This is a genomic window from Streptomyces sp. NPDC043876 (genome assembly GCF_056435825.1).
In genome coordinates this window covers 169635-224492 of record NZ_JBWKDV010000012.1, presented here as the reverse complement: position 1 = coordinate 224492, position 54858 = coordinate 169635, and the positions used below count along the sequence as shown (strand labels likewise).

At 70.3% G+C, this 54858-nt stretch carries 64 protein-coding genes and 1 pseudogene (1 of these 65 cut by a window edge); 46 read left to right on the top strand and 19 right to left on the bottom strand.

What is annotated here, in order from left to right:
* Positions 1-11 precede the first annotated feature (11 nt).
* Complete coding sequence (locus tag AC0693_RS32210; protein ID WP_478803744.1) at positions 12-695, bottom strand: hypothetical protein; 684 nt, start codon at positions 693-695, stop codon at positions 12-14.
* Between the two features lie 641 nt (positions 696-1336).
* Between AC0693_RS32210 and AC0693_RS32205 the strand changes: the two genes are divergently transcribed.
* The 3 genes from AC0693_RS32205 to AC0693_RS32195 all read left to right on the top strand — a co-directional run bounded on the left by AC0693_RS32205 (position 1337) and on the right by AC0693_RS32195 (position 3788).
* Positions 1337-1639: a hypothetical protein gene (locus AC0693_RS32205; protein WP_478803743.1), complete on the top strand. Its 303-nt coding sequence runs from the start codon at positions 1337-1339 to the stop codon at positions 1637-1639.
* A gap of 9 nt (positions 1640-1648) precedes the next feature.
* Positions 1649-2599 carry a helix-turn-helix domain-containing protein gene (locus tag AC0693_RS32200; protein WP_478803742.1) on the top strand — a complete coding sequence of 317 codons (951 nt, stop codon included), beginning with the start codon at positions 1649-1651 and terminating at the stop codon, positions 2597-2599.
* Between the two features lie 304 nt (positions 2600-2903).
* A complete protein-coding gene (locus AC0693_RS32195) occupies positions 2904-3788 on the top strand; it encodes a DnaB-like helicase C-terminal domain-containing protein (protein ID WP_478803741.1) in 885 nt (294 codons plus the stop codon).
* A 159-nt stretch (positions 3789-3947) separates the two neighbouring features.
* On the opposite strand, the gene AC0693_RS32190 is transcribed toward AC0693_RS32195, so the two are convergent.
* From AC0693_RS32190 to AC0693_RS32130, 13 genes are all read right to left on the bottom strand, one after another.
* Complete coding sequence (locus AC0693_RS32190; RefSeq protein WP_478803740.1) at positions 3948-4682, bottom strand: hypothetical protein; 735 nt, start codon at positions 4680-4682, stop codon at positions 3948-3950.
* A gap of 35 nt (positions 4683-4717) precedes the next feature.
* Positions 4718-7123: a Mucin-19 gene (locus AC0693_RS32185; RefSeq protein WP_478803739.1), complete on the bottom strand. Its 2406-nt coding sequence runs from the start codon at positions 7121-7123 to the stop codon at positions 4718-4720.
* 3 nt (positions 7124-7126) lie between these two features.
* Positions 7127-7702 (bottom strand): hypothetical protein, encoded by a 576-nt coding sequence (locus AC0693_RS32180; RefSeq protein WP_478803738.1) that lies wholly within the window; start codon positions 7700-7702, stop codon positions 7127-7129.
* A gap of 382 nt (positions 7703-8084) precedes the next feature.
* Entirely contained in the window at positions 8085-8417 is a 333-nt protein-coding gene (locus AC0693_RS32175) for a hypothetical protein (protein ID WP_478803737.1), read from the bottom strand.
* A 1701-nt stretch (positions 8418-10118) separates the two neighbouring features.
* Positions 10119-10361 (bottom strand): hypothetical protein, encoded by a 243-nt coding sequence (locus AC0693_RS32170; protein ID WP_478803736.1) that lies wholly within the window; start codon positions 10359-10361, stop codon positions 10119-10121.
* Positions 10362-10485: 124 nt separating this feature from the next.
* Entirely contained in the window at positions 10486-11370 is an 885-nt protein-coding gene (locus tag AC0693_RS32165) for a DUF6292 family protein (protein WP_478803735.1), read from the bottom strand.
* 230 nt (positions 11371-11600) lie between these two features.
* A complete protein-coding gene (locus AC0693_RS32160) occupies positions 11601-12008 on the bottom strand; it encodes a hypothetical protein (protein ID WP_478803734.1) in 408 nt (135 codons plus the stop codon).
* A 39-nt stretch (positions 12009-12047) separates the two neighbouring features.
* Positions 12048-12533: a hypothetical protein gene (locus AC0693_RS32155; protein WP_478803733.1), complete on the bottom strand. Its 486-nt coding sequence runs from the start codon at positions 12531-12533 to the stop codon at positions 12048-12050.
* A 65-nt stretch (positions 12534-12598) separates the two neighbouring features.
* The gene (locus AC0693_RS32150; RefSeq protein ID WP_478803732.1) at positions 12599-13207 is read right to left on the bottom strand and encodes a hypothetical protein; all 609 of its coding nucleotides are present in this window, start codon (positions 13205-13207) and stop codon (positions 12599-12601) included.
* A 113-nt stretch (positions 13208-13320) separates the two neighbouring features.
* The gene (locus AC0693_RS32145; RefSeq protein ID WP_478803731.1) at positions 13321-14034 is read right to left on the bottom strand and encodes a hypothetical protein; all 714 of its coding nucleotides are present in this window, start codon (positions 14032-14034) and stop codon (positions 13321-13323) included.
* Positions 14035-14147: 113 nt separating this feature from the next.
* On the bottom strand, positions 14148-14300 hold the full coding sequence (locus AC0693_RS32140; protein WP_478803730.1) for a hypothetical protein: 153 nt from the start codon (positions 14298-14300) through the stop codon (positions 14148-14150).
* A gap of 437 nt (positions 14301-14737) precedes the next feature.
* Positions 14738-15091 (bottom strand): hypothetical protein, encoded by a 354-nt coding sequence (locus AC0693_RS32135; RefSeq protein WP_478803729.1) that lies wholly within the window; start codon positions 15089-15091, stop codon positions 14738-14740.
* 98 nt (positions 15092-15189) lie between these two features.
* Positions 15190-15546 carry a hypothetical protein gene (locus AC0693_RS32130; RefSeq protein WP_478803728.1) on the bottom strand — a complete coding sequence of 119 codons (357 nt, stop codon included), beginning with the start codon at positions 15544-15546 and terminating at the stop codon, positions 15190-15192.
* A gap of 518 nt (positions 15547-16064) precedes the next feature.
* On the opposite strand from AC0693_RS32130, the gene AC0693_RS32125 reads away from it, so the two are divergent.
* The 12 genes and pseudogenes from AC0693_RS32125 to AC0693_RS32070 all read left to right on the top strand — a co-directional run bounded on the left by AC0693_RS32125 (position 16065) and on the right by AC0693_RS32070 (position 24822).
* Positions 16065-16403 (top strand): hypothetical protein, encoded by a 339-nt coding sequence (locus AC0693_RS32125; RefSeq protein ID WP_478803727.1) that lies wholly within the window; start codon positions 16065-16067, stop codon positions 16401-16403.
* Positions 16404-16503: 100 nt separating this feature from the next.
* A complete protein-coding gene (locus tag AC0693_RS32120) occupies positions 16504-16824 on the top strand; it encodes a hypothetical protein (RefSeq protein ID WP_478803726.1) in 321 nt (106 codons plus the stop codon).
* 132 nt (positions 16825-16956) lie between these two features.
* Positions 16957-17658 (top strand): hypothetical protein, encoded by a 702-nt coding sequence (locus AC0693_RS32115; RefSeq protein ID WP_478803725.1) that lies wholly within the window; start codon positions 16957-16959, stop codon positions 17656-17658.
* Between the two features lie 576 nt (positions 17659-18234).
* Complete coding sequence (locus AC0693_RS32110; protein WP_478803724.1) at positions 18235-18591, top strand: DUF3846 domain-containing protein; 357 nt, start codon at positions 18235-18237, stop codon at positions 18589-18591.
* Positions 18592-18683: 92 nt separating this feature from the next.
* Positions 18684-19040 carry a hypothetical protein gene (locus AC0693_RS32105; RefSeq protein WP_478803723.1) on the top strand — a complete coding sequence of 119 codons (357 nt, stop codon included), beginning with the start codon at positions 18684-18686 and terminating at the stop codon, positions 19038-19040.
* 186 nt (positions 19041-19226) lie between these two features.
* A complete protein-coding gene (locus tag AC0693_RS32100; protein WP_478803722.1) occupies positions 19227-19616 on the top strand; it encodes a hypothetical protein in 390 nt (129 codons plus the stop codon).
* A gap of 129 nt (positions 19617-19745) precedes the next feature.
* Positions 19746-20489 carry a hypothetical protein gene (locus AC0693_RS32095; protein WP_478803721.1) on the top strand — a complete coding sequence of 248 codons (744 nt, stop codon included), beginning with the start codon at positions 19746-19748 and terminating at the stop codon, positions 20487-20489.
* A gap of 550 nt (positions 20490-21039) precedes the next feature.
* Positions 21040-21381, top strand: a pseudogene (locus AC0693_RS32090) (HU family DNA-binding protein); the annotation flags it as partial.
* 83 nt (positions 21382-21464) lie between these two features.
* Positions 21465-22387 (top strand): IS5 family transposase gene (locus AC0693_RS32085; protein WP_478803720.1). Its coding sequence is split into 2 segments (ribosomal slippage): positions 21465-21824 and positions 21827-22387, totalling 921 coding nucleotides; the frame shifts between segments, so codons are not numbered across the junction.
* Positions 22388-22563: 176 nt separating this feature from the next.
* The gene (locus tag AC0693_RS32080) at positions 22564-23268 is read left to right on the top strand and encodes a PP2C family protein-serine/threonine phosphatase (RefSeq protein ID WP_478803719.1); all 705 of its coding nucleotides are present in this window, start codon (positions 22564-22566) and stop codon (positions 23266-23268) included.
* A 672-nt stretch (positions 23269-23940) separates the two neighbouring features.
* Positions 23941-24198: a DUF3263 domain-containing protein gene (locus tag AC0693_RS32075; RefSeq protein WP_478803718.1), complete on the top strand. Its 258-nt coding sequence runs from the start codon at positions 23941-23943 to the stop codon at positions 24196-24198.
* 303 nt (positions 24199-24501) lie between these two features.
* The gene (locus AC0693_RS32070) at positions 24502-24822 is read left to right on the top strand and encodes a hypothetical protein (RefSeq protein ID WP_478803717.1); all 321 of its coding nucleotides are present in this window, start codon (positions 24502-24504) and stop codon (positions 24820-24822) included.
* A 74-nt stretch (positions 24823-24896) separates the two neighbouring features.
* Here AC0693_RS32070 and AC0693_RS32065 read toward each other — a convergent pair whose 3' ends face one another.
* Entirely contained in the window at positions 24897-25406 is a 510-nt protein-coding gene (locus AC0693_RS32065) for a hypothetical protein (RefSeq protein ID WP_478803716.1), read from the bottom strand.
* Positions 25407-25593: 187 nt separating this feature from the next.
* Between AC0693_RS32065 and AC0693_RS32060 the strand changes: the two genes are divergently transcribed.
* From AC0693_RS32060 to AC0693_RS32015, 10 genes are all read left to right on the top strand, one after another.
* The gene (locus AC0693_RS32060) at positions 25594-25818 is read left to right on the top strand and encodes a hypothetical protein (RefSeq protein WP_478803715.1); all 225 of its coding nucleotides are present in this window, start codon (positions 25594-25596) and stop codon (positions 25816-25818) included.
* Positions 25819-26282: 464 nt separating this feature from the next.
* Entirely contained in the window at positions 26283-26705 is a 423-nt protein-coding gene (locus tag AC0693_RS32055; RefSeq protein WP_478803714.1) for a hypothetical protein, read from the top strand.
* Between the two features lie 166 nt (positions 26706-26871).
* A complete protein-coding gene (locus AC0693_RS32050; RefSeq protein WP_478803713.1) occupies positions 26872-27567 on the top strand; it encodes a hypothetical protein in 696 nt (231 codons plus the stop codon).
* Between the two features lie 168 nt (positions 27568-27735).
* Positions 27736-28362 carry a hypothetical protein gene (locus tag AC0693_RS32045; protein WP_478803712.1) on the top strand — a complete coding sequence of 209 codons (627 nt, stop codon included), beginning with the start codon at positions 27736-27738 and terminating at the stop codon, positions 28360-28362.
* 278 nt (positions 28363-28640) lie between these two features.
* Positions 28641-28859, top strand: a complete 219-nt coding sequence (locus AC0693_RS32040) for a helix-turn-helix domain-containing protein (protein ID WP_478803756.1) — start codon at positions 28641-28643, stop codon at positions 28857-28859.
* A 231-nt stretch (positions 28860-29090) separates the two neighbouring features.
* Positions 29091-29459, top strand: coding sequence for a hypothetical protein (locus tag AC0693_RS32035; protein WP_478803711.1), 369 nt, complete (start codon positions 29091-29093; stop codon positions 29457-29459).
* A gap of 86 nt (positions 29460-29545) precedes the next feature.
* Complete coding sequence (locus AC0693_RS32030; RefSeq protein ID WP_478803710.1) at positions 29546-30334, top strand: hypothetical protein; 789 nt, start codon at positions 29546-29548, stop codon at positions 30332-30334.
* A gap of 89 nt (positions 30335-30423) precedes the next feature.
* Positions 30424-31248 carry a hypothetical protein gene (locus AC0693_RS32025; protein WP_478803709.1) on the top strand — a complete coding sequence of 275 codons (825 nt, stop codon included), beginning with the start codon at positions 30424-30426 and terminating at the stop codon, positions 31246-31248.
* A 140-nt stretch (positions 31249-31388) separates the two neighbouring features.
* Complete coding sequence (locus AC0693_RS32020) at positions 31389-31673, top strand: hypothetical protein (protein ID WP_478803708.1); 285 nt, start codon at positions 31389-31391, stop codon at positions 31671-31673.
* A gap of 166 nt (positions 31674-31839) precedes the next feature.
* On the top strand, positions 31840-32523 hold the full coding sequence (locus tag AC0693_RS32015; protein ID WP_478803707.1) for a hypothetical protein: 684 nt from the start codon (positions 31840-31842) through the stop codon (positions 32521-32523).
* A gap of 508 nt (positions 32524-33031) precedes the next feature.
* Here the strand turns inward: AC0693_RS32015 and AC0693_RS32010 are convergent.
* A complete protein-coding gene (locus AC0693_RS32010; RefSeq protein WP_478803706.1) occupies positions 33032-33424 on the bottom strand; it encodes a hypothetical protein in 393 nt (130 codons plus the stop codon).
* A gap of 463 nt (positions 33425-33887) precedes the next feature.
* On the opposite strand from AC0693_RS32010, the gene AC0693_RS32005 reads away from it, so the two are divergent.
* The 16 genes from AC0693_RS32005 (at position 33888) to AC0693_RS31930 (ending at position 49355) form a co-directional block, all read left to right on the top strand.
* On the top strand, positions 33888-34361 hold the full coding sequence (locus AC0693_RS32005; RefSeq protein ID WP_478803705.1) for a hypothetical protein: 474 nt from the start codon (positions 33888-33890) through the stop codon (positions 34359-34361).
* Positions 34362-34453: 92 nt separating this feature from the next.
* Complete coding sequence (locus AC0693_RS32000) at positions 34454-34708, top strand: hypothetical protein (protein WP_478803704.1); 255 nt, start codon at positions 34454-34456, stop codon at positions 34706-34708.
* Between the two features lie 113 nt (positions 34709-34821).
* The gene (locus AC0693_RS31995; protein ID WP_478803703.1) at positions 34822-35604 is read left to right on the top strand and encodes a M48 family metallopeptidase; all 783 of its coding nucleotides are present in this window, start codon (positions 34822-34824) and stop codon (positions 35602-35604) included.
* Positions 35605-35654: 50 nt separating this feature from the next.
* Entirely contained in the window at positions 35655-35888 is a 234-nt protein-coding gene (locus tag AC0693_RS31990) for a hypothetical protein (RefSeq protein WP_478803702.1), read from the top strand.
* Between the two features lie 96 nt (positions 35889-35984).
* Positions 35985-36410, top strand: coding sequence for a hypothetical protein (locus AC0693_RS31985; RefSeq protein ID WP_478803701.1), 426 nt, complete (start codon positions 35985-35987; stop codon positions 36408-36410).
* A 40-nt stretch (positions 36411-36450) separates the two neighbouring features.
* Positions 36451-36903 (top strand): hypothetical protein, encoded by a 453-nt coding sequence (locus AC0693_RS31980; RefSeq protein WP_478803700.1) that lies wholly within the window; start codon positions 36451-36453, stop codon positions 36901-36903.
* A 29-nt stretch (positions 36904-36932) separates the two neighbouring features.
* Positions 36933-37238 carry a hypothetical protein gene (locus tag AC0693_RS31975; protein ID WP_478803699.1) on the top strand — a complete coding sequence of 102 codons (306 nt, stop codon included), beginning with the start codon at positions 36933-36935 and terminating at the stop codon, positions 37236-37238.
* 126 nt (positions 37239-37364) lie between these two features.
* Positions 37365-38276 carry a hypothetical protein gene (locus AC0693_RS31970; protein WP_478803698.1) on the top strand — a complete coding sequence of 304 codons (912 nt, stop codon included), beginning with the start codon at positions 37365-37367 and terminating at the stop codon, positions 38274-38276.
* 345 nt (positions 38277-38621) lie between these two features.
* On the top strand, positions 38622-39305 hold the full coding sequence (locus tag AC0693_RS31965; protein WP_478803697.1) for a nuclease-related domain-containing protein: 684 nt from the start codon (positions 38622-38624) through the stop codon (positions 39303-39305).
* Between the two features lie 47 nt (positions 39306-39352).
* Positions 39353-40039 carry a hypothetical protein gene (locus tag AC0693_RS31960; protein WP_478803696.1) on the top strand — a complete coding sequence of 229 codons (687 nt, stop codon included), beginning with the start codon at positions 39353-39355 and terminating at the stop codon, positions 40037-40039.
* A 139-nt stretch (positions 40040-40178) separates the two neighbouring features.
* A complete protein-coding gene (locus AC0693_RS31955) occupies positions 40179-41507 on the top strand; it encodes an ADP-ribosyltransferase (RefSeq protein ID WP_478803695.1) in 1329 nt (442 codons plus the stop codon).
* A gap of 1833 nt (positions 41508-43340) precedes the next feature.
* The gene (locus AC0693_RS31950; protein WP_478803694.1) at positions 43341-44204 is read left to right on the top strand and encodes a ParA family protein; all 864 of its coding nucleotides are present in this window, start codon (positions 43341-43343) and stop codon (positions 44202-44204) included.
* A complete protein-coding gene (locus AC0693_RS31945) occupies positions 44201-45121 on the top strand; it encodes a hypothetical protein (RefSeq protein ID WP_478803693.1) in 921 nt (306 codons plus the stop codon). Before AC0693_RS31950 ends, AC0693_RS31945 begins: the two co-directional genes overlap by 4 nt.
* 432 nt (positions 45122-45553) lie before the next feature.
* On the top strand, positions 45554-46006 hold the full coding sequence (locus AC0693_RS31940) for a hypothetical protein (protein WP_478803692.1): 453 nt from the start codon (positions 45554-45556) through the stop codon (positions 46004-46006).
* A gap of 383 nt (positions 46007-46389) precedes the next feature.
* Complete coding sequence (locus AC0693_RS31935) at positions 46390-48858, top strand: hypothetical protein (RefSeq protein WP_478803691.1); 2469 nt, start codon at positions 46390-46392, stop codon at positions 48856-48858.
* A gap of 35 nt (positions 48859-48893) precedes the next feature.
* Positions 48894-49355, top strand: coding sequence for a hypothetical protein (locus AC0693_RS31930; RefSeq protein ID WP_478803690.1), 462 nt, complete (start codon positions 48894-48896; stop codon positions 49353-49355).
* Between the two features lie 294 nt (positions 49356-49649).
* On the opposite strand, the gene AC0693_RS31925 is transcribed toward AC0693_RS31930, so the two are convergent.
* On the bottom strand, positions 49650-49952 hold the full coding sequence (locus tag AC0693_RS31925; protein ID WP_478803689.1) for a DUF6225 family protein: 303 nt from the start codon (positions 49950-49952) through the stop codon (positions 49650-49652).
* A 284-nt stretch (positions 49953-50236) separates the two neighbouring features.
* Between AC0693_RS31925 and AC0693_RS31920 the strand changes: the two genes are divergently transcribed.
* The 4 genes from AC0693_RS31920 (at position 50237) to AC0693_RS31905 (ending at position 52210) form a co-directional block, all read left to right on the top strand.
* Complete coding sequence (locus tag AC0693_RS31920) at positions 50237-50524, top strand: helix-turn-helix domain-containing protein (RefSeq protein ID WP_478803688.1); 288 nt, start codon at positions 50237-50239, stop codon at positions 50522-50524.
* A gap of 322 nt (positions 50525-50846) precedes the next feature.
* Positions 50847-51572: a hypothetical protein gene (locus AC0693_RS31915; RefSeq protein WP_478803687.1), complete on the top strand. Its 726-nt coding sequence runs from the start codon at positions 50847-50849 to the stop codon at positions 51570-51572.
* 138 nt (positions 51573-51710) lie between these two features.
* The gene (locus AC0693_RS31910) at positions 51711-52013 is read left to right on the top strand and encodes a DUF6087 family protein (RefSeq protein WP_478803686.1); all 303 of its coding nucleotides are present in this window, start codon (positions 51711-51713) and stop codon (positions 52011-52013) included.
* 47 nt (positions 52014-52060) lie between these two features.
* On the top strand, positions 52061-52210 hold the full coding sequence (locus tag AC0693_RS31905) for a hypothetical protein (RefSeq protein ID WP_478803685.1): 150 nt from the start codon (positions 52061-52063) through the stop codon (positions 52208-52210).
* Positions 52211-52266: 56 nt separating this feature from the next.
* Here the strand turns inward: AC0693_RS31905 and AC0693_RS31900 are convergent, their stop codons facing one another.
* Both AC0693_RS31900 and AC0693_RS31895 read right to left on the bottom strand, forming a co-directional pair.
* Complete coding sequence (locus AC0693_RS31900; RefSeq protein WP_478803684.1) at positions 52267-52746, bottom strand: P-loop NTPase family protein; 480 nt, start codon at positions 52744-52746, stop codon at positions 52267-52269.
* Between the two features lie 876 nt (positions 52747-53622).
* Positions 53623-54048, bottom strand: a complete 426-nt coding sequence (locus AC0693_RS31895) for a tetratricopeptide repeat protein (RefSeq protein ID WP_478803683.1) — start codon at positions 54046-54048, stop codon at positions 53623-53625.
* 793 nt (positions 54049-54841) lie between these two features.
* Here AC0693_RS31895 and AC0693_RS31890 point away from each other — a divergent pair.
* Positions 54842-54858, top strand: the 5' end (the start) of a protein-coding gene (locus tag AC0693_RS31890; protein ID WP_478803682.1) for a DUF6207 family protein. The gene runs 253 nt beyond the window's last position; 17 of the gene's 270 nt are visible here — the first part of the coding sequence; its start codon is at positions 54842-54844; its stop codon lies beyond the right edge, outside the window.

Sequence of the window (54858 nt, the reverse complement as noted above, 5' to 3'; positions counted from 1 at the left end):
CGGGACGGCGGTCAGCCGGCAGCGGCCCGGTAGAGGATGCGGGGATCGCCAGGCCAGGGGCGAAACCCGCGGCGCTGGTAGGCGCGTTGGACCGCGGGGGTCGCGGGGACGGCCGCGATCCCGATGCGGTGGGAGTCGGCGTGGGCGAGAGCGGCCCCCACCAGCCGTCCGGCGGACAGCGGCTCGTGTTCGTCGACGACGAGGGTGGCGGCTTCCCACCAGGTGCTGCCGTCGGCGCGCAGGGCGCGCAGCGCTCTCGCTGCGGGTAGGGCGGAGCGGGCGTGCCAGATCATGCGGAGCGCCTCGGTGGCCAGGACGGCTGTCGGTGCGAATGCCAGCAGGTAGAGGAGCCAGAGCGGCATCGGGAGGACGGTGTGCGCGGCGATGGCGGCAGCGCCCGGGAGGGTCATCGCGGTCATGGCCGCTGCCACGGCAAGGGCGCCCACCCCGAGCGTGGCGATACGGCGCGGCCACGGGGTGCACGGTCCGCCGAGGGTGAGGGTGGCGCTGCCGTGGGCCAGGACGCGTCCCTGGGCGCGCATCACCGAAAGGGCCAGCAGCCACAGGCACCAGGCGGCGGGACGGGTGGCCGCGTGCAGGGCCGGCGGCCCCAGGCGGCGGTGGGCCAACGCGGCCCGGGCGGGCAGCGTTCGCCAGGGTGCGTGGAGCTCGCGCGGCACGCTGCTCGGCGACATGCGATCCCTCCGAAGAGTCCGGGGCCGCTCATTCTCGCGCAGGCAGCAGCGAACTCGTGGGCTGGTCCGTGCTGTCCTGCCGACGGGATCCGGGGCGGCCGCCGGCGGTGCTCGTCGCATCTGGTGTCGCCTCGGGCGGCGGAACGTGTAGGCGCCGCGAGGGCCCGGGGGGTGCCGGGGTCGGCGCCGTTGCGGGCGCCGGCTCCCCGGCGGGGAAGGAGCGGCCCACCGCTCTCCGGGTGTTCCGATCTCTGCGACCAGCAGCGCTTCAGAACTCTCCGGGTGGCTCGCGCCGTACCGGATCCCTCGAACTTTTCCTGGAGTGGAAGGAGTTCGCAAGTCGGCTGGAACGGATGTGAGGCGCGCTCCGGAGTCTCGAGGCACGGTGGCCGCACACCGGGGGGCTCGGCGGCATGGAGTTCGTTGCGGTGGGACGGGAACGCCGGTGAAGCACCCGAATCACAAAATGCCCATTTGGGACGGGCGTTGGCGAGGATGGTCACGGGGCGTGACAGTCTTTTCACCGTGCGGGCCCGGGATCGGCGGTTGCCCACAGCTGCCTCCCGGCATGCGCCCGCACGCGACCAGCAGCCCTGCCCCGGCCCACGCGCCGGTGGCCGCAGCAGAACCCGGAGCTCCACATGAGCAGCAACATCCCCACGGCGTCGCCGCACTTCCCGCCCGCGCCCGCGTCCGTGCCCGGGCCCGTCCCGGCCGAGGCGGCCGGTCAGCGCCTGGGCCAGACCCACCGGATTGTCTGGAGCAGCGTCGTCATGCTGCTGGGCACCGCTCTGTTCATCGCCGGTACGCCGATGACCGACATCTTCATGCTGCTCTGCGGCTGCGGGCTGATCTCGGCGACCACCCTGACCGTGACGGCTGGCGGCCGGCGGCTGGCCGAGGTCCTCATCGAGGCGGCCGTGCGGGCCGCCGCCGGCAAGTAGGGGGCGGCTGTGAACCGTCTTGTCCTGCGCCCGTACGCGGGCCTGGCCGAGCACATGGTGCGGCTGCGCCTCACCGCGGGCCTGACCCAGGAGCAGCTGGGGCGCCTGCCAGGGCTGTCCCGCAGCACGGTCCAGCGCGCCGAGTCCGGAACCGGCGCGCCGTCCCGCGAAGTCCTGCGCACGGCCATCGGCTTCTGCAACGGCACCGAGGAGGACCAGCGCGTCGCCGTGGAGCTGCGCGCCCGCGGCCGGACCCTGCAGCGAGGCCGGAAGGGCGCCCGGGGCGCCCCCCACCGGCTCGCCATGCGCGACCGCCCCGACCTCCAGGCCGTCCTCGCCGCCGACTTCGAGAAAGCCGGGGCGACGCTGCGCGACTTCGACCGCCACGTCCCGGGCGGGGATCCGATCCCCCTTGGGACCGCCTGGCGCATCTCCCACCGCCTCGCGCTCCCGGCCACCGCCGGACAGCTCGAGACCTGGATGGAGGTCTGCCGCATCCACCCGCGGGACCGGCAGATCTACCGGGACACCTACGCGAGCGTCACCACCGGCCGGATCCCGCGCCGCATCCCCGCCCGCACCCGCGTGCACCGGGAACTGCCTACCGGCGAAGCCCCCAGGTGGCAGGGCATCGCCGAGTCGGTGCGCCCGGGAGAACCGCAGCTGCTGACCGACCAGCGCCCCCAGCTGGTCCAGATGCTGCAGGCCCTCGTGTTCACGGAGGCAGCACGCAACGGGCTCCATGTCGAGGTCTCCTCCTGGCCCAAGGGGGGTGGTCCTGACCAGAGCTTCCGAGAACTCGGCATCGACGCGGTCATCCCCGGCAAGGACGGCACCCTGCTCGTGTTCCAGTGCAAGCGGTACGGCGGACCCGAGGCCCCGCCGAGCGCCGTGAAGGCCGGCCGCCGGCCCGGCCGGCCCCCGACCATGCCCCTGCTGTCGGCTGCGATCCCGGCGTAGCCCCTGCGGGCCGCACGCGTCAGTCGGCCGAGACCGGGCGGCGGCGTCAGACCCGGCGCCGCCGCCGCTGTACCGCGGGCGGTCGCTCCCGCTGGACTTCTCCATGGTCCGGCGGGAGTGAGCCCGTCGGTGCGGCTATCGTCTGGTGGTGCTGACACGCAGCGCAGACCGGGCGGCCGCTCCCACGCAGCGCCGCCCTGCAGGTCGAAGGCTCGCCGGACGGGATACCGGCACCCGGGACACCGGGCGAGGGCCACGCGGGATGCGACGCCGCCCTTCCAGCTACGGCGCGCAGCGTGGGTACGTGCCGGAGAGCGACACCGTCATGGGCCGGAAGAAGACCAGCAACGACCTCGCCGCCCGGGCCCGCCGGCTCGCCGCCCAGGCCAACATCCCTTACACCGCGGCCCTGGCCTCCCTGCGCACCCCGCGCGCCGCCCGTCCGCCGGTCCAACCTCCCCAGCCGGCGGCGACGGTGGGGCATGGCCCTCTGGCTGGACTGCTGGGCCCGCTGCGGCCGGGCACGCTGACCGTCCTGGCCGGCAGGACCATGTCGGGGACCACAGCGCTGGCTCTGGGAGTGGCCCGCCACAACCTGGCCGGCGGCCTGCCGGTGGTCCTGGCCGAGCTGCAGTCGAGCCCGAGGGCGACTCACCGGATGCTGCTGGCGGCGGAGTCCGGGCAGGACCTCGATCGCACCGCGGCCCAGCCGCCCGACCGGGCCCGTCTCGCCGAGGCCGCAGACCGGACGGGCCGGTGGCCACTGCGCCTGATCCGGCCCGGACACGACGCTTTCTCCCAGCTCGGCGCCGCCGCGCGTGGCATCGGTGCCCGGCTGATCGTCATTGACGACCTCGGGCTCGCCGGCGACCCCGGTCAAGACCTCTCCCCCGACTCGGCCGCCACCCGGGCCGCCTCCCTCGCCGCCGGCCTGGACATCCCGGTCGTCGCCACCACGCACCTCGACCCCTACCCGGGTGACGTCCCTCGTCCCGCCGACCTGTGCTACCCGCGGATCCTCGAGCACGCCGAGCACTTGGTCCTCCTGAACCGGCCTGCTCTCCACTCCCCGGCCGCTGGCCGGCCCGACCTCGTCACCTGCCACGTCACCGGACGCGCGGGCGCCGAACTGGGCCGGGTCAGCCTCCGCTTCGAGCCCGAGTTCCACCGCATGACCGCCCGCGGTTGATCGCCGGGGACCGGCGCCCGGAGCGCCCGGGCACCGCGTCGATCCCGCGCGAACGACGGAGAAGGCTGAGCCGGGGCTGGGAAGGGAGTCCCAGGGCGGCCTGCCGGCGTTCGTGCGCTGCGAGGAACGGCACACGGGCCCGCTCGGATGGGCCAGGTGTCAGTTCCGGCGTTTCCAGCCGCGGAGTTCGAGGTGGGAGATCTTGACGCCTTCGGCGAGGCGGCCGGTTTCGACCATCCAGCCGGTGAGGGCGGCGGTGACGTCGCCTCCGCTGGCGGTGACGCGGTCCTGGAACTCGCGGGCGTCGAAGCCGGCGGCGCCGTTGCCGTAGCTGCGTTCCTCGGTTCCGTCGGGGCGCTCCACAATGTGGTGGGCGCGGCCGGTGGGGTACTCGCGGTCGGAGGGCATGAGGAAGCGGCCTTTGGAGGCGCGGACGGTGAAGGCGACGACACCGTCGGGTTCCGCGGCGGCGGCGTCGACGATCGGTTTGAGGCGGGAGGCGCCGGAGGCGATGTGCTGCTTGCCGGCCCGGGCGATACCGGAGGTCCATTCTTCGCCCGGTGCGGCGTGCTGGGCGGCGTCCTTTCCCCGGACCCGGGCGATGCGGCCGGTCTTGGTGCGGCGCCGGGTCACGTACTGGGCGGCCAGGGATTTCAGGGAGGCAGTGTCGCGGGGGCCGCCGGCCTGGACCTCCTGGACCACCGCGCGCAGCGCCTGGGTGTAGGAGGCGCCGGAGCCGGGGCCGCGGGTGTAGAAGTGGCTGACGATCGCGGAGTTGCGGCCGAGGATCTCGGCGACCTGGCGCTTGCTGAAGCCCTCGCCGAGGAGGGCGTTGGTCAGGCGGGCGGCTTCGCTGGGGGGCGGCGCGTTCTTGCGGCGCCTGCGCGGGGGCATGGGCGGGAGTCCTCCTCGTCGTGTCGGGTGGGCGGTCAGCGGAGTTGGCCCTGTTCCTGCTGCTCCTGGAGCATGGCGCGGCCCAGGGACTGCAGGGTGGAGAACTCGGCTTCGTCGGTGGGCGCCGGCACCGGGTACGGCAGGACGCCCTTGAGGCGGTAGTCACCGCTCTCTCCGTTGTAGGGCCAGTCGGCCGTGGCTGTGGTGTAGATGGCGTCGGTGCGGAACGCGACGACGCTGCCGGCGGGCAGGTGGAGGGCGCCCACATGCGTGGTGGTTCCGTCGGCGGCCTTGGCGCGGGTGGAGAGCAGGGCGGCGCGGGCCGCGGACCACACGCCGGTGCACCACTCGGGATGGGCGTTCTCGTTGCGGCTCATCCGGGTCCGCTCCCAGGTGATCGTCTCGCCGTCCATCGACAGGATGCGGCCCCCCGGAGGGATCTGGTCCTGGCGGCCGGCGGGCACGGTGCCGGTGGTCGTGGTCGGGCGCTGCGCGAAGGAGCCGATGCCGTACAGCAGGATGCTGCGCACCGCGCGGGAGGCGAGCTTGTAGGACTGGCGCAGCTCGTCGCTGCCGGCCAGGGCGGCCGCGGCCTCCAGGGCTCCCCAGATCGTCTTCAGTTTCTCCGACCAGTCCTTCAGCGGGGTACCGGCTTCCCACAGCAGCCCGTCGAGGATCTCGACCTTCCAGGGCACGAGGGGGTTGCGGAGCGCGAGGTTGACCTCGGCGCCGCCGCACCAGGTGGTGAAGGTACGGCCGGCTTCGTGGGGGTAGGACCAGGCCTTCTCGCCCTCGATGGCGAAGGGCAGGATGCCCACGTGGTTCCAGCCGTCGGGGATGGTGACCTTGACCTGCCAGTGGCCGGGAGCGAACAGGGCGTTGGACTGTTCCTTGGCGCTGAAGGAGGCGAAGGCACGGGCGGTGACGCGCTGGGGGGCGCCGACGCCGGAGGTCCAGGTGTGCTTGCCGTAGGCCAGGGTGCGGTCGAACTCGTGGAGCTGGGGCAGCTGGGCGGGTACGCGGGGCGGGGTGATGAGTTCGGTGCGGCCCTGGCCGGAGGTGGCGTGGAGGAGCTGGCGGATCTCGTCCGACATGACGGGGTAGCCGTCGATCCAGCGGGCGCCGGCCTTGGTGGGGATGGTGCGGGTCCAAAGGTCGCGGCCGGTCTGGCTGGGTGAGCCCATCAGGACGACGTCGGGCCACTCCTTCTTCAGGCCCTCCCACAGGAGGGTGAAGGCGTGGCGGACGACGGCGACGTCGGCGCCGTCGGGGTCGAACCACTCGGCGACGTTGCGGATCTGGATGTGGCTGTTGCCGCGCTGCCAGCGGCCGACGGGGTTGCGTTCGTGGATGAAGTGGCCGGCCATGGAGTCCTTGCCGCGGCGGGTCTCAACCGTCCAGCCGCTGGGCATGGGGGCATCGAGCCAGGCGCGTACGGCGTCGCGGAGGTAGGGGTAGCGGGCGGCGTCGCGGTGCCAGGGGTCGCCGGCGGTGAGGTAGATGCACTCGACGGTGTCGGGGACGTGGGCGAACACGGCGGTGAGGATCTCATCCGCGCTGCGGTGGCCGAGGTCCAGGCGTACCCGCTGCCCGCGGTGGATCAGGTCGCCGGTGGTGGCGTCGAGGAACACCATCGGGCGGACCTGCTGCGGGTACTTCGGGCGGGTGGAGCGGAGGTTGTCGGCGGCGACGGTGAACCAGCGGTCGCCGTCGGCGCCGGCCGGGATGGTGGGCAGCTCCCGCCCGGCGGGAGCCGCAGGGGAGGCGGCCGGGGGGCCCGGGGGTGTCGCCGGGCTGGCAGCCGGTACGGGCGCAGCCGGCGGTTCCTGCGCAGCGGCCGGCTCCACGGCGGCGGGGGTGTTCCGGGGCGCGGTGCCGTCTTCCTCCGTCACCGGGACAGCGGCCGGCTCGGACACGGGAGCCAGGGTCGGCCCGGACACCGAGGCGGCGGCCGGGGTCTTGTCCGGGGCTGGCGCGGCGGGGGCGCCGGCCTCCGGCGGGGCAGCTGCGGCCGGTACGGGCGCGGGAACGAGGGCCGGTACGGGCGTCGGGGCAGCGGCGGGCTGGGCCGTGTCCGGGGCTGGCATGGCGGGGGTGGGCGCCGGTGCGGCGGACGGCTGGTGTGCGGCGTGCGGGGTCAGGGCGGGGGCCGGGGCGCCGGGCAGCGCCGGACCCGCGGCGGTGGCCTTCGGCGCCGCGGGTCCGGGCTGGGTGGCGGCCGGCTCCGGGGCGAGGTGGGGGGCGAGGTCGGTGATGTTCTTGACCGACAGGCCGGCGGCGGGCGCGATCCGGTCGGCCTGGGCCTTCTCGTAGGTGGCGACGGCCTTGATCTGGCGCTCGCGGCGGGCGTGGAGCTTGGCCAGGGCGCTCTCGGCCTTCTTGATCTCATCCCGCAGGCCGCGCAGCTGGGCCAGGCCCTCGTTGAACTTCTGGGCGTCCATGGGTCAGTTGCTCCTGTCGTGGGGCGCGCGGGTCTGGACGGTCACGCTGTACTCCGGGGGGACGGAGACGGTGAGGTGGCCGGCGGCGCTCAGCGTGATAACGGCCTGCCCGACCACGGTGTGGCGGGTGGGAGGTTGGCCGGCGGGGGACTGCTCGCCCTCGAGGAGGTCCTTGAGGGCGAGGACCTTCACGGGCGTGCCCTCGCCCGTTTTCCAGGTCGGCGCCGGCGCGCTCAGCTGGGCGGCGTAGCGGATGGAGGGCGCGCCGTGGAAGACGATGCGGCGGCGGGGTTCGTCGTCGGTCCAGTGCCAGCGGTCGCCGCGGCTGTCGGGCAGGACGTCGTAGACGGCCATGGTCTCGCCGAGCCGGCAGGCGACGATGACCGCGATCCGGTCCGGGTCGAAGTGCCGCAGGGTGGTAGATCGGCCCTTCCACGGCGACCAGGCGCCGAGGACCACCTCGTCCTCGGTGGCGCTGCCGTCCTCGACGGTGGGCCAGCGGCGGCCGACGTTGACGGCCAGGACCTGGTCCGCCTCCAGGAGCTCTACGGGCGGCACGTCCGTCACGTCTGGGTTCATGCGCCCACCCTAGAACACTTCGCAATGCTGCCGCAGGAGCATCGCGAAGTATTCATGTCAGGGGGTGCGAGCGGAAGCTGCAACAGCTCACAACACCCTCACAGCAACCCGCCCTACCTGGGAAAACAGCCCTACAACCTCACAGCCTCACAACCCGCCTCACAGCCTGGCGGGCTCCGCGAGCAAGAGCCCCTCTGCCGCTCTCCCGGTCGCGGGACCGCGCCGCGGGAAGGACGGCGCCGCCAACGCCCCGAACTGCTCGCGGTGTTCGGCAACGGATGTCAGTCGGCCGCGGGCTCCACGTCCGGGCACAGTGCCCGGTCCACGCGTCACCCCGCGGCTGAACACGGCGCCCCGCCCCGACGCCGGGAGCAGCCACCGGCTACAGGGTGATGGCCAGCAGGATCACGGCCATCGGCGGGATCAGCGCGGCACGCCCAGCCCACCGGCGCGCCCTGGCCAGGACCGGGCGGCCGGGGAACAGCCGGGAGACCACCACGAGCAGCGGGGTGGCTGTCCAGGACGCCCACCAGAAGGCCATGATGACCGCCACGGTCTGGGGGTGGGCGTCCGTGGCCATCGGGGCGAGCGCTCCGAAGAGGAAGGCCACGGGAATCAGGAGCACCGTCCAGGCCGTCATCCACATCGACACCCCGTCGGGGCCCGAGTTCTCGGCGGGGCTGGCGGCAGTCGGGGCTGGGATCGCTTCACGCATGGGCACAGCCAAGCAGTTCCGGCTGCCGGCTGGCCTGCGCGGGTGTACTCAGGGCACCTCGCTCCAGGTACTCATCGTGCCCGGGCGGCCAGCGCCGGGTTCCCGGTGCCGGCCGGTGCGCGCCGTCTCGCACCGCGCTCGGGCCGCCCTCCCCCCAGCAGCAGTCACAGGGGGTGCGAACGTGCCTGAGCATCACGACCCTGCAGTCCCGCAACAGCTCACAACACCCTCACAGCACCCGGCCCCACCTGGGAAAACAGCCCAACAACCTCACAACCTCACAGCCAGGCTGACAGTGAGCCGGCGCAGCCACCGGGTCTGCCGGGCCCGGGTCATGCGGGGCACGGCGCCGCCCGGGCCTTCCGGCTGCTCGCGCTGTCACCCGCGCCGGCTCCAGGGGCCCGATGCCGGCGGCTCCTCGCATCCCGGGCTCACGCCTGGCCTCTGCCGCAGGCGAGAAACCTCCCTGGCCCAAGGTGGCCCGCGCCGGCCTTTCCGCCCCAGACTCCGTGCGAACAAGGGGTCGGCCCAGCAGCCCGTGAAGTTCCCCGTCGCAGGCCTTCGATGCGCGGCGTGTACCGCAACAGCTCATAACACCCTCACAGCAACCGGCCCCACCTGGGAAACAGCCGGGCAGGCACACAGCCTCACAGGCCGGCCACGCGCGCAACAGCCGGTCGCGGAAGCAGGGGGCGCACCTCCCGGGCCGCGGGCCGGCCCCCGAAGCCGCAGCGGCCGTGGGACCGGCCATCGCCGCTACCACGCAGAGCACTGGAGCTCTGCTCGTCAGGAGGCTCGATCGCCACCGCGCGGTCCTGTGACCACCGTCGGCCTCACGTTCGGACCCCGCACCGAATCGGACTCCGCGGAGAACACCGAAACCGGCGCAACCGCGAACGCCCCGGCGGCATCGGCTGAAGCTGGCACCCCGCCGCAACTGCGACGCCGGCGCAACGCCGCTCGGCCGCAACAGGCGCAACAGGCGCAACAGGTTCGCCTGCAACAGCCCGGGCCGGGCACGCCGCAACCGCAACGGGGTACCGGCGCAACCGGCGCAACGCCCCCACAGACGCAACACCCGCATCCGCAACAGCTCGCAACACCCTCACAGCACCCCCCTTCACCTGGGAAAACAGGGGAGAAGCCTCACCCCCTCACAGGTTCTTCCCCAGAGGCACAGCCGGTGCATCCCGACAGTCCGCCGCAGTGACCGTCATGCGCCGGCCACCCCAGCGACAACGCCCACTCCGGCCGCCGAGGACGCGCAACAGGCCCCTCTCCCAGCAGCGCGCAACAGGCAACTCCCCCACCTGGGTCCCGCACCGCGGACGAACAACAGGTCTCCCAACGCAACGCCGACGGCCGCGTACCCACAGGCCGGGCTCCGGCGGCCGCCCCGACGATGCCCGGCGCCGGCACGAGGACCCCGCCCCGCGGCCTCCCACAACAAGAACGGCCGGTCCCTCCAGTCCCTCCCCGGCCCCACGGCCAGCCCGCCCGCGTGCCGGAGAGCGGAGGCAGCCGGTGAGGCGTGACCCTGCCCGTACGGACGCCCTCGGCGTCGGACCAGCCGGGTCTCACGCAGGCCCGCTTCAGCTCACAACACCCTCACAGCACCCGGCCCCAGCTGGGAAAACAGCCCAACAACCACACAGCCTCACAGCCCGGGCCGAAGGGAGGGCGGCGCCGGCCGTCGGTCAGTCACCGGGGACACGTCGGGCGCACGGCCCGGGAGGACCACCACACCTCTCGGTCCATCGGGTTGTCGGGGCCGGGCCGTCGGCTGAAGTCGCGGGTGGCCCTCACGCGGTACTCGTAGCTGCTGTCCGGGTACGGGCCGCCGGTCTCGAGTACCTCGGCGGTTCCCTCGGGTGTGGTCGAACTGGTCGCCCACTGCTGGCCGATGTGGGTGACGCGGGTGCCGGGGGGCAGCGAGTGGGTCACAGGGTCTCCTTCGGGTCGGTGCCGGGCGCCGTCGTACGGCGAAGTCACCGATGCTGGTGAACGGCCCGGACGCGGTGTCCGGGACAAGGGGGCAGGGTGGCCGCGAGGTGCCGTCGGCTGGTGGTCAACCGGAGCTCCCGGGCGCCGTTCCTCGGGCCGCGGAGAGCGCCGAGGTCCAGGCGGGGTGGGTGAGGTAGGCGGCCAGGGAGCGTTCGAAGGCCGGGTCGGGGTCGTCGGCGCCAAGGTCGTACGGGCGGGAGTCGGGGGCGTAGTCGGCCGGCGGGTGCCAGTCGGGTCCGGGTAGTGGGAGGACAGGGTCGCGGCGCAGGTGGGTACGGACGGCTTCGGCCACCTGCTCCGGCAGGTCCAGCGGGCCGGCGCCCAGCGGCTCGGGGTGGTTGTTGGACCCGTCGGGGCGCACCGCGGCGTACTGCCAGGCGCCCTCGTCGTCCCACAGGATCAGCAGCTGCTCGCCTTCGTCGGGGTCCGCCGCGGGGGCCAGGGTGAGGGTGATGACGATCTGGCGTGGCTCTCCGCCGTCGGACCAGGAGTCGGTGACGGGCAGTCCAGCGCGTTCCAGGGCGTCGGTGACAGCTGTGGCGTACGCGTCGTGGATGGTGTGGTGGCCGCGGCCGGCCCGAACGTAGATCTCCTCGGTGAGGCGGTGGCGCTCGGCCAGCCGCTGGCCGGGGGTGGTTCGGCGCACGGGGACGGTGAGGCGGTCGGGGAGTTCGCCGGCCGGGAGCGGTCCGGTGGCCTGGCGGCCGATCGCGTCGAGGACGCGGTCGAGTTCGGTGTCCCGGTCGCGGTAGTCGAGGTCGGCGGTGCGAGCGCGCTCCCCGGGCACGAGGACACTCCAGCCGGGGTAGTGGGGGCGCCGGCGCTCCAGGACCACCGCAGGGGTCGGGGTGCTCCCGCCGCGGGAGAGGGTCAGAGCCTGGTGGTAGCCGATGCCCAGTTCGGCCTGCAGGGCGCGGGCGCGTTGCTTGTGGGCGTTGTGCTTGGTCACGATCGTCTCCCGTACGGCCGGGGTTCCCACGCCACCCGGCACCGGGGGTGGACCGTGCAGAGGGTGGGGCGCGCCGGATCCCGTGGAACCTTCTCCCAGCGGCTGCCGGCGTGGGCGGCAGTCGGACGGATGGGCGTTCGGCTCGCCCTGGATGTGCACGGTAGCGGGCGGCACCGACACGGCCGGCCGGAACGCCGGTCGCGCCGGCCCCGGGACGCTCGGGCGGCAGCTCAGGGTGTGGCGTGCGGCGGGGCGGTGCCCAGGTAGTCGCGGAGCCATGTGGTGACCGCGCGGGCGCACAGGGCCGCGTCGGCGGCGGCGTCCAGCGGTGTCGGCGATCCGTCGAAGATGGTGGCAACGTACTCGCCGTCGGCGCCGTGCAGGTGCGCGGACCAGCGCTCGTGGTGCTCGGTGGCGGGCCGGTCGGCCCGCTCGCCGGCGTACATCAGGACGTGCGGGACACCGTAGGGAGCGTCCTCGTCGTCCGGGTCTTCCGGGGCGACGGCCGTGATCAGGTAGCTCGCTCCCCTGTCGCCACCCGGGAAGGCGGGGTGGCCGAGGGCGGCCAGCTCGGCGCGCAGCAGGTCGCCCTCGGTCGGGGCGGGGGATGCCTGCGTAGACAGATTGCCGGTGGGCATGATCGTGCTCCTTCGAAGCGGATGAGGTGGCGAATCGGACTACGTGCTGGGTCTGAGCCGGCGCGCGTAGAACTGCCAGGCGCTCAGGAGTCGGGGGTGGTAGGGCACCGCGGCGTCCGGGTGCCGGTGCGTGATGTGGGCCGCAGCCTCCGCGTGGGCTTCTTCGACGCTTCGGGTGACACCGGACCGCCTGCACGAGTGGTCCATCGTCTTTCCCGGCTGCCGATGCAGCGGGGCGCCGATGACGTACACGCCGCAGTGCCAGCCCCACGGGTAAACCCGGTTGAACCGGTGCCGGTAGACGACCGCGACCGGCCCGGCAGCACCTTTCATCGTCAGCCACGCGTGGATCAGGTCACTGCTCCCTGAGTCGAGGACGGCCGGGGTGACCTGCACCCAGGAAAGCGCCAGCGGTGGGCATGCCTGCGCAAGGAGCGGGGAGTGGGCACTCACCGGTTTCGGCTCGGGGAACTCGGGCCAGTCGGCCGGTGCGTCCAGCGGTCGGGGGATGAGCAGCGTGCTCACGTTGTTGTGCTCCTTGCCAGTTGGGGCGAAGTCGGCGATAGGGCTCGGCGGGGGCAGGCGTGGCCTCAGGACCCCAGCGCATCCAGGACGCCGTGCAGCTGCTGCCGGGTCTCACGCAGTGCCTGTTGGGACGTGCCGGCCTCATGGAGGTCGGTGGCCGCGGTACGGCCTTCCTGGAGGGCGAGGTCGAGGTTGGAGAGGCAGGCCGAGAGGGCGCCCATTTCGTAAGCGAGGCCGTGGGGGGTGACGGGGCGGGCTCCGAGAACGAACACGGCACGGCCCTGTCCGTCGTAGGGGGCGGCGGCCAGGTCCCGCACGGTGGCGTAGTCGTCGGAGGTGCACCACTGGAAGAGGCGGGTGCGAAGGAATGCGTGCAGGGCGACGTCCATGCGCAGTGCGTGGGGGTTGGCCCGGTCGGCGTCGCCGGCGGCCTCGACGATGTGGGTGAGGGGGCGCAGGCGGGTCCATCCCGAGTTGGTCTCGGTGGTGTCCACGCCGTGGGCCTCAGCGTTGCGCAGCCGGGCACAGGTCCGCGGCCGCGCGCCCGGGCGATAGGTCTCTTCCTGCTCGATCGCTTCGACCAGCCAGACGGGCTCGTGTCCCGCCTGGTAGGAGCCGATGTCGGACCGGTCGACGATGAGCAGGCCGGCGGTGATCGTGTGGCCGTAGGGCATGACGGGCTCCAGTGCAGGAACGGATGGTGGGGGAAAGCGGGTCGGCCTCGGGCGGCCGGATGCCGCGGTGGCCCGGGCGGGGGTGGTCCCGAACCCGTCGAACGGCCGGGCGCTCAGGGGGCGTCCGGGGCGACGCGGTCCGGGGAGCGGGTGGCCTGCGGGGGATCTGGCACGGGGGTGTGGGCCAGGCGCACCGCTTCGGGGATGGCGTCTGCGGACGTGGTCTGCTGCGCGACGGTGTAGCGGCCGCCGATCCAGCCCGCCCATTGGTCGTTCGTCTCAGGTCTTTCCGGCCGGTGGTGGTAGCCCTCGGCCTCGCCGTCCTGCCAGGACGCCAGTTCGTAGAGCCGGGTCGTCACCGACCAGCTCCCGTTCGGGTTGCGGGCCCGCCATCCGAACTTCTCGTGAAAGCGGGTGACGGTGGTGGCGTGCTCCAGGCAGACCCGGTTGGCAGGGGCCGCCGCCGGCCGCAGGTCGTCATCGTCGTCGGCGCATGCGCAGTCGTACTCGGGTTCCTTGAGGGTGAGCCGGGCGATGTCGTCGGTGATGCGCTTGAGGGAGGCGCGGTCGGTCGACAGGTCCGGCCGGTAGGTGCCGTCGCGCCAGATCAGGGACCAGCTGAGCTCTCCCTCCTCGGCGGTGTCCGCCTGGATGTCGGCGGTGAAGTCTCCGTCCTCGTCCCAGCCGTGCTCAACGTCCCAGCCTTTGCCCGCGGCGAGGCCGATGAGTTTCGTTGCCCGGGCGGGCACAGTGCGCTCCTTGACCGCCGTCACGGCGGCCGGTCGGCCGGCGACGATGACGGTGCCGGTGGTGCGGGCGGGCGGCATGGCGGCTCCTCTCGGGTGTCGGGGATCCCGGCCGCTCCGGGCGTGCGCGGCCGGGTGCCGCGGGCGCACCGGACGGGGCGAGGTCCGGTCGCGGCTGGGGGACGGCGGCCGGTTCAGGGCCGCGCGGGCTCGGCGGGGTTGAGCTCGGCAAGAAGGGCGCGCAGGTGGCCCCAGGTGAGGCCGGTACGGACGCCCTGGCCGTAGACACCGCTGGTGGCGGTGATCGCGAACTCGTTGTCCGGCTCTCCGGCGTGGGCGGCCAGCACCTGCTCAAGAGCCTCTACGTGCGTGGCGGGCGGGTTGGGTAGGCCTGGAGATGACGGGTGAGGCTGTTCACGGCGGGGCCCCTTCGGGAGACAGTGGGTGGCGGCTGCGGAACGAACCGCAGTGCGGCAGGGGCTGCCCCCCTCACAAACATCATCTTACGCATGGATGAGTGGACATGGAATAGCCGGACGGTATTTTAATGAATGTCTTCAGGTGGTGCGCCCCACCGAACCCGGGGCCGGCGGGTCAGCGGCGTCACATCAACACGGTCGCCGAGACGGCCGCCGGCGCTTTTGGGCGCGCGGGGCCGCGGTGGGTGCGTGATGCCCCAACCAGGTCCCACGGTTCGAAGCGCCGGCGGACTCCTCCCGCCGCTCAACCGCTCGGCGGGGATCAGGCCGGCCCGCACGATACGGCGGCCCCGGCGCGTCGGGGGTTACTCGCCGGGGTGCGCTTGCGCCGCGTCGGCGAAGGCGGTGACTGCTTCGGCCGTGGCGGCACGGGCGTGCCTGATCCGCTGGATGTCCGCCGGGTGGGCGTTGCGAACGGCCCCGACGCTCGCGAGGGCGGCGATCAGGGCCCAGTAGGCGGTGTTCCAGACGTCGAGCGTCCCGGCGGTTTCGCCGGCGTCGGTCGCGGCGTAGATACCGGCGCGGGAGAGCACCTCCGCCAGGGCGCCGGAGTTGTTCGGGTCGCCCGGCTCGGCGCCGAACGCGGCGGCGGCGGAGCGGAGCTTGGATGTCAGGATGTCGGCGGTGTTGCCTCCGACGACCAGTTCACGCAGGTTCACCAAGGGCCCTTCGGGTTCGGTGCGCGGCGGCCGGTGGCCGCCGGCGATGAGGTTGGTCTTCGCCGGCCCGGGGCCTGGCCGGCCCCGGGCGGGGCGTCTCAGCTTTCGTCGGCCTCGGCGGTGCGGATGGCGTCGGCGACGTCGGCCGCGACGGCGTCCAGGCCGTGCGCGGCAGTGAGCTCCGTGAGGTAGGCGAGCGGGTACGGCCTGTCGTCCTGGACGTACAGGTCCCCGTGGTTGTTGCCCCCGCTGTTGTCCACGCCCACGAGGTAGTTCCTGCCGGAGGGCGCGGCGATAACGCCGGTCACGCCCCAGAAGCCGGACGCGGCGCTCCAGCCGTCTCCCAGGAGGCTCCGGGCGGCGCGGGCGATGTCGGAGACCGCGAAGACGTATTCGGTGCCGGGGGCGCCCTCGTACTCGTGGGCGATGGTCGATTCCTGCGGGGTGATGGGCACGGGGCGCCTTTCGCCAGTTCGGTCCGGTGGTCGCTCCTGGCCGGGAGCAGGCCGTACGGGGCGCAGCTGCGCCTCGCACGGCGGGGCTGGAGAGCTTCGACCGCCCCGCACAACACCCATGATACGCATGGATGAGTGGACATGGAATAGCAGTCCGGTACTTTAATGAATGTCTCCGTACGGCGGGCGGCCGCCGGGGCGGGCACACAACCCGCCGAGCACCGACCCCCGAAGCGGTGCGCGCGAGGGCGAACGCAGGCCGGGGCCAGGTCAACCGACAGCGGACGGGGAGCCGCATCCCACGGCGGGCGTGCGAGGCGGCGCGGCCGACTCGCACCCAGGGGCGGCAATCGGCCGACCTCGGGACCGCACGCCAGGGAGCCCGGAATCCCAACGCCAGAAGACACGCATGGATGAGTGGACACGACTCGAATCGTGCGGTACCTTAATGACTGTCGCCACGCGGTCGGGATCTCCGGCCGGCTCCAACCACTCCCCCTCTCCAAAGGAGTTCCACCATGGCCGGAATCTGGGTCCTCACCAACGCGGTCGACATGCAGCTCTACTGCGGCGACATCGTGCGCCTCCAGCCGCGCCACGACGGCGAGAGCGACGAGGTCCGCTCGGGCCACCGGTGGGCCGACGGCATGCCGGAGATCCTGGAGCGCTGGCACATCGAGGACATCCGCAACGGGTGGATCACCCTGCACCAGGCGCGCCTCGACGGCATCTGGCGCGAGACCGGGGTGGTCAAGAAGGTCCGCCGCAACCGGCGGGCGCTCTTCATGATGTGCCTCGCCCCGGGCGACGAGTACGACGCCGCCCGACTGCCGGAATGGGCGCGGGCCGCCGCGTAGCACCCCCCGCCCCGCCCGCGGCGCCGCGCGCCCGGGCGGGGCCACTGCGCGAACCGAAACCCGCACGCGCCCCGGCGGCGCGCCACCCCGAGGAGAGCCCATGAGCAGCAAGAGCGCGCGCCAGGAGGCCGCAGAGCGAGTGAAGGCCGGCTTCGCCGACGAGGTGCGCAGCGCCCTGGAAACGCACGCCTTCCGGCGCCTGGACGACGTCGTCGAGGTCCACTTCCGGCACACCGCCCGCACGCGCGGCTTCGGACAGCGGGCCAGCTGCGTGACCGAGGACAGCGTCTTCTGGCGCGACCTGCCCGAGCTCGACGACAGCCTGGACGTCCTCGCCGCGCATCTGCGCCCGCTCGCCGGCGAAGTCCTGCGGGTCGACATGGCGACGGGCGTCACCGAGATGCTCGGCGGCGCACAGTAGTTCGCATGGATGAGTGGACACGACAAAGAGAGTCGGGTACCTTAATGAATGTCGGGAGGGCGCAGCACCCCCGGCCCCCGCCCCGGGCAACGAGTACGACGACGCCCGCCCGCCGAACGACGGAGAATCTCGATGACCGCCACCATGACCCAGGCCCCCCGCACCCGCATCACGGACGAGAAGCGCGAGCCCGGCAACCGGGCGATGAAGAAGGTCTGGATCCTGGAGAACCTGATCTTCCACGCGCGCACCGGCACGGAGGAGCGCGACGCCGCCGTGCGCATGCTGGACCGCGCCATCGCCGCCGCACAGAAGAACGGCCAGGTCATCAAGAAGGGCAGCGACAGCGACACCTCCACTTGGCACGGCTACCGCCTCCCCGAGGTTCGCTACGGCGCGAAGTACGAGGAGGTCAAGAACCTGTCCACCACGGAGATCGCGAAGCGCATCCGCGCGGACATCAAGCTCGCACGCAAGGTCGAGGCGAAGCTGGGCACCGCGACCGGCTCCGAGATCGCCATCACCGACTCGCTCGGCGCGCTCGCCACCATGCCCAAGCAGATCAAGGTATCCGTCCGCAGCGAGTACTTCGCCGGTGGCAGCGCGATCCGTGTGAACGTCTACAACCTCCCGGAGAAGGGATGGGGCTACATCCAGGAGACGGACATGTGGGGGCAGCCGCGGTGGGTACCCGGGCAGGAGTTGCAGTCGATCCTGAGGGCCCTCAAGGAGATCCACAGCGCCTACAACTTCGACGGGTCGGACTCGATGGTCGACTACTTCCACGTCAACTACTACGGCCAGGTGGAAGTCGACTGGCGCGAGCGCCCCTGACCGCCGCTCTGCTGCACCCCAGCAGCCGCCCCCGCCCAACAGGCCCGCCCCCACACTGCCACTGGCCGGGGGCCGGCCTCCCCCGTTCCGACCCTGCGCCCGCCCGACCGTCCCAGCCCCGGCCCCCGCACGGCTCCCCCTCTCGTGCGCTGCGAGCGACCGGCCACCGGCCGGGCCAACAAAGACGCGACCCTTCCCGCCCCGCGCGCCACAAGACCGCCGAGCGGGTGCAGGAAGGCTTCCGCCACGAGGTGCACGCCGCGCCGCGCTCCCGGAAGTGCAGTTCCGACACCCACGACGCGCGCATGTTGGCGTCCCGGCGGGCTGCATCTTCCAGCGGGAATTGCCCGCCTCGACGAGAGCCTGGACGTCCTCGCCGCGCATCTGCGCCCGCTCGCCGGCGAAGTCCTGCGGGTCGACATGGCGAGGGGCGTCACCGAGATGCTCGGCGGCGCACAGCAATTCGCATGGATGAGTGGACACGACAGAGATAGTCGGGTACCTTAATGAATGTCGGGGCGGGGTGATCCGCCCCCCCGCCCCGGCACCCCAACCCACCCCACATCGGAGGACAACATGAACGACGAAACCGGCGCCCTCCTCCTCACCGCAGACGCCCGCATTGAGGTCATCTCCCTGCCCGCCAGCAACAGCCTCGCCACGATGCGCACCGCTCTCGGCTGCGGCATGCTCGACGTTCTGCGGCTCAGCGACCATCTCGACATGTGGTTCGACGACGAGTACCTCTACAATCACGCGGGCCAGCCCAACACCCTGGCCACTGAGATCGCCCGGCGTTTCCAGCCCGGCGCCAGCACGATCCTCGGCCCCGTCCTGCTCACCGGGATTGACCAGTCCACCGGCGAGACTCTGCCGCTCACCGTCGACCGGCTGCGCATGCTCCTCTCCGCTGTCCTCGGCTCCGTGGGCTGAAACCCGACACCCGGCGCCCGTGATCCCCACGGGCGCCGCCCCTGTCGCCCCAGCCGGAGCACCGACCCTCCCCACGAATTGGAGACACACCCATGCCGACCGCCTTCAACCGCATGTGGGACACCCGGGCCGTCATCCTCAAGAAACTCGTCGAGCACGGCGCCTACCCCACGACGGAGGCCGCCGAGCGGCCGGTGCAGGCCCTCACGGATGCGATGTCCGCCCACAACGGGGAGCACCACGCCCTGGTCGTGGCCAACGCTGCCGCCACAGCGCGGATGTTCGGCGACGAGCACCTGGTCCCGGGTTTGATCACCGCGCTCGCCTACATTCTCGGCGCCCCGCAGGACCTTCACCGCGCCAAGCAGTTCATCCGCCGTGCGCACCCCAACTTTGACCGGGCCCCCATCTGCGGCGCCTGCGGGGTCCGCCGGGCCCAGACCCCGTAAGGGGCGCAGGCGACACGGGTCCGCTGGACCGTACAGTCTCGTGGCGGCCCGGCCGCTCCCTCGCCGAGCTCCCGTTCTGGCCCGCGGAGCCAGCCAGGCCCCGGGTGGGGCGTTTTGCGGCTCATGGCCATAGGTTGTGCTGCCTGACTCCGGCCGTACGCCGGGCACCCCTGAGCGGAGGATCCAATGGCCATGCCGTGTCGCTGGCGTTTGCGGGGCTATGCCTCTGACGGCTACTCCGGTGCGGAAGCTCGGTCGCTGCTCGTACACAGTCTGGACTGGGCAAGCCAGGAGACGTGGTTCGAGGATGACCAGAGCCGCCTCCTGCATGTGGTTACCAACGGCGAGCGCGCGATGGTTGCTCTGGTGGACGGCGCAGGTAGCCCCGGCGAGCACCTCGTCGATCCGCGCGGCGAGGGCGTCTCTGGTGGATATCTGCTGTCCGACGGACAGATCGAGACGTACTCCGACAGGGAAACCGTCCTCTTCCCCGTCGCCTGCCAGGCTGTGGCGCACTTCCTCGATCACGACCTCTGGCCCCATGACGTGGTGGTGGAGGGAGAGGGCTGTCCCTGAGCCGGCACTGGCGCCAAGGAGATCAGGCGGGCGAGGCCGCGGCGGTCCGCCGGTCAAGCCGTCGTGGGTTCCCTTATCCACAGGCAACGCGATCTAGCCTCCCGTCATTGCCCATCGAGGAGAGCAACTATGACGATGCAGCCCGAGCCGCAGACCGCTTCCCGCCTGGCCGGCCAGCCCGCACCACGCCCGGTCCAGCCACCGGAGCCGTCCGGGCAGCCCACCCGGGGCGACGCCTCCGACCCCCTGTGTGGGGTGTACCTCCGGCTCGTGGCGGTCGAGTCCATACCGCCTGAGGTCCTTCGGCACTTCAGCTACCTGCGCCCCATCGCGACTGACTTGCTGGAGGGCATCGCGCTGGACACCCCGGACAACATCCGGCTCCTGAGCGATGAGGACGTCGCTCAGGTCGGCTGGAACACGCTCTACGCAGCCGCGCGCGCCAACCTGCTCGCGGACCCGGTCAACTACGACACCGTGGAGCGCCCCGGCGGCGCCGTCCTTCATCTGCTCGGCAGTCCGTCGTCGATGTTCGCGGCCAGTAAGGCGCTCGTCTTCGACGAGGCCGTGCGCGCTGCGGGCGGCCCCGAGATTCCTGAGGAGGGTGCACTGCTCACCGTCGCGAACCGGCACAACCTCGTCTTCTACCCCCTGGCCGACCAGCACGTGGGCGAAGCCGTCAACGACCTCGCGCAGTTCGGCCTCGGCGCCTACGAGGACGGTCCTGGCCGAATCTCCCCGCGGGTCTTCTGGTGGCGTGGCGGGACCTTGACCTCGATCTCGGTCTTCGACGAGGCGAGCAAGACAATGAGAATTGCACCGCCTGAGGAGCTCATGACCACCTTCCGGCGGCTGGCTGGTGCAGTCGGCTAGCAAGGCTCCATCCGGGGCGGCCCGACGCATTCCGCGTCGGGCCGGCCCTGGTTTCGTCCGAAGCAGGTTCCACGAACTGATCAACGGCCGTCCAGTCGCGCTCGACGCTCTGGAGGCTGCGAGCCGAACGCCGGAACGAACCCGGGGAAGCCACACCCTAGTTACGCATGGATGAGTGGACATGGTATCAGTTCTCGCGTACTATAGTTCATGTCGGAGGGGGTAACGCCTCCGACCCCCAATCAAGTCCAGGCGCCTGATCATCGTCCTGGGCCCAAGGGCGGGTAGCTCCTGCCTGGAACCGGAGTGTGATGGGAGCACGCCTCCGTCGAGGAGGAGGAGCGGGATCGAAACCCGCCGGTTCATTCGATTTCCCCTGAACGGCGGGCCTCTGAGCCCGTAGTCATCAGAACCCCGAGGTGGCCGCCAGGGCTGGAGCGCCCCTCCGCCACGTGTCTGGCCGCTGCCCCGCGCTGCGGAGGGCGCGCCCATCGCGCGCCCTCCGGTGCCCCACCCTTATCCCCGTCTTTCTGCACTCAGGAGTCACAACATGAACAAGGCCCAGCTCGTGGAAGCGATCGCGGACAAGCTCGGCGGCCGCCAGCAGGCGGCTGACGCCGTCGACGCCGTTCTGGATGCGATCGTCCGTGCGACTGTCAAGGGTGATCGGGTCTCGGTCACCGGGTTCGGCTCGTTCGAGAAGGTAGAGCGTCCGGCCCGCTACGCCCGGAACCCCCAGACCGGTGAGCGGGTCCGGGTCAAGAAGACCTCCGTGCCGCGCTTCCGCGCGGGCCAGGGGTTCAAGGACCTGGTCAGCGGTACGAAGAAACTGCCCAAGGGCGGAGAGGTGTCCGTGAAGAAGGCGCCCAAGGGCAGCCTCACCGGCGCCGCCCCCAAGGGCAAGAACGCCTAGGCAGTGTCTGATGGCTCTTGCCCGGATGGTGGATCTACTCCCGTTCCGGGCAAGAGTCGGCCATGGTGCGTCGGCATGAACTGACGAATGCTCAGTGGGATTGCATAGCCCCGCTGCTGCCGGAGACCGGCGCCCCAGGCGGTCGGTGGGCCGATCACCGGACCGTGGTCAACGGAGTGCTCTACCGGACCCGGACCGGGATTCCATGGCGTGACCTGCCCGAACGCTACGGATCCTGGCAGACCGTCTACGAACGCCACCGCCGCTGGTCGGCCGACGGGACCTGGTCGAAGATCCTGCGAGCATTGCAGGCCGGTGCCGACTCCACCGCCCCGGACGCGGACGGCGCGTGGGCGGTCAACATCGACTCCACCACCTGCCGAGCCCACCAGCACGCCGCCGGAGCCCCGCATGCAGCCCCGGCCGACCACCCCGAAAAGGGGGCGGCACACGTGAGGACCCAGAGGGCCGCGAGGCCCTGGGACGCTCCCGGGGCGGACTGACCAGCAAGGTCCACCTGCTGGCGGATGACCGTTGCCGACCGCTGGTATGGCTGACCTCGCCCGGCCAGCGCGGGGACAGCCCGATGCTCATCCCGCTCATGCAGGCCCTGAACGTGGCCCGCACCGGAGCCGGTCGCCCGCGAACACGGCCGGACCGGGCCCGTGGTGACAAGGCCTACTCCAGCCGAGCCAACCGCGCCTACCTGCGTAAACGTGGGATCAAGGCAACGATCGCCCAGCCGGACGACCAGCGTGCGAAGCGCCGTAAACGCGGCCGAGCCGGCGGCCGCCCGCCAGCGTTCGACCGCGAGCAATACCGCCAGCGCAACACCGTCGAACGGTGCATCGGGAAGCTGAAACAGCACAGGGCAGTTGCAACCCGGTACGACAAACGCGACTACATCTTCAACGGCACACTGGCCACCGCAGCCATCGTGATCTGGCTCCGCGACCTCATCAAAGAGCCATCAGACACTGCCTAGTCCTGACTTCCGGCGTGGGGCGGGACCTACTGGTTCCGCCCACGTCACTTACAAGCCCAGGCCGTCTCGTCCCCAGGCAACAACCGGAGGTCCACAGGCCCCGGTAGATGGCCGGCACGCCCCCTCCCGAGCACCCTGTTCCTGGTGAGGGTCCTACCAGCTGAAGGAGCTCCACCATGACCCTCTATGCCTCTGCCCAGCGAATCGGAGGACGTTCTCACCAGTGCGACGCGACCTCCGTTGCCACGGTCGGCGAGGCGCGGGCATACGTACTTCTCGACGGCATCGGCTCCGACGACACCGTTCGGGCATGGACGCGGGCAGCATCCCGTCGTCTGGCCCATGCCGCAGCTGCCCTGCAGGACGCCGAATCCGGGCTGCGCGCCCTTCACGCCCGCTACGCCGCCGAACCCGCCCGCAACCATGCGTGGGAAGAGCTGCCGCTGGCCGCGGCAGTCGTCGCCGTAGCTGTGCCGGGCAAAGACCTGACCGTCGCCTGGTCCGGGGATTCACGTGCCTACCTTCTCCACAACGGAGGACTGGAGCGCCTGACCGAGGATCACAACGAGCGCCGCGTCTACCCCGCGTGGGGCAACCGGAATGTGGTCACCTCCTGTCTCGGAGCCACGCAGACCGACGAGGAAACCCAGCGGCATTACCGGCACCCCGTCATCGAGAGCGTCAGCCGGCGCGCCGAAGGCCGTCTGCTGCTCGCCTCCGACGGAGCGTACGAGCCTCTGGAGGACTCGGGCCGGGACCTGGCCATGCACCTCTGCGGCACGCCTCGTGAAGCTGCCCTCGGCTTCGTCCAAGCCGCTATCGGACACGCCGGAGCCCACGTGGACAACGCCACGGTCCTCATCGTGGACCTCACCGCGTAGCCCACTTCGGCTCTTCGACCAGCACCACCGACGGTGCCGGGTCGCGCCGCCCTCCCACACCGGTTCGAGCACGGAGGCCGCCGGCTCGAGCTTCCGGATTCCCGTCTCCCGGAACGTTGGGGCCAGGGTCGGTGATGGGGGGCGGAGTAGATGTACGCGGCGTCCGGTTCGCCTTCACCTGGCTGAACGAGGTACCCGTGCTTTCGTGAGCCCGGCGGGGTCGACGATGAAGGGGTAAGCGTCGATTACCGCGAGTACCAGCCCTTCCTCTGGCGCCACCTGCCCTGTCCTCTACGGTCGTTGACCGTCGCATACGCCGAGCGGAGGCCCCGATGGAGCCGCGCAGCCAGGTCAGCATGGACGCGAGATGAGCGTGGCCGCCGCCGTGGAAGCCCTCCTGTTCTCGGACCCTGCCCGGTCCGGGGGAGTTCCGCGACGAGCTTTGCAGGGTGCTGATCCGTGCAGGACGCGCCTGCTACGTCGCGCCGCTCCGACCCGGCGCGCCATCCCGTAGCGCCTGAATCGGCGGCTACCGCAGCCCCCTCACCGTCAGCATTCGCGCATGGATAAGTGGACACGAGTTGAAAATTACGGTATCTTAATAGATGTCGCGAAGGGATGGCGTCAGGACGCGGCACACGACGTGGGCAGCAGCCCGGTGAAGGAGACCCCATGAGCACCCAGCCCCGCACCGAGGCCCCGGCCGACTCACTCTCCCCTCTGGAGAGGGCGATGCTCGCGGTCGAGTCGCGCACCTGGCAGCACCCCGGCCCCAAGGAGCGAGTGATCCGCGAGCGCCTCGGGCTCAACCCCGTTTCCTACTACCAGCACCTCAATCAGCTCATCGACCGTGCAGCCGCCCTGGAGGCAGCACCTGGGACGGTCAACCGGCTCCGGCGCATCCGCGAAGTTCGGCGCAACAACCGGTAGGGGCCGGGGGCCGACCTCGCGTCGGCCCCAGCTCCCCCTCACATCGGGGACGACGTCAACCCTCACCGCCGGAGAGCGACTGCGCACCTTCGTCCTCGAGCAGCTGACCACCGCTGCGCGCGGCCGCCCCGCGAACACGCGCGCCACGCCCAGCGGCAAGAACCGGCCCCCAGGGCCGCCATCCGAGGCCGCCTCTCGCCCTGCCACGGCGACGGCGGGAAGCCCGCGACCGCGAGGCCACCGCCGGCGCATAGGGGGCCGGCCACCCTCCCCCCATCCGCATCGACCCAAGGAGACAGTCATATGGCGCGCAACATCGGCGCGGGCCCGTCTGGGGACTACTTCCGCACCGCAGTAACTGTCAGATACACGGACGCGTCCGAACTTGAAGCCGACCTCCAGCGGTACCGGCGAACCAACGAGGTCGCCCGCGACTTCATGACGCTCACCTGGTTCGAGGGCCCCTACAGCAGCCCGGGGAGAGCCTGGGCGAGAGTCACCATCTGGGAGAAGGAGTACGCAGGCCGGAACTCGGGCGCGACGGTCACCTGCGAGCCGCAGAGCTGCAAACCCGACTGGAAGGCCTTGCCGCCGCGCACGGGGGGCACCGACGGAACTTGCTGAGCTGCGTTGTTCCAATGCTCAGTGGAGATCGCTTCCCAACCGCTCCGTCCCGTCCCCCCGCCGGGGCGATTCGCCTACGCGTGTTTGTTGAGCGCATCACAGATCTCCTGACCGGTGATGCGGCCTGAGTCGTAGAGGATCTGAGCTGCCTCCACGATCCCGCGCCAGTACCGGACCATCAACTCACGGCTGTCGTCGCACGCTTTGCGGATCGACGACTCATCTGCCGTGAGCTGTTCCATAGCCGCGAAGTCGTGGCATGCGCCGCTTCGCGCGGCGCGGCTGCGCTCCGGGGTCCACAGTTCCATCTCCCGCAGCCACTGTTCCTGGGCCAGGAGGCCGCCGTGCAGAAAGATGAGTTGAGTGCGCTGGGCAGTGTGGTCAGGCACCCAGGAGATGTCCGTGAAGGCATCCGTCGCCGCATCAGGTGCGATCGTGAGTTCGCAGGAACTGACGGAGCAGTTGCCTGTGGCCAAGCCTGTGGCCGCGTGCCCTACCTCATGGACCGCGGTATAGAGGCGGTACTGACGGTCGGTGAACGCCAAGGCCTCGCCGATCGTCTGTTGACGTCCCCCTGAGGTCATAGTTCGCATTGTCGCTCACCCGCGCAATGAGCGTCTGTCGTTCCGTCGGTACGCAGAGTCAGTTTCATCGGCGCCCAAAGGGGGCGCTGCATGGGTCCGCATGGATAGGTGGACGCGAACCCGAATCTCAGGTATCTTAATACATGTCGGCGCGATCGTGCCGGATACCCTCACGGTCGGAGTCGCCATGCTCACCAACACCGCCCTCCTCGTGCGCACCTTCGAGGTCCGGCTGCTCGACCCGAACGGCTACAGCGTCATCGCGGAGCACCGCGTACCAGAGCCCGAGGTCGAGGCTCTCCGCAACCTGTACCTGAGCCGCGACGCGGTCGAGCACGCGGCCGAGTGGGCCGACATCGGCTACCGCCTCATCGACTACCGCGTTCGGGTGTTCGAGGTCACCGGCCGCTGAAACGGGTGCGGCGCCCGCTCACCAGCGGGCGCCGCATCTCCGCCCCAAACCCCCACCAGGACAGTCGCCATGAGGACCCATCAGCAGGCACGGCACGACGCGGCCCGGCTCGCAGACACGATCTGGCGGGACCTCCTGCCACATGACGACACCCGAACGGACCGGACCTTCTCCCGTCACCGTGTGGAACAGTTCCCGGCCGCACAGTCCCGTCCCCGGGTCCTCACCACCGCCGAGGATGTCGCACCAGGGGATCTCCTGCTGGCCGTAGACCTACCGCGCCGCAAGTCCACGACCCACGCCTGGACGCACAGCGTGCGCGAGGCGATGCAGTCCCGGCGAGCCTCGGTCGTCCTGGTGCAGGCGGTGACCAGGTCCCGGATCCTCGCATCCCCGGTCCCCGCGCCCCCCCACGCCGGGGGTCGACCTCTGTCAGTTCGGAACCCCGGCCGTGGGCAGAGCCGGTGGGGTTCCGGCCTGGCGCCGCAGCCCGGTTCCTCGCCCGCCTGGGGACCGCCGAGGAGTTCCGCGTTCAGATCAGAGCGCACCTCCTGTTCAGCGCGTGGGAGACGGCATTCGCCTCCGCCGAGAAGGACGAGCGGCTCGCCCGCGAGGCGCAGCGCCTGGCAGCCGATGAGCACCGCGTGACGCTTGAGCGCCTGGACCAGCTCGCCGAGGCGTTCAACAGCATCGTGGCTACGCCGGACGACCCGCTGGTGCTGGTGAACTCGTCCACTGGCGAGGTGACGCTCTCGGCGCCGTGGCTCGCCAAGTCAGGACGCCTCGGCATTTGCCTGATCGGCCTGCGCGCGACCCACCACGTCAGCGCGGAGGAGCGCGGCCGGGCCGTGGAGTTGCCCCAGGCCCTCGGCGCGCCGGCGCTCTGACTCCACATCGATCGGCCCGGAATCGGAATGAGACACGAGGTGCCCACCTGAACCGGTACATCACCGCCGGGAGCCGGCCACTGCTGGCCGCCCGGCAGCCCGACCTATCACGTATCTTAATGAATGATGACTCTTCGGGGGTGGTCCCCGAGATTGGAGCCCCCCGATGGAAGACGACAGCAAGCAGCCGCATGACGGCACCCAGACGGACCTGGAACAGGTGAGGGCAGCGTTCGAGGCCCTCCCCGCGAAGGTGACGATCGCGGACATCGCCGCGGCGACCGGCCGCACCGAGTACGGCGTACGAAACTGGGTGAACCAGAAAAGGGACCCTTTTCCCGCGCCGACACCCGACTCCGGAAGGACGCACTACCGCGACCGCGACGCAGTCCTGGCGTGGTACGAGAAGCAGCCGTTCGCGACCGAGGCGGGCCGGCAGGGGCCGGGGCGCACCCGGCACACGGTCAGCACGGCGGTGCCCGTGGCGCCACGCATGACGCGCAAGCAGCTGGCCGACACCCTGGGCGTGATCGTGGAGGCCATCGCGGGGCACATCAGGAAGCACCCGCCGGGCTCCGAAACCCCCTTCCCGTCCCCGGGTTCGGATGGCCTGCTGGATTGGGAGGAAGTCAAGGCGTGGTTCCTGCAGCGTGCCTCCGCCCCCCGTAAGGCGCCGGTCCTCTCCCAGCGCGACGAGAACGGGCTGACCCCTCGTGAGCGGGAGGTGCTGGCGCTGGTCTCGTCCGCCGAGGCCGAGGGCAAGGAAGTGACCTCCCAGTGGCTGGCCGGCGAGCTCGACGTGGTCCCCGACTCCGCCGCGCGTCTCCTGCGTGCGGTCGCACGCTTCCGCACGGCTGGTTGAGAGAGCTACACCAGGCCCGTTGATCATCATGGATAAGTGGACATGATTCTTTTGTTCGGGTAGCCTTTGAGGTGTCGGGCAGCGATCAGCTTCCCGTCCGGCAGGCCCACCAGGGCAGGTGGGGCACTCACGGCCCCTCCCCGCCGCCCGTCCACGCGGAGGCAGTCCATGGGCTACGAGCAGATAGTCAGCGGTTCCATCAGCTTCGACCGCCCCGTGGCGGTCAGCGTGCAGGACTACACCCGCCTGCTCGAGTTCGAGATGGCCGTCTGCCACTCCGAATTCGAGTCCTCGGCCCGCCCCCTGCTGGTCGGCGTCGCCCTTTCCGGCGGCGCCGACGGCTGGGCCAGGCCCTGCGCCTGGCTGGGTCTCTTCACGACCCTGGAGCGGATCGCCCGCACCCACGGCCGCAGCATGACGGCCCGCGCCGACTGGTTCGGCCAGGACGGACCACGGGACCGGGGAGTGCTCGTGGTCGATGCTGGGGGCCTGATCCACATGGCCCCCAGCAGCGACGGCCGCACCGGTCTCGCCTCCCACCGTGCCCGAGTCTGCGACTGCGCAGAGTTCCGCAGTCCGGGCGCCGCCTTCCCCCGCGTGCCCACGCCCGACTCCGGTGTCCGAGCCGAGCCGTACACGGCGGGCCCGTTCACGGACTACCGCGTGATGTGCGACGAGCACAGCGAGGTCGCATACCACCAGCGGCACGCCGACGCAGCCGACGCCTGCGAGCGCCACATCCTCAACGAGCACGCGGACCGGCTGCTCCCGCCCATGGCGCCCGCTTCATCCTGAGGACGGCGATCAGGGCGCCGCCCGAATGCCCGCGTTCCGGCGTGGGCCCGTCCCGGTCCCACCTCTTCGGCATTCCCGTCTTGGGGGACGACAGGCACGCCTGTAGGGCAGGCATCGTGCCCGCCCCCGTCCCTTGCTCACCCAACGCACGCCGCACGCCGGAACTCGGACGTGTCATGCCCACTTCCACCACAACTCCTGGAGCACCCATGACCAGTGCCAACACCCCCGCTACGCCTTCCCCGAGCACCGACACCGACACCGACAGCCTGACCAAGATGAGGCGGCACCAGCACCTGACCGGCGAGGCCGCCGAGAAGTTTCAGCAGGACGTGGCCCGCCACTACAAGGGGGGCAAGTCGATCCGCCAGATCGCCGAGGAAACCGGACGGTCGTACGGCGCCGTCCACCGGGGCCTGCTACTGGGCGGGGTAAAGCTGCGCGGCCGGGGCGGGAACACCCGCGGCAAGTCCGCGCCCCAGGCACCGGCCGAGTGACGCTCGGCCCCGCCGCTCCTTCGTCACCAGGAGCCAACCCCTTCCACACCGGTCCGCGCTTCGTCCCGCGTTGCGCGGCTTCCGGCTGACGCCTTCCGGAGATTCCGATGGGATACAACACCGAGTTCGAGGGCGCCGTCGCCGTCGTCCCTGCGCTCAATGCCTCCGAGGTCGCCTACCTCAAGGCGTTCGCCCGCTCGGGCCGCGCCGAGCCTCAAGGGCCCCTACTGCGTGGAGCCAGTCCACATCTGGCCTGCGGGCGAGGCACCCTCGCTTCCCACGGTCGCAGAGGACGTCACCGACGTGAACCGGCCGCCCATGGGGCAGCCCAACCGGTTCTGCCACTGGGTGGCCAGCGATGACGGGACCCTCATCCACTTCGACGGTGGCGAAAAGTTCCACGACGCCGAGGACTGGATGAGGTATCTGATCGAACACTTCCTGCGTCCCGGCGCGCTCGCCCAAGGCCATCCCGGGTTCGAGGGGTTCACGTTCGACCACACCGTCAACGGGACCATCCTCGCCCAGGGCCAGGGCCAGGGCTGGGGCGACTCCTGGTGTCTCGTCGTCACCGACAACGTCGTGGACGTCCAGTACTGACCCTCCCCGGCATGCCGGTCCCCTCCCGCGTTCCGACCAGGAGGGGGGCCGAACCCGGCGAATCACGCCGAGAAAGGGCTTCCACCATGTTCAACCGCACCTACGCCGACTGCGAGTTCATCCGACGTGACATGAGCCCCAGAGGTCTCATCTCCGTCGGCCTGACCGACCAGCAGGGCAGGAACTTCTACGCCGTGAACGCCGGCATGGACTACGCCGCCGTGCAGGCCGACCCCTTCCTGCGTGAGCACGTCCTGCCGCAGCTACCCCGGACCGCCACCCTCGCCCTCGACCGCGATCACCCCGACGTCAAGCCCGCGGGCCAGATCCGCGACGAGATCGCCGCCTTCTTCGCCGAGGCCCCAGAGTCCCGCGTTTACGCCTACTACGGCGCAGGCGATGTCATGCGGATCCACGCCCTGTGGGGACACGACTGGAACGCCATGCCTTCGAGCATCCCCCGGCGTCTCTCCCACGACCTCGCCGACCTGATCGAGGAGGCCGGAGTCCGGGCCCAGATACCCGAGCAGCAGACGCCGGCCCATCACGCCCTGAACGACGCCCAGTACAACCGGCTGATCCACGAGGTCGTAATGCGGGCTGTCGGCCAGCTGCCGCCGCCGAAGCCGCCGACACAGACCCGCGAGCAGCTCTTGGAGCTGCTGGTGAACAGCCTGCGGCGTAGTCCGGTCCCCGGACGGGGCCGGACCCCGGAGGAGCTCGCCGCCGTACTCCCGCAGTGGGTTGCGGACGACATCGCCGCCTACGAGCCCGGCCTGCGGGAGCTGCGCGGTGCCGCGCACGCAGCCGAGCTCCGGTACCGGGAGGCCCTGGTGCGCTACTTCTCGGCGCTCCCCTCCGAGTCACCCGCGTGAGGCTTCCCGGCGCCCGGACCCGCGCTCCGCCCAGGCGGCTCCGCCGATCCCGGTATTCGACACCTCCTGCATAGGAAGAGGACACCCCCATGAAGCCACGTTCGTACGTGGAGATCAGCCAGCCGCACTCCCCCGCGCCCGGCCGGCTGGACAGCGAGGTCCGCTTCGCCGTGTCCAGCAGGGCCCGCGCGCAGGCGCACCGCAGCGCGGCGCTCCGCCTGGCTGACGCCTTCGACCTGGAGTACGTCACGCCCTGGCGGGTCAACCCGCGCTGGAGCATCTACAAGGAGCAGACCGAGGGGATCCGCTACGGCGCCCCGGACGAGCGGCGCCTGCAGGTCAGCGGGCCCGCGGGAACCGTGACGCAGTTCCTGGCGGCTCTGCCGCTGCTGCTGGAGCAGCTCGAAGCGGCGGCAACCCGCGCCGCCCGGGCCTTCGGCTCCTGGCGGCGCTCGGCGACTGCCGAGGCGGCCTGGCACCTTGACTACGAGGACGCCGGAACGCTGAGGGTCCGCGCGCAGCAGTTCCGCACGGACGTCCTCGCCCACCTGGTCGGCTTCCTGGGCAAGTCGTCTCCGGGCGTGGCCGCCGACCGGGACGGTTCGCGGCCGCTGTGGGAGCAGAGCAGGGCGGTCGCCGCCGAAGTCTGGGCCGGCGGGCCGATGGCGCTTCGGGCCGATACGGCCGAGGAGCTCCCGGCCGGGTGCGACCTGTCACTGCTCCCCTGGCTCCCGATGGCCACCCGCGCGCGGCCGGTGCCGTCCACGGTGGAGGAACTGCTGCGTCTGGCCGGCTCCGACCCTGCTCCGGCCGAGCCCGGACTCCGGTTGCGCCAGGACCCCCTGCCCATCAGCGCGGACAGCTCCTCGGCGCGGTCTTCGACGCGGGCTGGCGTGCTCAAGGTCGCACCGTGACACACGGATTCGCCGGTCCGCCTGCGGACGCGGTGCGGGGCGGTCACCGGCCGGCCCCCGTCACGGCCGTTGCTCCACCGTCCAGCCACCACTCCAGCGCCGGGGCGAGGTCGCCTTCCCGGGCATGGCGGGGTGAGCCCGTGATCGACGCAACCGCAGTGCACCCGGCGGCCTGTGGCTGCACCTCGTGCCTGGTGGGCGAGTCCGTGCCCCTGAACGGAGCAACGGAAGCCCAGGTCGCCGCGCTACTGCTCGGCAAGCTCGAAGACCGCACCGGCGCGGAGTTCCGCATCCAGGCCACCTACCAGGCGTGCGCTGCGGCGCCGTTGACCGAGGCCGTGCCGAAGGCGGTGACCGTGCAGGCGTCCCAGGGCCTCATGTGGTTCTTCGACTCCGCGTTGCTGCCCCTGCGCCCGACGCCCTGAACCAACCTCCCGAAACACGCGCATCCCGCATGGATAGGTGGACATATGATCGACTAGCGGGTACTCTTTGAGTGGCGGTAAGGGCAAGGCCGCCACCCTCCGGCCGCCGGGGACGAGCCATCTCGTCTCCGGCGGCCGGTCTGCATCCGCACGAGAAGGAGAATCGGTGACCCGCATTAACCGCACCCCTGAGCAGCAGCGCAGCACCGCCGATCTCGGCATGTACGGCACGCTGGAGATCACGGCGACGTCCGACCCCGATTTCGGGGCGGTCCATTTCGAGCTGCGCGCTCCGCATGTGCGAGGTTCGGTCATCGTTTCCCCGGCCGCCGCCCTGGTGGACCCCAGCGACGCCCTGCGCCCGTACGGATACGACATCGCCATTTCCACCGAGGTGGCCGCACTGCCGTTCCCGGTCCCCGCGTCACAGCCGCTGAGCGTCAACGGCATCGCCCTGTCGGGCACCATGAAGGCCCTGATCGCAGAACCCTGGTCCGTCAGGCCGCAGCGGCGAATGAAGTCCGGCGGCTTGACCTCGCTGCCCCGGCCCACCGACGCCTATGCCCGGACGGTACTCCTGTGCGTGATCCGTGCGTGGGACCAGCGCACGGACCGTGGTGAACTCGAACGCGCCGCCCGCAGCACCTCGGCGGTCATGGCCTACAGCCGTCACAGCAGGCGGCTGGCCGGGCAGATGCGGTTACTGCGCGCGGCGCAAGCGCAGGTGGCGGATTCAGAGGCACGGCTGGCCGTGCTGCTTCCATCCGCCCGGGCTGCGGTCTCACAGGCCTCCCGCAGGCTGACCCTCATCGACGACGACCACATGCCGAGCCTGCTGTCCGGCGAATAGGGCCGAGCGGGCCGCTCACCGCGGCCCGCACCATGCCGACCCCATCGCCGAAGCCGCCCATCCACCGCATCCCCATGCCCCTGGAGGAACCATGCCGCCCATCGGGTCCGCCCCGGCCGCCGGCAGAGAAGACATCGCCGTCAGCAGCACCACCGTGCTCGAGGCCGGCCGGGTGCGCTACACCATCGAAGGCCGCCGTCTGCACGGCTCCTTCGTCGTCGTCCCTCTCGCCCTGGCCGGCGGGCCGTTGACCCCGCAGGCGGTCAGGATCGAATTCGGAGACGGCCCAAGCCTCGGCTACCTCCAAGCCCGGCCGGACGAACCGGTCATCAACGGCATCACGGTGCACGGCTTCACCGACGACATCGACCCCGAACACCCAAGGCGCCATTTCCTGCTCGGCAGGCACACAGTCCGCTCCGACGGGCGCGACCTTCCCCGCGGAACGGAAAGGCGCACCCAGACGGTCATCCTGGCGCTGCTCGCGCGCTGGCGTCAGCGTGCCGACCTACCCGCCCTGATGCTCGCGGCGGTGCGCGCGCGGACCCACGAGCTCGCGGCCCACGAGAAGCAGGAGGGCGACAAGGTGCGGCTCCAGCTCGGCAAGGTCGACACAGAGCGCGCGGTTCTGCGGCAGCGCGTCAGCACGCTCACCGGGCTGCGCCGACGGCGCACCCCCCAGCCCGCCCTGGCCGATCCCCGGCTGGTGGCGGTTCCGTTCGCCGACGAGAGCGGCCGGCCCCTGGGCGTTCTCAGCGTCCGCGAGGTCGAAGTGGACCCCGTCGCGGGCACCGTGGTGTACGAGGCCCATGGGCCGCAGGTGGCCGGCCGCTTCACCATCGGCTCCGAGCTTCGCACGTCGGACCCCGTCCCCGGCGGCATCCACGTCACCTACGGACACGCCGCGCTCTCCTCCTCGGGCCCTCTTCCGCATGAGCCGACGGTCAACCGCGTGCCGATATGCGGGGAGTGGAACACGTCCCGGCCGGTCACCGCGGTCAGCCCCGACCGCGTGGCCGCGCGAGTGCGCACCAGCGGCCGGGCTGGTGGCAGCCCGCCGACCCTCACCCAGGTTCGTCTGTCCGGTGCGGTGCGCGCCCTGGCCCTGCGCTTCCTCGCCCGGCCGGATCTGCAGGAGCTGCGGATCGCGGCCGGGAAAGCCGACTGCGCATACCGGCTCGCGATGGACCGAACGGAGCTGCGGCGGCTCACCGCGGAATCCCGGACACTGCGGAACCGGCTGGCGGTTCACCGGTCCAGGAGGTCTCGATACCAGTCACTGCGCATGGATGAGTGTACTTCTGATCTAGAAACAGGTACCATTATTGATGTCGGCGCGAGTGCGTCGACCGAGGGGAGGAAACATGTTCGCGCTGACACAGAGCGAGAAGAAGCACCTGCGGGCAGCCAGCCAGCACCCCGAAGGCCAACTCCCGCACGGTGTGAGCGAGCGCGTCCTGGGCTCCCTGTACGAGGAACTGCTCATCGTCCGCTTCGACAGCGACGGGTACGTCATCACCTCCGTGGCGTCCGCACTCCTCGACCGGCGCAAGGGCCCCTTCCGAATCACCCCGGCCGGTCGTCTTGCGCTGCTGAGTACGCCGCAGCAGCGGGCGCTGATCCACGACATCGGCGAGAACGGACAGCTCGCCACCGGCACCCCGTGGGCGACGGTCAACTCGCTCGCCCAGATGCGGCTCGTGGAATTCCGCGACGCACACGGCGCCGTACAGGCCACCGACGGAGACACCGGCGGCAGCCGAGGCCAGCGCAACACGCCCCACCTGACGGAGATAGGCCGCACGATCGCCGGACTCATCCGCGATCGCACCCCCTGACCCGGCCAGCCCCCTTTCCGGGGCGTACGTCCGGGGCCTTTGGCCCGGGCGTATGCCCCCTCACTCAACACCTCTTCGAACGGAAGGCCCCCATGCCGCACGAGCAGAGCTCCACTACCGAACCGCACCGCGCCAGCGTCTCCAGGCGCCTCGCCTTCACGGCGCTCGTCGCCGAGCTGGTCGCGTTCTACGCCGTCGCCCGCTTCATCGAGTACCTCCTCGACTTCAACTCGCCGTACCTGCTGGGCCTGCTCAACGTGCTGCTCGGCTGGGCCCTGCTCCCGGTCAGCAAGACCGCACAGGCGACCGGCTTCGGGCTGCGCGCCCTGCTGCGCCGCCACCAGTAGTCCACGCCCTGCCCTGGGGCCACGGCTCGGTCAACTGAGCCGTGGCCCCCCGTCCCCTGCCCGCTGACCGCCGTGAAACCCTCCCAGCCCGCCTCGCGCCTCTGGAGATTCCGATGTCACTACTCGCCGACCAGGCCCGTACCGCTCTGGCCACCGAACCCTCGCTGAAGGGCTGCACGCTGAAGGTGACCAGCCACGCCCGTCGGCTCCACATGGGCCTGTCCATCAGCGACGCGGGCTGGGTAGTGACCGTTCGGACACCACCGGGGACCAGCCACGAGCAGGTGGTCGCCTTCGTCATCCACCAGAGGCCGTGGATCACAGCGAACCGCGCCCACGTAAGCGAAAACGCCGCAGCGACTCCCCGCAAGGAGCTGGTCACCGGCGAGGGTTTCGACTTCATCGGCGCCCCCATGCGCCTCAAGGTCACCGACACCCCCGGCCCCGTGGCGCGCGTCCGCACCGGGTCGGGCTGGTGGCTCACCGCCAACCGTGCGGAGCTCGCCCAGCGCGGAGCCGCCCCCGTCATCGACTGGTACGCCGAGGCGGGCGCGGGCTGGCTCCAAGAGAACGCCCCTGAGCTGTGGCAGCGCATAGCCCCCCAGGCCGCCATGCCCGCGCTCGCCGTCGAGCGCTCGACCAGGCGCTGGGGTTCGTACCACTGCCCCCGCCACGAGGTACGCCTGGCCTGGCACGCCTTCCAGCTCCCGCGTCCGCTGCTCCACTACGTGCTGGCCCACGAGCTGGTCCATGCCGCGCGGCCCGGCGGCCGGCCGCACGGCCCGGAGTTCTGGAACCTCTTCCAGCGCCACCTGCCCACCGCCCGGCGGGACCACCACCTCATCCGCAAGGCCGGGCCTCAGGTGTGGGACGGCGCGATCCGCCGTGCACCCTGACCGGGCTGCCACTCACGCTCTCCCTTCAACCACTGAACCAAGGAGCCCCCGTGGCCACACGCCACCCCCGGCTGTACGCCCTCCACGCCGACGGCACCGAGTGCCCGCGCAGCGGTCCCGGCGCCCACAGGTACACCGTCTCGGGCAAGCCGCTCACGGCCGGGTGTCCCGGGCGAACCTGCTGGGTCGCCGAGTGCCGTTGCGGCTGGAGCACCACCGCTTCTCTCAAGGTCGCGGCAGACGAGCCCCGCAAGCGCCACAGCTGCCCGCGCCCGCCGGGGTAACCCGCCCGCTGGCCACAGCGCCCCTCGCGCCGTGCCCTCCGTCTCCTCGCCACCGGCTTGCCCACGCCGCTTCCCCCACCTCGCTCTGGAGCCACCGTGCGCACCCCGCCTCCCTCGACGACCAGCCGCTACTCGCAGATGAGCCCGCTCGAACTCGTCGACCTCGCCGCCTTACACCACGCTGAACTCCAGCGCCTCTTCGGGACACCGATGAACCGGCAGGCCCGGGCCGACGCATCGGCCCACGCCGCCCACCTCGGCTTCGCACTCCTGACCTGCCGCGACAACTTCGGCCGTGACCTGTGGAACAAGCACCTCGCGCCTACTCTGCGCGACGTCATCTTCCTGGAGGAACTCGACGCCGCCTGGAAGACCCGGCTGCGCCTGGCCTCCGTCCTGTACATTCCCAACCCGCCTGCCCCGCAGGTCCGGCTCGCCGAAGCCGCCGCACCCCACCTGACTGCGCTGGGCGAGCACCTTGCGGAGGCGCAGGCCTTCCTCGACCAGGGGCTGCGCGGATGACCCCCCGCCTCGGCCGGCTTGCCACGGCGCCCGGTCGCCGGTGAAAGCCGTACTCGAAACCTGGTGGGACGTCTCCCTGGACTCCTACGCCCGCGACAACGGCATCGATTCCGCGAACGTGCCCCGCGAGCTGTCCTGGTACATCTCCGCCAGCATCAACGACATCGCGGCGCTCGACACAGCAGAAGGCTGGGCCCGCGACCACGGCAGGCCGGGCCGCCTACGGGTCGCCGGGAGCCGCGCCCACGTTGGCCTTGCCTGGTGCCTGGACGTCGACCGTGCGGCCTGGCTCGCCACCCGCGGCCTCGGCCCTCGCGCCGGCGCCCGGCGGGACCTCCTCGATCACATGACGCAGGAGCTGTACCACCTGCCCTCGCTCTGCACCACGGACGCGGTGATGCGCGTCCGCTTCCGCGCCGCCAGCCAGCTGATAACCCGCACCCTGCGCCCCCAAGACCGACACCGCAGCGCCAGCCGCCTGCCACATCCCTAGAGCGCGACACAATATGAGGGGAGGAACGGATGAGTGACTTGGACGGGGTCTTGATCGGCTGGCAGTTCGCCGCTGTACTCATGGCTGCGAGCCTGGCAATCGGGCTGCCCTGGGCCGCGTACACCGGGCGTCACACCGGCTCGCACGGCCCCGGTCTGGTGCTGATCATCGGGGGCGCGACATTCAGCGTGGGTGTCCCCGCGGTGCTCTCCGCCGACGCCCAACCTGTCGTCTTGGGGTTCCTCGGTGGCGGCGCGGTGGGCCTCGTCATGGGGCTAGCCGTCTGCGTGGTCATGTCCATCCGTTGGGTGCGCGCGGGATCCTCTGGCGGCTGAACCTGGATCACCCGAGGGTCCGCCTGCGCCAAGGCGGCCCACAACAGGTACGTAGCACCCTTCAGGCGAGGTTCGGTTACCCACGGCCCCATCCCACCGCCTTCCTACTTTCTCGGCGAGGTCCTCATGTCCACTACTTACCGGGTGATCGTCGACCGTTCCGTTCCCGCCCGGGACGCCGATCTCATCGCAGTCGTTCCCCCCGAGCTGCTGCCGGCGCCTACGGGGCCTGTTCCGGACCGTCCCGCCTGGGCAGGACGGGCACCCCGGCGGTTCGAGCGGGGAGACTCCTACCGATGGCTGCAGTACAAGGACGGCTACCGGGCCGCCGCCAAGCATCGCGGCCGCTACCGGATTGAGGCCCTCACCCCCCTGTCCGCGCAACTGCAGCCGCTCCAGGACCGGATGGATGCCGTGCTGGCCATCGTCAAGAAGGCGACGGACCCGCAGATCCGCACGGTACTCGGGGCCGAAGTCCAGGCCGTCGCCGAACTGCTGACCCGGCATGCCACGCTGTCCGCACACAAGCCCCTTCCCGAGGACACCAGCAGGGCGTCCCGCGAATTCTACGGTGCCCGCAGCGCAGCACTCGATGCGGTCCTCGGCGCGGCCGAGGACCGTATCCGGCGGATGGAGGAAGTCGCCGCGGTCAGCCGGCGGGCAGATCAGGCCCAGCGACTCGCCGAAGCCCTCCCCGCGGCGGAGAACCACAACGATGAGGTCCTCGACCTCCTCGCCCGGGCCACCGCGGGGTCCCTGGCAACGGACGTGGACCAGCTGGCCGCTCTCGCGCAGTTCCGCCTCACCCACGCGATCGAGGGCGCCGAGTCCCGGGCCGCCGCCATGACCCTGGCCATCACGCCGCCTGCGGCGGCATCTTCGCTCGCCGATCGTGCCGCGGCCCTGGCCGCAGACATCCACTCCCTTGCCGAGGAAGCCCCTGCGCTCCTGAGGGACGTCGCACGGAGTATCGACAGTTGGCTGGGCAGCACCGGCCAGGCGCCCGCGCCCGGCGCCGGAGGGTCGGCCTGCGGCTAGTCCGCCCGCGCGGCCTCGCACCGCGCCGGCACTTCCCCGCGCCACACTCCGAAGGCGTCACGAGACTGAGCGGGTCCGCACCCGACGGCATCTCTAGCCGCAGACGAGTGCTTCCGAAGCCTGATACTCGAATTTTCGCATGGTTAAGTGGACACAATCAGCTCGTTCACGTATCTTAATACCTGTCGCCGCGGGCTCGGCCGGACATCGTCTCCCTGATCCACAGCCCTCCCACCTCATCGTCAAGACCGACCCATACATCCCGCCCGACCCCAGGAGGGCCGCCAGTTGACTCGCTCATCGCCTCGATCGTTCCGCCCCGGCCCCGGAGCCAGCGCCCAGCACATGGCGAGGCTCATCCGCTCCGAAGAGATCCGCCGTCAGCACCGGACCGCCCGGTGGCTGCTTCCGCTGACGGCACTGCCCTGTGCCGCGCTCGCCGTCTGGACCTGGAGCCTGGGGGGCTGGATATCCCTGCTGGGCGCCCTCGTTCCCCCCGCGTATACAGCCCGCCGTGTCTACCGTTCGTCCGGCAGCAGCTGGGCCAAGGGGGCAGCTGGCGAGCGGCGCACCGCTCGCATCCTGATCCCCCTCGTCTTCTTCGGGGCTGGACGATGGGCCGTCCTCCACGACCGGGCCATACCCCGGTCCTCGGCAAACGCGGACACGATCCTCGCCGGTCCCCCGGGCATGGTCATGGTGGATTCGAAGAACGTGCTGTCGGCGAAGTCCACGCTGCGCGTCAGCAACGGCCAGCTGTATTCCGGCCGGTACCGGATGGCCCTCGACACCGTGGAGTGGGAAGCCTCCCGCATCCAGCAGACGCTCGGCACCCCCGTGACCGCGATCGTCGCCGTCCACGGAGCAGCCGTTCCCGGCGGCCGCCTGCGTATCGGGAACGTGATCGTCATCCCCGCCAGCCGCCTTCGCTCCACGCTCCGGCGCCTCCCTCGCCAGCCCGGATGGAACAAACGCCACGTCCGGAGCATGGCCATGCTCGCCGACGCTCGATTCCCCCCGAAGACCTGACCTCAGCTTTCCCGCCCTCCCAATCCGTGACGACCAGAGGAACGCACTTGCTCACTTCCCACCTCGCCGGCGAGTTCATCGCCTGCCTCCTCAAGCGCGGCGTCCCCGCCACCTACGACTCCAACGAGCGGCTCGTCGTCGCAACGCCCCCTGGTGCCCCGTCCACCCGCACACCCGGCGGTGAGCACATCGTGTTCGTGCACATCGGCACCCATCTCAAGGGGGCGGCCCCGGAGTTCGTCCAGGGACTGGTCGCCACCGCCTGGGGCAGCGACGGACCGCCGGACTTCGCGGAGATCACCACCGTCTACCGAGGCACCTCCCACGCCTACTTCTCGACGGACGCCGAGCGGTGCGCCCAGGCCGTCGCCGAGTGGTTCACCGTGCCCCGCCGAACCAACGGCGACGTGCTGCTCACGGCGCTCAAGGCCTACGGCATCACCGGTGAACCCTGCTACGACACGTACGCCATCCCGCTCGACCCCAACGCCCGGCCGGGCACGGTCGGGGAGGGTCCGCACCTGTGGGTCTGCGGTCCGGACGGGTTCCTCGACCGCGTTCCAACCGCCCACGACGGCTGGGTCGTGGGGGTCTCCGACCACGGAGGCAAGCCCGACGGCGGATATCTGTACCGCAGCGACGGCAGCGCCGGCTGCACGGCCGACTCCGATGCGGCAGCGGCCATCATCGCGAGCTATCTCAACACCCCCGGCCTGCGCCCCACAGCGACCTGACAGCCGGGGCCGGGGTCCGGACGGTCAGCCGTCCGAGGGCCGACGACCCCGGAAATCCGTCTCCCTCATCCACAGGCCCCGCACCGCAGCCTCTCCCCAGACCAGAAGTCGATCAAGGCTTCCCGAAGGGAGAGACGCCATGTGCCAGTCAAAGGCCGACGGCGGACGGCGCTGCGTGTCCTCGCACCCCGCAGTGCGCGCAGCCCGCAAGGCCGTGCCGCCCGGACTCGCCGAACTCCTCGCAGCCACCGAGGACCAGGCCGCTCACGCCGCGTACGCCGAAGCCGTGCAGGCAGCGGCACAAGCGCGCGAGGCCGCGGCCGCCGGCGACGACGAGCTGGCTGCCGCCTACGCCAAGCAAGCCCGCGAGGACGCCGAGCTGGCCCAACAGCACCTGGCCGGCAACAGCGAAACCAACGCCGGCCTCATCGGCGAAACCCCACCGCCCGGCGCCCCTGAACACGTCCGCTCCGCCTACGCCCTCGCCAAGGCCACCGGCAACCACCAGGCCGTCCTCATACCCGGCCCCGGCGACCACCAGACCGTCGCCTGGGACGAAGACGGATACGCCGGCGCCGTCACCATCCACCCCTCCCCCGACGACGACACCCGCCCGAGCACCCGCGTCACCCTCACCGACCTCGACCGCAACCGCTACGAAGCCCTGGCCAAGTCCCCCTGGGACTACCGGACCGAACACGGCCAGGTCATCTACGACCGCGTACCCGCCGACGTCGCCGAGGAGATCCTCCACACCGCCCGCACCGGCGAGCCAGCCAAGCCCTGGCGAAAGCACGGCCTCACCGCTGGAAAGAACCGCGACGCCCTCGACGACGACGACATACACCGCCTGCACCGGGAGTCTTACGCATGGGCCGCCGAACTCGACGACGACCAGCACGCCTGGCTCCAGGGGTACTGCGACGACGACTACGAGCCCATCAACCACCACCTCTACACCGGCGCCGACCTCGATGACGCCCCCGAAGGCCTGTCCGCGTCAGCACGCGAGATCACCGAGCACCTCGACTCCGCTATAGCCTCCGCTCCCGAACCCGAAGACCCCCACATCACCTACCGCGGATACACCCCACCCGAGGCCATCAGGGCAGCCGACAACGTCGTGCCCTGGGTTCAGGACAATTTCAGGGTCGGCCAGGACTACCGCGACGACTCCTACATGAGCACGTCCCACTGCCCAGAAGTCGCCGCCAGCACCTTCGCCGAAACCGAGTTCCGAGGACGCGACGGCACCCTGGGCAAGGCCTCCCACGGTGTCGTCTTCGAAGTCGTCTCCCGCCACGGAGCCGCCGTCACTGCACTCTCCCACGACGAAACCGAGTACGAACGCCTCATGCCCCGCAAGGCCACCTACCGAGTTGTCGGGATCCACGACAACGTCATCATCGACAGAAACCGATGCGTCGTCGTTCAGCTGGTCCACCTCGACGAAATCCCACGCCACTAGGTTTCCCGTTTCCCACCCGCAGTGGTACCGCTGACACTGGTATGCGGTCCCACGCCAGCATTGGAGAACAAGACATGTCCCAGTCCCGCTCATCGCGTCTACAAGGACAGCCGGCACCCCAACCCGTCGCAGACGGCCATGAACCGCTGGCACCGGCCCGAGTGTCATTCGACGATCTCGCTGCCCAGAGTGACGACCGAAGCCACGGCGAGCTCCTCGCATACCTTCCAGCGGCAGTTCGCGCGGACCTCGGGCCCCAACCAGCTTCAGGTCCCCGCCTGGACCCCGTGAGCCTCCGGCGCATTCGGCGCCACTACATCGCCCACTCTTCCGATGCCTCGGCCCTCCCCAGCTCGCTTCGCGAGGTCCTCGGCCTGTAGCCCGTGCCGCAGCCCGGAGGATCACATGATCCAGCCAGCAAGTTTCACTTTTTCACAAACTTCCATGCATTCATCAAGGCGGTTGTTAAGTCAGTGCCCAAGGCGGTTACTACGGCACTCACCATGGCGAGTGTCAAGGCGGTTCTCCAGGCGGCGCCTAAGACACTTTCCATGGCGGTTCCCAACGCAGTCTTCAAGGCGGTTCCCATGGCGGTCACCAAGGCACTCACCAAGGCGGCAGCCAAGGCGGTTGCTACTGCGCTTGCCTAGGCGGCGCCCAAGGCGATTGACATAGCAACACCCATAGCAATACGTATGGCGGTCCTCATGGCAGTACCTACCGCACCAATGCATGCACTCACTCATTCAGTTGCTCACCCACTTCCGCATTGAGAGCAAGGCGCCACCTTCCATATATGCACCAGGCTCCACACGCTCGCTTCCTGTTCATTTGACGTATCATTTGGCACCCACTACAACGCCTAGACAGGCACCTTGGCTGGCTTGACGCCCTTCTTTCACACCTAAGCCCGTATGGTTTTGCCCGCCTCACGCCCTCGCCTCTCGCCCCTCCCGCTGCAGACGAATCTCCTGTAGTACTCACTCTGTTTAGTGCAGTGATTCGTAGCTTCGCGTGTTTCTACAAAACCTCACGCTACGAGCGCATATCGCGCATTCAGCGGCATCCATGCTCATCTAGACACCCCAAAGCGTGCTTCTGGGCGACAGTGCAGCGAAACGTCAGCGCATGCTCGCGTGCACGTTCTGATGCCCTACGCCGCCCGCTTCCACGCAACGTCGAGCCCATGAGCGCGCGGTGGACGGCTGCTGTTCATCCTCAGCACCGCCCCGCCTACCCTTGACGAAGCGCAGGTCGACACCTCTACACGGTCCACACCAGAGCCTCAGGTAACCCATCCGGCTGAGCTGTCACTCCGTTGGTGGCACCTCTCTGCTTTTGACTCACGCAACACCCCCCGGACCACTTCCCGGAGCATCCGGATTGGCAGCAGGCCGCGCTGAGTCGCGCACACCGGGACGGGCGCGCTCACCCCACCAACGCCAATCCCCAGCTCAACGCCTCGCCATGGAGCGCAAGCGTTCAGGGCCGCACACGATCTCAACGCCACCGCCCGCAACGTCGCCTCAGCCAGCGCCAGGTCGGTCAAACCCATCAGCAGCCAAGGCTCCATGTCGACAACCGCACCGGGCAGTTAGCGCCACCGAGCGCATACCGGTATATAGCGGTTCCGAACTACCAGCAGGCGGTCCTGTCAGTACCGAACCCCCGCTCACGATGCGCCTGAGACACGCATATAACGCCCCATTGAAGCCGAACTACTGGGGCAGGCTGTTACCCTGTGCGCCGTCGGGTGAACCTGGCAGGCCCAGCAGTGAACTGGCCCCGTCCTCACCCGCGCTCCACGGCAAACACACCTCGGTAAGGACCGCAATGCAGGTACTCGTAGTCGCCAGCCAGAAGGGTGGGGTTGGGAAGACGACCACCACCGTGAACATCGGGGCCGCGCTGGCGACTGCCGGCAAGAGAGTCCTTCTGATCGACCTCGAACTGCAGGGACAGCTCGGGGTCTCGTTGGGCGCCTTCACCAAGAAGCCCAGCGACATCGGCAGCGCTCTGCTCGACTACATCGACGCTGTGGATGCGGACGATCTCAGCTCCATGCCGTCTCTGCACGAGCGGATGATCGACCGCAGCGTCCTCCTCAAGGGATTCGACGGACCTGGAACTCTCCACGTCATCGGCTCCGTCATGGGCGTCACCGAGCGAGCGCGCACCGAGGTAGCCAAGCGGGGCTGGAGTGCCACCGCCACGCTGCGCCGACTCCTCCTGACCGTCGAGAACGACTTCGACTTCGTCCTCATCGACACGCCGCCTTCCGCTGATGCCCTCGCTTCTGTCGCCCTTGCCGCAGGTGACTACGTGCTCGCCATCTGCAACCCGCGGCTGGCCACTGCTGACGGTGCACGCGTCGTGCGTAACAACACCCAGCGGGTGCCCGAGCGAACCGCTGATGACGAGAGCGGCCTCGTCTGCCGCCCCAAGTTTCTCGGCACAGTGGTCAACGAATCCAGGCCCCCGTCGAAGCGAACCGACGAGGCCGATGCCGTCGACGCCTACCTTGCCAAGTGGGATCTACATCCCTTCTCCGCCGAGATCCGCACGAGCGATCAGATTTCGGCGTCCTACGGCATCAGTCGACCGATTGTGATCGATGAGCCGGCATACGCAGCGAGCCGCTGGTACGAGGACCTCACCCAGGAAATCATCGACCGCATCGCAGCTGGTGCGGCATGAGCGGGCGGGGCAAGAAGCGCGCTTTCGACTTCAGTGCGGTCGAGCACGTCGGGAACGACGCAGACGTTGGCGGCTTCCTCGGCAACACGGAGGCGGAGGAGGAGCGCACCACCGAACGACTCCCGGTTCCGTCCCCGGCTAGTGAGCGCGTTCCGACTACCGAGGAACCCGCCGCCGAGCAGCCCGCCGCCGAGGAACCCGCCGCCGAGCAGCCCGCCGCCGAGCAGCCCGCCGCCGAGCAGCCCGCCGCCGAGGAACCCGCCGCCGAGCAGCCCGCCGCCGAGCAGCCCGCCGCCGAGCAGCCCGCCGCCGAGCAGCCCGCCGCCGAGCAGCCCGCCGCCGAGCAGCCCGCCGCCGAGCAGCCCGCCGCCGAGCAGCCCGTGCGCCGCCGCCGGCCCCAGGCCCGGGACCAAGGTGTCCGATTCACAAGTATTACGTCGGACCCGCCCATCCTTCGGACGAAGGCCAAGAAGACAAAGCTCAAGCCTGGACAGGCTGCCGTGGTGGACTCGTTCCTCGACCAGCGCACCCGCCGGAACTGGGTCTCCTGGTCAGGGCGGTTGGTCCCTGACACCGAGAACGCCTTGAAGGACCGGGCGTACGAAGACGCGGAGACTTCCGGCCGTCGGCTCCTCTCAGCCAGCCACTACTTCGACGCAGCGATCAAAAGCCTGCCGGAGGACAGCGACGAGGTTGAGAGGCTTGCGACCGACTGGCTGATCGACCGCTGGGATGGAGAGCATCCCAAGGGAGAGAACGCCCAGTTCAGCATCAGCCCGGAGGCGCAGCAGCGGCTCACCGAGTTGAAGAAGTCACTCCGAGGTACGCGTCACGGCATCTGGATCGATGTCCTGAGCGCTGCGGGCGACTGCCTCCTCGACCTCCTCCAGGACGAAGGGCCGATGCCGAGCCCCTGAGTAGGTCGGAACAGCACGCCCTTGGGCCGAGCCGGATACATCCGGCTCGGCCCAAGGGCTTTCTGGAATCCTCCTGGAGCTCATCGAAGGACAGTCCCGAGAACCCTTCACTTCACTAATTCACTTGGCTCCGGGCAGTCATGCAGGCACTCCCTCATGCAATGAGGCGAACAGGAGAGCAAAGCTCCCACGGATGCAGCAATGCGACAGGCCCGCCCCGTTCACTTCATTGACTCTGCCAGATCCATCCTCTGATTCTGTCGCATCGTCAAATGTGGACCGCTCATCCATCACAGCGACATAAATGACCTGGTCAGCGGCGGATCTGACGATCCGGAGGGCTGTGATGAGTCCTGTCGCGACACGCCGGTATGGTTCTGGCAGTCCCACAACGCTGGTCTGACGCGATACAGTGGGCCAACACATAGAGAGGTGTTCGACATGCCTTCGCCCACAGGCGCCTGGTCGCTTCGGAGACTTGCATCCGAAGCCGGTGTGCTCCCCAAAGTTGCTCGCGATGCGGCAGCCGAAGGGGTCATCGACCAGATGGTCATCGTCGAGTCGGACATTCTCCTCGTCCGCCTGTACGGGGCGCTTAAGCGCCATGTCTGGCCCGAGGAACGGCGTCCGGCCAACAAGGATCAGGGGCTACGGCTCTGGGAGCAGATAGCGATCGATACCGTCCGGGGCGCAACTCCGGAGGAACTGGGCCCCGCAACTGGCCTCTTCATCCACCAAACAGGTGCCCGGCTGGCTAATGGTCCGGGCGAGTACTGCACAGAGTTGTTCCGGCTGCAGGACGAGCCCTTCTACTACGCCCCCATCGGGAAGTGGTTCCGCGAGCTCCCGTCCCAGCGCCACTACAGCGAGTGGGCAGCTAGCTGATGACCTGCGGCCCGATCCCGGAACGATCACAACCACCCACCTAGCCAGAGGTCTGGCATCGGTGCACAACGGGCCCGAGACCGGCGGTCACGGGCCCGTTGTCGTTACCGAAGGAGCGGAGGCTCACACCAACATCCACACCCCCTCTACGACCACTTAGAAACAAGCGGGTGGTCGCCTCAAGCTCACACCTTCGACTGGAGTCGATCATCGCTACCGGTACGAGGGCGGGCTTCGCTCTGCCTTCATCCGATGCGAAGCCTGCTCGATTCAAGTCCTTCAACGCCGCTCGGCGCGGCCTAGAACCGCGCCGCATGAGGCTGGTTAGTGCTGGCCCGGTGTCAGCGTCCGGCCCGGGACTGCCCCTGCAGTTGAGCCGATCGATGCGTGCGCGCCTGCTGACCGCTGTGCGGGCCGTGTTGGCCGATCCTGCGCTGGCTGGTGCTCGGGATTCGGTGCTGCTGGCCGCGGTTGTGCTGCTGGCCAAGTCGCCGGCGTCTTCGCCCGCGGTTCTGACGCGGGCGCAGGAATTGGCGCGCTGGTCCGGCTACTCAAAGTCATACGTTGATCACCACGTGCTGCCTGAACTCCGGGGTAGGCGTGTCGCTCTGTCTCGACCAACGAAGGACGGGGAGGGCCAAGTCGATGGGCTTGAGCTGACCCTGACGGCGTTGGTCCGGGCGCGTGCCGAGGGGCCGGCCCACGCGCTATCGCTATCGCAGCGGGAGCTGGCGACGTTTTTGCGTCTGGCTGAAGCGGTGTTCGGCCCGGGTTGGGCTCCCAAGGACGCTCCGGAGACGCCGCCGGGGTTGCTCGGCGGCCGGCAGGGACCGGGGGCTGCTTCGGACCGCTTGGTGCTGCTGCTGCTGGTTCTGCTGGCTCGCCCGAACGGACGGGTGGTGATGGCGCCGGGTTCGGTGGCAGCGGGTCATGGGCGGGCGGCGGCCACGGTCGCCCGGCAGCTGGGGTGTGAGCTCGATGATGCTCAGCGGGTCGTCGGCCGCCTGGAGGCGGCGGGGCTAGTCGAGGTCCACGGTGAAGGAGCCCGGGAGCGCCTGGTTGTGCCGGCGGTCGCCGCGGCACACCGTGCTGCGTCTGCCGTTGAGCCCGCCGGGCGCATCGAGTCAACGCCGGCTGCGAAGGACGCTGGCTCGACGAACTCTGGCTGTGTGCACTGCGAGCACTGTGCGGCTGGTTCCGACGATGGGGCGGGTGAGCTGTCGGGGGAAGGGTTTGTTCAGGACTCGTTCGACGACGTACTGGGTGAGGTTCCGGCCGGTCCTGTCGGTGCACTCAGGGTTCGCTCCAACGTCGATGAGGCTGACGAGGCGCCTGAAACCTATGGGGCGACTGGGGTTGAGCAGGATTCGCAGGCTGATTCGTACGTCGGCGATGGTGCACTCCTCCACACCGACCACCCTGATGTGGTTACTGCTGATGCTTCTTCTGACGGTGATCTGGAATGCTTTTCCGGCTCTGCCGTCTCGGGTTGCGGTCCGCTGCCGGACCGCGCACGGGCGGGCGAGGATGCCGCCGAGGTGAAGTCGTCGACTGGGGGCTCGTCTTGCGCTGGGCAAGGCCCGCTGCGCGGGGACAAGCCTCCTGCTGCTGATGGGGGAGTGGCTGCGGCTGGTGGGCCTGCGTGGCTGTGGGCGCAGGGTTCTGCTGCTGTGCCGCGGGACCTCGGCGTGGTGCTGGAGCCGGTCCAGTCGCTGTGGTCCCGGTTGGTGAAGCCGGGGACGCAGCGGTGGCTTGCTGGTCTGGTCCGCGGCGAGCTGGACCGGGTTGTTGATCTGGTTGGTCGTGATCGGGCTGTGCGGGTGCTGGCCGGTCGTCTCGAGCGGCGGCTGGCTGAGCTGTTTGGTGCCCCGGTGACCGATCCGGTGGCGTGGATGGTGGGCCGGGGCCTGCCGCAGCGCCCGGGGTGCTGGTCGGTGCTGTGCGACGACGGCCATCGGATGAACACCGGCCTGGGCTGTGACAGCTGCGAGGCCGTGGTCGGTGACCGGCGTGAGCTTCGGGCCCGTATCCGCTCCGAGGTTGTCGCGGAACTGGCGGGGTTGGGTCCGGGGGAGCGGCGGGCGGAGGTGGAGCGCCGGCTGAACCTCGGCGTTCAGCGCCAGGCGGCCATGGACCTGATCCGGAGGGAGCGAAGCGCTGCCGAGACGGCCCTGCGCCTGGAGGCCGTGGAGCTCCGGCGCGCTGAGCTCGCAGCTCAGGAGGCAGAGCGGGCCAGCCGGCCGTGCGCGGACTGCGGGGTCGTAGAGGCCGGCGGGTTGTGCCTGGGCTGCACTGCGGCCCGCGGTTTGGCGGAGGAGGTGCGCAAGGCGGTCGCGGTGGCGGTCGCGATGCGGGCCGACCTCAGCAATCACCAGGCCGTACGGGAGCTGTCCGCTCGGATCGAGGCGGACACGGTGGCCAGTGCGGCGGCGGCAGCCGACGCCGCGAGCGTCGATGACCCAGCCGTGAGGGCCTTCGCCCGGCTTTCCGCGGTGCGCCAGATCCTGGCGCGGCGCACGGGGTGGGCCCTGTACCGGCTGGAGCGCGGGTCGGTCGCCGACGCTGCGGCGAAGCAGGCCGGCTGGACCACCCGGCGGCGGGCGCCGCAGTACGCGAGCGCCGCCGACCTGCTGGAAGCGGTGGCCAAGGCGGAGGCCAAAGCCCGGGGGGAAGCGGCCAGGGACCTGCTGGGCGATCTCCTGGCGGAAGTGGAGCGGGCAAGGCCTCGAGATGCCGGCCGGCCACCCACCGACTGGGCCGCGGCGCTGTCCGACCTTGCGGAACGGCCGCTGCCCGGCGAGGAGGTTGCCGTCAGCGCCGACACCACGGGCGTACTGGTGAGAGCGGCGTGAACGGATGCGGGGGCCGGCGCCGCAGAAGTGGGCTGGTGTACGTCGTTCCGCAGCAGGAGCCGTCGGCGAGGCTGCGAGCCTGGGTGGATGCGCTTCCCGGTCTGTCGGCGAAAGCCCGCCGACTGCTGCTGGAGGGCGACACCCAGCGCCGGTACGGCGGCCGCACCGAGGACGAGGCAGGATTCCGGGTGACTGCCGCACTCGCGGCGATGTTCTCCCAGCCCGGCCGGTCCTTCTCCCAAGCCGATTTCTATACGGCCCTGGTGCTGCGCCCCACAGCGGGTGGAGCCTGGGCCAGAGGGCTGCGGGCCCGCAAGGGCGAGCGCTACCTCGAGGGCAAGCTCGCCGAGATGCTCGACAAGGCCCGCGCGTTCTGCGCCGCCTCGCCGCCTCTGACGAACGTGCTGATGCCGGCCTGGAGATCGCGCTGGCCCGACAGGCTGTTGAGCGGCACACATGGCGGGGGAGAGCTGCCGGTGCGGACGAGAAGAACCTGACCGCCCGGCTCCGGCTGGCCGAGAAGGCCGGTGGGCTCGTTCACCAGGTCGCGGTACGTCAGCTCGCCGAGCTCATGGGGTGCGCCCGCTCCACCGCGGAGGCCTCCAACTCCCGTCTCACGGAGCAGGGCTGGCTTCGGATGCTGGAGGCCGCGGGGGGCCGGGGAGAGGGCTCTGCTGTTGGACCGCACCGAAGACTTCAGTCGGCACGGCTGCGACCTGGGCACTGATGTCTATTGTACGGTGGCTTGCCGCGCATCTGCCGCACAAAGGACTTCAGCATCAAGTTGCTGCTCAATCCGTCAACTCTTCATCCTCTTCCACCCGGTGAATGTGGATGTACCGGCCAGTTGGCCGATCGAGGACCAGCGTGATGGGCTCGGGTCCGGTTGACGGCGCCTCCTCGATGTCGGTCATGACCCAGTCGTAATCCTCCCCGCCATCCGGGTCAGTGGGGCGCGGAGCCAGGCTCAGCGGGATCGACGCTGCCACGATCGTGTCGTCCGGCACCCTCGCCAGAGCCGCCCGCAAGCGGCCTACCGTCCATGCCTCGACGGTGTGGTGGTAGCCCTCCGAGCTGATTCGACGGTCGCTCATCCTCTGCTCCTTCGCTTGCCGGACCGCGCGCCCGGCTGCGTCCTGACCAACGCGCTTGCCGACCAGAAGTGTTCGGTGCGGCACTGAAGGACCGAGTGAAAAGTCTCGTGCGCTACTGAAATCTTCGGAGCCATCCGACATCTGCCTGGAAACTCCTCGTCCCCGAAGCCGCCGGTGACCAACGTGCGGCGCCGGGACAGTTCCCACCTGCAGGAGAGGGGGGCAGAAAGTGTCCCGGAAACGCTCAGCCGCCGGCACGTGACAGCCGGGCGCTGGACCGGGTCATGGCTCATGACGCCTTCCACGCCCGCGCCCACGGCACATCCGCGGCCCGGTTGCTGTCCTGCCTCACGGCCCTGGACGGAGCGAGCACGGCGGACCTCGCCGAAGCGACCGGGCTCCACCGAACGACCGTACGTCGCCGCCTCCGTGCCCTCCTCGACGACCACCTCGTAGAAGTGGCCGGCGACCTGTACTACCTGCCGCGCCGCCTCGAATCTGGCGCCGGCCTAGCCCCTGACCAGCGGCAACTCAAGCATTGCCCGGGAACGCGGAACGGACGGCCTTGGTGAAGCCCGCCGACTGCGGCACCAGGCGCAACGCAAGGCCTGGCAGCGGTGGCTGGCCGAGCAGTCCGCCCGGATCCGCGAGAATCGGCGGCCTCACCGGCCGCCCGTACGCCTCGTCCCCGAAGGCGTCGTCGACATCACTACCGGTGAGCTGGACCCGGCCTGGTACGGATGGGACGTCTCCGATCCGTACTGGCCGATTCCGCGAGACGACCTGCGGCTGCCTGACTCCCGGCCTGCCGCGCAACAGGTGGCGTGACCGTCCCCCATAGGCCGGGACGCAGGAACAATGGCAGGCAGCACCCCGTCGACCTCAGCAGGAGTCATGGCACGCCCGACCTGGTCCTTCACCACCGAAGTCCTCGCCGACCGGTGCGCAGCCGCCGCCGCTGCCGCGGACCGAGTACGTGCCGGCAAGGAGCACCTCGCGCAGATCCGTCCGGCTCACTGGCGGGAGTTGAGCGAAAGTGATCCGGCTGCCTATCAGCGTGAGCTGGCCGCCCACGTTCGGGGTTCCGCTTGGCAGCGTGGAAACGAGGGCCTTCACGCCGCGGCGGCGGTGAGCGAGATTCACGACGCCGCGCTGCTGCGGGCCGCGAACCGGGCCCTGCTTCGTCGAGCGGCCGCACGGTCGGCCCCGCGCCGGTTGCCGGGGCCTCGTCTTCTTCCGGGCGGGGTCACTCCCCGGTGGTGGACGGAAGCGGTCACCCGCTCCGACGCGGGCATCTGGCGGGCCATCCCTCAGCCGGGCCCCGAGTCCGCGCTCGCCCCTGGTGACTCGCCCCTGGTTCAGGATGTCGCCAGCCAGGCTCGGATGCTCCAGGCCAGCCTGCTCGGCCACCGCACCAGGGACAAGCTGTACGAGGTGTACGAACCGGATCACCCGGCCGAGAGAGAGTCTGGCCCCTTGCCGAGCCGCGGGCGCGGCCTGCGGGTGCAGCTGGGCCGTGAAGAGGAATTCGACCAGGCCCACACGGACTACTTCGCCGTCTGGACCCGTGCCCGTCGCTATGGCGACTCGGTCGTCGCCCTGTTGCGCTCCACCAGCTGACCGGCCCAGCGGCGCGAAAACCGCTGACTCAGATGCCGCGCGCCCCCGCTGCGCACGGCAGCGTCAGGGACCCCCGCCCGAGCGCTGGCAGCGCAGGCCAGCCGGTAGGGTGCTGCCCTCGCTCAATGGAGGTAGACCATGGACGACGAACCCCTGGACCAGTGGGCCGCACGGCGTCAAGGTCGGCTTCGCAAGCCCGGCGAATTCAAGGCCATCACCCTCAGCACCGGCCCCCAGCGCGCCGCGCACCTCGACCCCCAGGTCCCGCGCCTGATCCTCGAATGGGACGGATTCTCCTGGCAGCCCGTGGCCACCGTCGAGAACTACGCGGCGGCAAGCCAGTTCATCAACCCCACCCAGCGAGCGGAGGACACGCAGGTGCCCGGCCACTCGCCGGCGCCGAAGAAGGAGCCCGGCCGACACCGAAAGCCCCGACCGTGAAGGAATCGGGATTCCGGCAAATGGCTATCCGTTGTTCGCCCACTGCCATGCCCCTCCGCGCTGGACGGGACGAGCGTCAGCGCTCCCAGTTGCGACATGCCTACATCGCGTGGCCGAACGGCGCCGACGGGCCCCCTCGCGACGGGCTCGTCGAGGAGGCCACCAGCTGGTTCTGCTTGCCCGCCGCCCTGTTCTGACGCTCGCCTTCACCCTGATGGGCATCAGCTCAAGCAGGGCGCAGGCCAGCAGGGCGCTACTGCTGGTGGGGCGGGAAGGGCGCCTTGCCGCTTCCCGTGGCCGGGCCGAGCAGGCGCAGGAACTCTTCCTCGTCCACCCCGTCGAGCGTGATCGGGCCCGGTGACGGAGGGAGGTCGGTGAGGATGAGGTCGTACTCGCCGGTGTCGGTCGCCGAGAGGGACCTGGGGCCGTCGAAGTCGAACAGGACGGCATCCGATCCGTGCAGCGCCAGGCTCGCGCGCAGGTCAATCGTGGTGGTGGTCTTGCTCTCGCCGCCTCGGCGACTCTGCTGGAAGGGCGTGTTCAGCCCCTCCGTCGTCTGGGCGATGATGCCTGCCCATTCCGGCTGGACGGGCTTCGGGTCTACCGGTTCGGCTTCGGGGGCCGGCGTCATGCTTTCGACGATGCGGCGGGCGACGACTCGCCGGGTTCCGGGGTGTTCGGCCATGTAAGCCTTCACCGCCTGGTCGACTGCGCGGCGGTCTGCGTTGGTCATCGGTGTCCCATCTCCAGCCAGATCCCACGCATCACGGCACACGGAGGTAACCCGGGTGTGCGCGAGTCCTGGACTCTTGGCCGCATCGACTTCCGAGCGTGGGCGGAGGTCTTGGCAACAGGCGTGGCGCGGATCTGCCCAGCGCGCAGTCTATCGGTCGGCACCGACGGAGACGATGGGATCGAAGACACCGACACGACCAGGGCACTGCTGCGGGCCCCGAGGTTGCCGCGGGGACGCGGGCTACGACCGTGGGATCCGCTCTCTGGGAGGGCCGCCAACTTACGGCTGTACGTCCTGGCCGGAGGTCCGTCGGCGGCCTCGAGCAGAGCCGGGTCGTGACGGCGGATAGCACGATCCACGCCTCGCGGACGCGCGTGGCCCAAGGCCGGGTGCGAGACGAATCGCATCGAGAGTTCGGAGATCTGAAGTCGCGCTGCTGCTCGTCGAGGACGCGGGTCGCAGCCCAGCGGCGGCAGGACTGCGGACATCACAGGGACTCGCGGGGGAGTCCTTCCCGGTCCGCCACGCGGTCATCGGATCCAGAGCCGCGATCGTTTCGGAGCGAGCGGACTCCAGCCGGCCCTTGTCGTAGTAGGCCACCGCACCAACCGAGCCGTCGGGGCGGGGAACAGGCGTACGTGCCCGGTCGGCCACGTCGGCCAGTACAGCCGTCCGCCAGCCGTGCGCACGTGCTCGGGGAGTCACGGATGGGGCGCTCCCGCACCGGCGATCCGTCCGCGGTGCGCAGCTGCGGGGGCGCGTCGAGCAGGAGAGCGTGTGAGTCGACAGCTGTCGAGAGGCAATGTGGCGGGGGAGGACTGTCGGTGCGGACGGTCGGGTGCTTGACGCCGCGGGGCGGGGAGAGTGCTCGTCCTACCGCTCTGGATAGTCGGGTTCCTGGGCACGTCTTGCGGCGTGCAGGGCGTCACCCTGCTGACGCCACGTGGCTGCTTCGTCTGGCCGGCCGAGTTTCTCGAGAACGTAGGCCCGGTGCCAGGCGCCTGCGGGCTCACCTGCTTCCGCGAGTTGCTTCCAGCACTCGGCGGCTTCTTCCAGGCGTCCCTGCCTCAGGAGGAAGTCGCCCAAGTACTCGCGGGCCGAGAGACCGATACGGCCAGGTTCATCCGCGGCTCTGCGGTACCAGTGTTCCGCTTCGGAGGCACGCCCCATCTCGTCGAGGACGTCAGCGAGGGTGGATGACGCCCAGGGGCGCCGGTTTCCACGGCCTTTCGGAGCCAGAACTCGCGCTCGTCCTGGTCCGCCGCGTACGCATCCATGCTCTGGATCGCTGGGATCCATCCCGCCTGGGCGGCTCGCCTGCACCATGACGCCGCGGTGAGATCGTGTGCCTCGCCGTGAGGAGTCGCGTTCACTGCCCGGTCATGGTGGACCCGGGTCAGCGAGTACATCGCTTCGGCATCACCGGCCTCCGCGGTAGCGAGCAGCCATCTCTCGGCTGGAGCGTTGCCTTCGCTGCCGGTCTCGTAGAAGTACTGTCCGAGCCGTTTCATCGCGGCTACGTCGCCGGCCTCAGCAGCCGGCTCGACCCACGGCTCCAACGGCTCCGGTCGCTTCGGTATCGCCACCTGGTCTCCATTCCGCCTCATTGCTCCCGGATATCCGGGACTTGACTGATCGCAGTATCCCAACCGGCTGCGGGCGGCCCGGCCGAGCAGGCACATCTCCTCGCAGTCGATCCGGACCCCGGCTCCGGAGTCGGGCGGGAGAGCAGCGGGGCTTCTGGAACACCGTGGAGACCCCGGCAGGTTCCTGGCCTCGGAGAAGGACGCGAGGGTCGCCCCTCGTCTTGCGGCGGTGAACCTGGGCGTCGCATGCGCACCCCCATCGCCGCCCGTCACCGCAGCAGAGTGAACGAAGAGGTGGCAACCCGGATCGCCGAAGCCCGGTGAACTTCCAACCAGGAGGCTCTCAACGTGGTTGGCCCATGCCGGCCACCGGCCCTCCCCGCGTAGGCCGTCAGGTCCCGCGAGAGGACGGCGTTGACACCGGGGAGGCCGTCTGACCGGGCCCATGGCTGCGGCGACCGCCAAGTCGGTCAAAGCCTCAGGCGAGTTGGCTCGTTGGGCAGCGCATGGACATCGAACCTGT

What these genes read in the sequence shown, in the direction of transcription:
- AC0693_RS32210 (WP_478803744.1), bottom strand. Translation starts at nt 695, where the DNA reads ATGTCGCCGAGCAGCGTGCCGCGCGAGCTCCACGCACCCTGGCGAACG.
- AC0693_RS32070 (WP_478803717.1), top strand. Translation starts at nt 24,502, where the DNA reads ATGGCGCGCAACATCGGCGCGGGCCCGTCTGGGGACTACTTCCGCACC.
- AC0693_RS32105 (WP_478803723.1), top strand. Translation starts at nt 18,684, where the DNA reads ATGCCGACCGCCTTCAACCGCATGTGGGACACCCGGGCCGTCATCCTC.
- AC0693_RS32075 (WP_478803718.1), top strand. Translation starts at nt 23,941, where the DNA reads ATGAGCACCCAGCCCCGCACCGAGGCCCCGGCCGACTCACTCTCCCCT.
- AC0693_RS32000 (WP_478803704.1), top strand. Translation starts at nt 34,454, where the DNA reads ATGCCGCACGAGCAGAGCTCCACTACCGAACCGCACCGCGCCAGCGTC.
- AC0693_RS32160 (WP_478803734.1), bottom strand. Translation starts at nt 12,008, where the DNA reads ATGCCCACCGGCAATCTGTCTACGCAGGCATCCCCCGCCCCGACCGAG.
- AC0693_RS32005 (WP_478803705.1), top strand. Translation starts at nt 33,888, where the DNA reads ATGTTCGCGCTGACACAGAGCGAGAAGAAGCACCTGCGGGCAGCCAGC.
- AC0693_RS31925 (WP_478803689.1), bottom strand. Translation starts at nt 49,952, where the DNA reads ATGAGCGACCGTCGAATCAGCTCGGAGGGCTACCACCACACCGTCGAG.
- AC0693_RS32040 (WP_478803756.1), top strand. Translation starts at nt 28,641, where the DNA reads ATGAGGCGGCACCAGCACCTGACCGGCGAGGCCGCCGAGAAGTTTCAG.
- AC0693_RS32100 (WP_478803722.1), top strand. Translation starts at nt 19,227, where the DNA reads ATGGCCATGCCGTGTCGCTGGCGTTTGCGGGGCTATGCCTCTGACGGC.
- AC0693_RS31920 (WP_478803688.1), top strand. Translation starts at nt 50,237, where the DNA reads ATGGCTCATGACGCCTTCCACGCCCGCGCCCACGGCACATCCGCGGCC.
- AC0693_RS32050 (WP_478803713.1), top strand. Translation starts at nt 26,872, where the DNA reads ATGGAAGACGACAGCAAGCAGCCGCATGACGGCACCCAGACGGACCTG.
- AC0693_RS32125 (WP_478803727.1), top strand. Translation starts at nt 16,065, where the DNA reads ATGGCCGGAATCTGGGTCCTCACCAACGCGGTCGACATGCAGCTCTAC.
- AC0693_RS31970 (WP_478803698.1), top strand. Translation starts at nt 37,365, where the DNA reads ATGTCCACTACTTACCGGGTGATCGTCGACCGTTCCGTTCCCGCCCGG.
- AC0693_RS32190 (WP_478803740.1), bottom strand. Translation starts at nt 4,682, where the DNA reads ATGCCCCCGCGCAGGCGCCGCAAGAACGCGCCGCCCCCCAGCGAAGCC.
- AC0693_RS32145 (WP_478803731.1), bottom strand. Translation starts at nt 14,034, where the DNA reads ATGCCGCCCGCCCGCACCACCGGCACCGTCATCGTCGCCGGCCGACCG.
- AC0693_RS32175 (WP_478803737.1), bottom strand. Translation starts at nt 8,417, where the DNA reads ATGCGTGAAGCGATCCCAGCCCCGACTGCCGCCAGCCCCGCCGAGAAC.
- AC0693_RS32080 (WP_478803719.1), top strand. Translation starts at nt 22,564, where the DNA reads ATGACCCTCTATGCCTCTGCCCAGCGAATCGGAGGACGTTCTCACCAG.
- AC0693_RS32110 (WP_478803724.1), top strand. Translation starts at nt 18,235, where the DNA reads ATGAACGACGAAACCGGCGCCCTCCTCCTCACCGCAGACGCCCGCATT.
- AC0693_RS32205 (WP_478803743.1), top strand. Translation starts at nt 1,337, where the DNA reads ATGAGCAGCAACATCCCCACGGCGTCGCCGCACTTCCCGCCCGCGCCC.
- AC0693_RS32065 (WP_478803716.1), bottom strand. Translation starts at nt 25,406, where the DNA reads ATGACCTCAGGGGGACGTCAACAGACGATCGGCGAGGCCTTGGCGTTC.
- AC0693_RS31905 (WP_478803685.1), top strand. Translation starts at nt 52,061, where the DNA reads ATGCCCCTCCGCGCTGGACGGGACGAGCGTCAGCGCTCCCAGTTGCGA.
- AC0693_RS32150 (WP_478803732.1), bottom strand. Translation starts at nt 13,207, where the DNA reads ATGCCCTACGGCCACACGATCACCGCCGGCCTGCTCATCGTCGACCGG.
- AC0693_RS32185 (WP_478803739.1), bottom strand. Translation starts at nt 7,123, where the DNA reads ATGGACGCCCAGAAGTTCAACGAGGGCCTGGCCCAGCTGCGCGGCCTG.
- AC0693_RS31945 (WP_478803693.1), top strand. Translation starts at nt 44,201, where the DNA reads ATGAGCGGGCGGGGCAAGAAGCGCGCTTTCGACTTCAGTGCGGTCGAG.
- AC0693_RS31950 (WP_478803694.1), top strand. Translation starts at nt 43,341, where the DNA reads ATGCAGGTACTCGTAGTCGCCAGCCAGAAGGGTGGGGTTGGGAAGACG.
- AC0693_RS32095 (WP_478803721.1), top strand. Translation starts at nt 19,746, where the DNA reads ATGACGATGCAGCCCGAGCCGCAGACCGCTTCCCGCCTGGCCGGCCAG.
- AC0693_RS31965 (WP_478803697.1), top strand. Translation starts at nt 38,622, where the DNA reads ATGGCGAGGCTCATCCGCTCCGAAGAGATCCGCCGTCAGCACCGGACC.
- AC0693_RS31915 (WP_478803687.1), top strand. Translation starts at nt 50,847, where the DNA reads ATGGCACGCCCGACCTGGTCCTTCACCACCGAAGTCCTCGCCGACCGG.
- AC0693_RS31910 (WP_478803686.1), top strand. Translation starts at nt 51,711, where the DNA reads ATGGACGACGAACCCCTGGACCAGTGGGCCGCACGGCGTCAAGGTCGG.
- AC0693_RS32045 (WP_478803712.1), top strand. Translation starts at nt 27,736, where the DNA reads ATGGGCTACGAGCAGATAGTCAGCGGTTCCATCAGCTTCGACCGCCCC.
- AC0693_RS31895 (WP_478803683.1), bottom strand. Translation starts at nt 54,048, where the DNA reads ATGGATCCCAGCGATCCAGAGCATGGATGCGTACGCGGCGGACCAGGA.
- AC0693_RS31955 (WP_478803695.1), top strand. Translation starts at nt 40,179, where the DNA reads ATGTGCCAGTCAAAGGCCGACGGCGGACGGCGCTGCGTGTCCTCGCAC.
- AC0693_RS31975 (WP_478803699.1), top strand. Translation starts at nt 36,933, where the DNA reads ATGAGTGACTTGGACGGGGTCTTGATCGGCTGGCAGTTCGCCGCTGTA.
- AC0693_RS31900 (WP_478803684.1), bottom strand. Translation starts at nt 52,746, where the DNA reads ATGACCAACGCAGACCGCCGCGCAGTCGACCAGGCGGTGAAGGCTTAC.
- AC0693_RS31995 (WP_478803703.1), top strand. Translation starts at nt 34,822, where the DNA reads ATGTCACTACTCGCCGACCAGGCCCGTACCGCTCTGGCCACCGAACCC.
- AC0693_RS32025 (WP_478803709.1), top strand. Translation starts at nt 30,424, where the DNA reads ATGAAGCCACGTTCGTACGTGGAGATCAGCCAGCCGCACTCCCCCGCG.
- AC0693_RS32115 (WP_478803725.1), top strand. Translation starts at nt 16,957, where the DNA reads ATGACCGCCACCATGACCCAGGCCCCCCGCACCCGCATCACGGACGAG.
- AC0693_RS32060 (WP_478803715.1), top strand. Translation starts at nt 25,594, where the DNA reads ATGCTCACCAACACCGCCCTCCTCGTGCGCACCTTCGAGGTCCGGCTG.
- AC0693_RS32120 (WP_478803726.1), top strand. Translation starts at nt 16,504, where the DNA reads ATGAGCAGCAAGAGCGCGCGCCAGGAGGCCGCAGAGCGAGTGAAGGCC.
- AC0693_RS31935 (WP_478803691.1), top strand. Translation starts at nt 46,390, where the DNA reads ATGCGTGCGCGCCTGCTGACCGCTGTGCGGGCCGTGTTGGCCGATCCT.
- AC0693_RS32030 (WP_478803710.1), top strand. Translation starts at nt 29,546, where the DNA reads ATGTTCAACCGCACCTACGCCGACTGCGAGTTCATCCGACGTGACATG.
- AC0693_RS32180 (WP_478803738.1), bottom strand. Translation starts at nt 7,702, where the DNA reads ATGAACCCAGACGTGACGGACGTGCCGCCCGTAGAGCTCCTGGAGGCG.